The organism is Lysobacter sp. 5GHs7-4, from assembly GCF_021284765.1.
Classification (GTDB): Bacteria; Pseudomonadota; Gammaproteobacteria; order Xanthomonadales; family Xanthomonadaceae; genus Lysobacter.
This window is the reverse complement of the sequence record NZ_CP089924.1, coordinates 2,730,386-2,785,982: the sequence shown is the minus strand read 5'-3', so window position 1 is coordinate 2,785,982 and position 55,597 is coordinate 2,730,386. Positions and strand designations below refer to the sequence as shown.

General features: G+C 67.5%; 57 protein-coding genes (2 of these 57 cut by a window edge). 38 read left to right on the top strand and 19 right to left on the bottom strand.

All coding sequences use genetic code 11. The features are described from left to right. On the bottom strand, window positions 1-1,473 hold the 5' portion of the coding sequence (locus LVB77_RS12625; protein ID WP_232906459.1) for a long-chain fatty acid--CoA ligase. Its footprint begins 201 nt before the window's first position; 1,473 of the gene's 1,674 nt are visible here — the first part of the coding sequence; it begins with the start codon at window positions 1,471-1,473; the stop codon falls past the left edge of the window. A gap of 185 nt (window positions 1,474-1,658) precedes the next feature. Here LVB77_RS12625 and LVB77_RS12620 point away from each other — a divergent pair, with 185 nt between their 5' ends. After that, a complete protein-coding gene (locus tag LVB77_RS12620) occupies window positions 1,659-2,129 on the top strand; it encodes a nuclear transport factor 2 family protein (protein WP_232906458.1) in 471 nt (156 codons plus the stop codon). A gap of 161 nt (window positions 2,130-2,290) precedes the next feature. Here LVB77_RS12620 and acnA read toward each other — a convergent pair whose 3' ends face one another. Further along, window positions 2,291-5,056 carry an aconitate hydratase AcnA gene (acnA, locus tag LVB77_RS12615; RefSeq protein ID WP_232906457.1) on the bottom strand — a complete coding sequence of 922 codons (2,766 nt, stop codon included), beginning with the start codon at window positions 5,054-5,056 and terminating at the stop codon, window positions 2,291-2,293. Between the two features lie 362 nt (window positions 5,057-5,418). On the opposite strand from acnA, the gene acnB reads away from it, so the two are divergent. Together acnB and LVB77_RS12605 are read left to right on the top strand one after the other, a co-directional pair. Next, entirely contained in the window at window positions 5,419-8,004 is a 2,586-nt protein-coding gene (gene acnB / locus LVB77_RS12610; RefSeq protein ID WP_232906456.1) for a bifunctional aconitate hydratase 2/2-methylisocitrate dehydratase, read from the top strand. 438 nt (window positions 8,005-8,442) lie between these two features. Further along, the gene (locus LVB77_RS12605; RefSeq protein ID WP_232906455.1) at window positions 8,443-8,775 is read left to right on the top strand and encodes a hypothetical protein; all 333 of its coding nucleotides are present in this window, start codon (window positions 8,443-8,445) and stop codon (window positions 8,773-8,775) included. A gap of 65 nt (window positions 8,776-8,840) precedes the next feature. On the opposite strand, the gene LVB77_RS12600 is transcribed toward LVB77_RS12605, so the two are convergent. Beyond that, window positions 8,841-10,406 (bottom strand): MFS transporter, encoded by a 1,566-nt coding sequence (locus tag LVB77_RS12600; RefSeq protein WP_232906454.1) that lies wholly within the window; start codon window positions 10,404-10,406, stop codon window positions 8,841-8,843. Between the two features lie 106 nt (window positions 10,407-10,512). On the opposite strand from LVB77_RS12600, the gene LVB77_RS12595 reads away from it, so the two are divergent. The 8 genes from LVB77_RS12595 to LVB77_RS21280 all read left to right on the top strand — a co-directional run bounded on the left by LVB77_RS12595 (window position 10,513) and on the right by LVB77_RS21280 (window position 16,788). Beyond that, window positions 10,513-11,352, top strand: coding sequence for a helix-turn-helix transcriptional regulator (locus tag LVB77_RS12595; protein WP_232906453.1), 840 nt, complete (start codon window positions 10,513-10,515; stop codon window positions 11,350-11,352). A gap of 25 nt (window positions 11,353-11,377) precedes the next feature. Next, window positions 11,378-11,554, top strand: a complete 177-nt coding sequence (locus LVB77_RS12590) for a hypothetical protein (RefSeq protein WP_232906452.1) — start codon at window positions 11,378-11,380, stop codon at window positions 11,552-11,554. A 151-nt stretch (window positions 11,555-11,705) separates the two neighbouring features. Further along, window positions 11,706-12,794, top strand: a complete 1,089-nt coding sequence (locus LVB77_RS12585) for a two-component regulator propeller domain-containing protein (RefSeq protein WP_232906451.1) — start codon at window positions 11,706-11,708, stop codon at window positions 12,792-12,794. Window positions 12,795-13,359: 565 nt separating this feature from the next. Next, window positions 13,360-13,938, top strand: a complete 579-nt coding sequence (locus tag LVB77_RS12580; protein ID WP_232906450.1) for a hypothetical protein — start codon at window positions 13,360-13,362, stop codon at window positions 13,936-13,938. Window positions 13,939-14,092: 154 nt separating this feature from the next. Further along, entirely contained in the window at window positions 14,093-14,482 is a 390-nt protein-coding gene (locus LVB77_RS12575) for a hypothetical protein (protein ID WP_232906449.1), read from the top strand. Between the two features lie 84 nt (window positions 14,483-14,566). Further along, window positions 14,567-14,965, top strand: a complete 399-nt coding sequence (locus tag LVB77_RS12570; protein WP_232906448.1) for a hypothetical protein — start codon at window positions 14,567-14,569, stop codon at window positions 14,963-14,965. 698 nt (window positions 14,966-15,663) lie between these two features. Further along, window positions 15,664-16,314 carry an HAD family hydrolase gene (locus tag LVB77_RS12565; protein WP_232906447.1) on the top strand — a complete coding sequence of 217 codons (651 nt, stop codon included), beginning with the start codon at window positions 15,664-15,666 and terminating at the stop codon, window positions 16,312-16,314. 351 nt (window positions 16,315-16,665) lie between these two features. Next, the gene (locus LVB77_RS21280) at window positions 16,666-16,788 is read left to right on the top strand and encodes a hypothetical protein (protein WP_255700561.1); all 123 of its coding nucleotides are present in this window, start codon (window positions 16,666-16,668) and stop codon (window positions 16,786-16,788) included. 287 nt (window positions 16,789-17,075) lie between these two features. Here the strand turns inward: LVB77_RS21280 and hflD are convergent, their stop codons facing one another. From hflD to LVB77_RS12545, 4 genes are read right to left on the bottom strand one after another with little or no spacing between them, the layout of a single operon-like run. After that, window positions 17,076-17,705: a high frequency lysogenization protein HflD gene (hflD, locus tag LVB77_RS12560; RefSeq protein WP_232906446.1), complete on the bottom strand. Its 630-nt coding sequence runs from the start codon at window positions 17,703-17,705 to the stop codon at window positions 17,076-17,078. After that, complete coding sequence (gene mnmA / locus LVB77_RS12555; RefSeq protein WP_232910282.1) at window positions 17,702-18,835, bottom strand: tRNA 2-thiouridine(34) synthase MnmA; 1,134 nt, start codon at window positions 18,833-18,835, stop codon at window positions 17,702-17,704. The genes hflD and mnmA overlap by 4 nt, the downstream gene beginning before the upstream one ends. A gap of 5 nt (window positions 18,836-18,840) precedes the next feature. Further along, entirely contained in the window at window positions 18,841-19,320 is a 480-nt protein-coding gene (locus LVB77_RS12550) for an NUDIX hydrolase (RefSeq protein WP_232906445.1), read from the bottom strand. Further along, entirely contained in the window at window positions 19,320-19,841 is a 522-nt protein-coding gene (locus LVB77_RS12545; protein ID WP_232906444.1) for a YbjN domain-containing protein, read from the bottom strand. Before LVB77_RS12545 ends, LVB77_RS12550 begins: the two co-directional genes overlap by 1 nt. Before the next feature lie 120 nt (window positions 19,842-19,961). On the opposite strand from LVB77_RS12545, the gene clpS reads away from it, so the two are divergent. After that, window positions 19,962-20,282 carry an ATP-dependent Clp protease adapter ClpS gene (clpS, locus tag LVB77_RS12540; protein ID WP_115858042.1) on the top strand — a complete coding sequence of 107 codons (321 nt, stop codon included), beginning with the start codon at window positions 19,962-19,964 and terminating at the stop codon, window positions 20,280-20,282. Between the two features lie 88 nt (window positions 20,283-20,370). Beyond that, window positions 20,371-22,653 carry an ATP-dependent Clp protease ATP-binding subunit ClpA gene (gene clpA / locus LVB77_RS12535; protein ID WP_232906443.1) on the top strand — a complete coding sequence of 761 codons (2,283 nt, stop codon included), beginning with the start codon at window positions 20,371-20,373 and terminating at the stop codon, window positions 22,651-22,653. Between the two features lie 365 nt (window positions 22,654-23,018). Here clpA and LVB77_RS12530 read toward each other — a convergent pair whose 3' ends face one another. After that, window positions 23,019-23,378 carry a hypothetical protein gene (locus tag LVB77_RS12530; protein ID WP_232906442.1) on the bottom strand — a complete coding sequence of 120 codons (360 nt, stop codon included), beginning with the start codon at window positions 23,376-23,378 and terminating at the stop codon, window positions 23,019-23,021. A gap of 136 nt (window positions 23,379-23,514) precedes the next feature. Here LVB77_RS12530 and LVB77_RS12525 point away from each other — a divergent pair, with 136 nt between their 5' ends. Further along, window positions 23,515-23,745: a hypothetical protein gene (locus tag LVB77_RS12525; RefSeq protein ID WP_232906441.1), complete on the top strand. Its 231-nt coding sequence runs from the start codon at window positions 23,515-23,517 to the stop codon at window positions 23,743-23,745. Between the two features lie 542 nt (window positions 23,746-24,287). Here LVB77_RS12525 and infA read toward each other — a convergent pair. The 6 genes from infA to trxB all read right to left on the bottom strand — a co-directional run bounded on the left by infA (window position 24,288) and on the right by trxB (window position 28,841). After that, window positions 24,288-24,506: a translation initiation factor IF-1 gene (gene infA / locus LVB77_RS12520; RefSeq protein ID WP_031372296.1), complete on the bottom strand. Its 219-nt coding sequence runs from the start codon at window positions 24,504-24,506 to the stop codon at window positions 24,288-24,290. Window positions 24,507-24,593: 87 nt separating this feature from the next. Then, window positions 24,594-25,361 (bottom strand): leucyl/phenylalanyl-tRNA--protein transferase, encoded by a 768-nt coding sequence (gene aat / locus LVB77_RS12515; RefSeq protein ID WP_232906440.1) that lies wholly within the window; start codon window positions 25,359-25,361, stop codon window positions 24,594-24,596. A gap of 60 nt (window positions 25,362-25,421) precedes the next feature. Then, on the bottom strand, window positions 25,422-26,558 hold the full coding sequence (locus LVB77_RS12510; RefSeq protein ID WP_232910280.1) for a GNAT family N-acetyltransferase: 1,137 nt from the start codon (window positions 26,556-26,558) through the stop codon (window positions 25,422-25,424). Window positions 26,559-26,581: 23 nt separating this feature from the next. Beyond that, window positions 26,582-27,067: a GNAT family N-acetyltransferase gene (locus LVB77_RS12505; RefSeq protein WP_232906439.1), complete on the bottom strand. Its 486-nt coding sequence runs from the start codon at window positions 27,065-27,067 to the stop codon at window positions 26,582-26,584. Further along, complete coding sequence (locus LVB77_RS12500) at window positions 27,064-27,885, bottom strand: hypothetical protein (RefSeq protein WP_232906438.1); 822 nt, start codon at window positions 27,883-27,885, stop codon at window positions 27,064-27,066. The genes LVB77_RS12505 and LVB77_RS12500 overlap by 4 nt, the downstream gene beginning before the upstream one ends. Before the next feature lie 2 nt (window positions 27,886-27,887). Next, window positions 27,888-28,841, bottom strand: a complete 954-nt coding sequence (gene trxB / locus LVB77_RS12495) for a thioredoxin-disulfide reductase (protein ID WP_232906437.1) — start codon at window positions 28,839-28,841, stop codon at window positions 27,888-27,890. A gap of 243 nt (window positions 28,842-29,084) precedes the next feature. Here trxB and LVB77_RS12490 point away from each other — a divergent pair, with 243 nt between their 5' ends. The 4 genes from LVB77_RS12490 to lolA all read left to right on the top strand — a co-directional run bounded on the left by LVB77_RS12490 (window position 29,085) and on the right by lolA (window position 34,769). Next, on the top strand, window positions 29,085-30,152 hold the full coding sequence (locus LVB77_RS12490; RefSeq protein ID WP_232906436.1) for an alanine dehydrogenase: 1,068 nt from the start codon (window positions 29,085-29,087) through the stop codon (window positions 30,150-30,152). Between the two features lie 188 nt (window positions 30,153-30,340). After that, on the top strand, window positions 30,341-32,698 hold the full coding sequence (locus LVB77_RS12485) for a DNA translocase FtsK (RefSeq protein ID WP_232906435.1): 2,358 nt from the start codon (window positions 30,341-30,343) through the stop codon (window positions 32,696-32,698). Between the two features lie 107 nt (window positions 32,699-32,805). Beyond that, window positions 32,806-33,624 carry a hypothetical protein gene (locus tag LVB77_RS12480; protein WP_232906434.1) on the top strand — a complete coding sequence of 273 codons (819 nt, stop codon included), beginning with the start codon at window positions 32,806-32,808 and terminating at the stop codon, window positions 33,622-33,624. Window positions 33,625-34,118: 494 nt separating this feature from the next. Beyond that, the gene (gene lolA / locus LVB77_RS12475) at window positions 34,119-34,769 is read left to right on the top strand and encodes an outer membrane lipoprotein chaperone LolA (RefSeq protein ID WP_232906433.1); all 651 of its coding nucleotides are present in this window, start codon (window positions 34,119-34,121) and stop codon (window positions 34,767-34,769) included. Window positions 34,770-34,898: 129 nt separating this feature from the next. Here lolA and LVB77_RS12470 read toward each other — a convergent pair whose 3' ends face one another. Beyond that, window positions 34,899-35,426 carry an N-acetylmuramidase gene (locus LVB77_RS12470; protein WP_232906432.1) on the bottom strand — a complete coding sequence of 176 codons (528 nt, stop codon included), beginning with the start codon at window positions 35,424-35,426 and terminating at the stop codon, window positions 34,899-34,901. A 204-nt stretch (window positions 35,427-35,630) separates the two neighbouring features. On the opposite strand from LVB77_RS12470, the gene LVB77_RS12465 reads away from it, so the two are divergent. The 8 genes from LVB77_RS12465 (at window position 35,631) to LVB77_RS12430 (ending at window position 42,878) form a co-directional block, all read left to right on the top strand. Continuing rightward, complete coding sequence (locus tag LVB77_RS12465) at window positions 35,631-36,989, top strand: replication-associated recombination protein A (RefSeq protein ID WP_305068896.1); 1,359 nt, start codon at window positions 35,631-35,633, stop codon at window positions 36,987-36,989. Window positions 36,990-37,016: 27 nt separating this feature from the next. Further along, window positions 37,017-37,403 (top strand): fluoride efflux transporter CrcB, encoded by a 387-nt coding sequence (gene crcB / locus LVB77_RS12460; RefSeq protein ID WP_232906431.1) that lies wholly within the window; start codon window positions 37,017-37,019, stop codon window positions 37,401-37,403. 368 nt (window positions 37,404-37,771) lie between these two features. Further along, window positions 37,772-38,791: a hypothetical protein gene (locus tag LVB77_RS12455; protein ID WP_232906430.1), complete on the top strand. Its 1,020-nt coding sequence runs from the start codon at window positions 37,772-37,774 to the stop codon at window positions 38,789-38,791. A 145-nt stretch (window positions 38,792-38,936) separates the two neighbouring features. Continuing rightward, complete coding sequence (locus tag LVB77_RS12450) at window positions 38,937-39,428, top strand: hypothetical protein (protein ID WP_232906429.1); 492 nt, start codon at window positions 38,937-38,939, stop codon at window positions 39,426-39,428. 37 nt (window positions 39,429-39,465) lie between these two features. Then, entirely contained in the window at window positions 39,466-40,149 is a 684-nt protein-coding gene (locus LVB77_RS12445) for a C39 family peptidase (protein ID WP_232906428.1), read from the top strand. 2 nt (window positions 40,150-40,151) lie between these two features. After that, the gene (locus LVB77_RS12440) at window positions 40,152-40,679 is read left to right on the top strand and encodes a hypothetical protein (RefSeq protein ID WP_232906427.1); all 528 of its coding nucleotides are present in this window, start codon (window positions 40,152-40,154) and stop codon (window positions 40,677-40,679) included. A gap of 22 nt (window positions 40,680-40,701) precedes the next feature. Beyond that, window positions 40,702-42,135: an acetate kinase gene (locus LVB77_RS12435; protein ID WP_232906426.1), complete on the top strand. Its 1,434-nt coding sequence runs from the start codon at window positions 40,702-40,704 to the stop codon at window positions 42,133-42,135. A 167-nt stretch (window positions 42,136-42,302) separates the two neighbouring features. Further along, on the top strand, window positions 42,303-42,878 hold the full coding sequence (locus LVB77_RS12430) for a hypothetical protein (protein WP_232906425.1): 576 nt from the start codon (window positions 42,303-42,305) through the stop codon (window positions 42,876-42,878). A 41-nt stretch (window positions 42,879-42,919) separates the two neighbouring features. Here the strand turns inward: LVB77_RS12430 and LVB77_RS12425 are convergent, their stop codons facing one another. Beyond that, the gene (locus LVB77_RS12425) at window positions 42,920-43,198 is read right to left on the bottom strand and encodes a hypothetical protein (RefSeq protein WP_232906424.1); all 279 of its coding nucleotides are present in this window, start codon (window positions 43,196-43,198) and stop codon (window positions 42,920-42,922) included. Window positions 43,199-43,460: 262 nt separating this feature from the next. On the opposite strand from LVB77_RS12425, the gene LVB77_RS12420 reads away from it, so the two are divergent. The 3 genes from LVB77_RS12420 to LVB77_RS12410 all read left to right on the top strand — a co-directional run bounded on the left by LVB77_RS12420 (window position 43,461) and on the right by LVB77_RS12410 (window position 46,149). Continuing rightward, window positions 43,461-44,057 (top strand): NAD(P)H-dependent oxidoreductase, encoded by a 597-nt coding sequence (locus LVB77_RS12420; protein ID WP_232906423.1) that lies wholly within the window; start codon window positions 43,461-43,463, stop codon window positions 44,055-44,057. A gap of 310 nt (window positions 44,058-44,367) precedes the next feature. Continuing rightward, a complete protein-coding gene (locus LVB77_RS12415; RefSeq protein ID WP_232906422.1) occupies window positions 44,368-44,973 on the top strand; it encodes a TetR/AcrR family transcriptional regulator in 606 nt (201 codons plus the stop codon). A gap of 141 nt (window positions 44,974-45,114) precedes the next feature. Then, a complete protein-coding gene (locus LVB77_RS12410) occupies window positions 45,115-46,149 on the top strand; it encodes an NADP-dependent oxidoreductase (protein ID WP_232906421.1) in 1,035 nt (344 codons plus the stop codon). Window positions 46,150-46,270: 121 nt separating this feature from the next. On the opposite strand, the gene LVB77_RS12405 is transcribed toward LVB77_RS12410, so the two are convergent. Then, on the bottom strand, window positions 46,271-47,686 hold the full coding sequence (locus tag LVB77_RS12405) for a PLP-dependent aminotransferase family protein (RefSeq protein ID WP_232906420.1): 1,416 nt from the start codon (window positions 47,684-47,686) through the stop codon (window positions 46,271-46,273). Window positions 47,687-47,827: 141 nt separating this feature from the next. Between LVB77_RS12405 and LVB77_RS12400 the strand changes: the two genes are divergently transcribed. The 7 genes from LVB77_RS12400 to LVB77_RS12370 all read left to right on the top strand — a co-directional run bounded on the left by LVB77_RS12400 (window position 47,828) and on the right by LVB77_RS12370 (window position 52,110). Beyond that, window positions 47,828-48,169, top strand: coding sequence for a hypothetical protein (locus LVB77_RS12400; RefSeq protein WP_232906419.1), 342 nt, complete (start codon window positions 47,828-47,830; stop codon window positions 48,167-48,169). A gap of 69 nt (window positions 48,170-48,238) precedes the next feature. After that, window positions 48,239-48,445, top strand: coding sequence for a twin transmembrane helix small protein (locus tag LVB77_RS12395; RefSeq protein WP_232906418.1), 207 nt, complete (start codon window positions 48,239-48,241; stop codon window positions 48,443-48,445). A 104-nt stretch (window positions 48,446-48,549) separates the two neighbouring features. After that, complete coding sequence (locus tag LVB77_RS12390) at window positions 48,550-49,011, top strand: nuclear transport factor 2 family protein (protein WP_232906417.1); 462 nt, start codon at window positions 48,550-48,552, stop codon at window positions 49,009-49,011. A gap of 426 nt (window positions 49,012-49,437) precedes the next feature. Beyond that, window positions 49,438-49,827, top strand: coding sequence for a DUF4124 domain-containing protein (locus LVB77_RS12385; RefSeq protein WP_232906416.1), 390 nt, complete (start codon window positions 49,438-49,440; stop codon window positions 49,825-49,827). 456 nt (window positions 49,828-50,283) lie between these two features. Further along, a complete protein-coding gene (locus LVB77_RS12380; protein ID WP_232906415.1) occupies window positions 50,284-50,685 on the top strand; it encodes an EF-hand domain-containing protein in 402 nt (133 codons plus the stop codon). An 11-nt stretch (window positions 50,686-50,696) separates the two neighbouring features. Next, window positions 50,697-51,296: a DUF3011 domain-containing protein gene (locus LVB77_RS12375; protein ID WP_232906414.1), complete on the top strand. Its 600-nt coding sequence runs from the start codon at window positions 50,697-50,699 to the stop codon at window positions 51,294-51,296. A 121-nt stretch (window positions 51,297-51,417) separates the two neighbouring features. Further along, on the top strand, window positions 51,418-52,110 hold the full coding sequence (locus LVB77_RS12370) for a M15 family metallopeptidase (protein ID WP_232906413.1): 693 nt from the start codon (window positions 51,418-51,420) through the stop codon (window positions 52,108-52,110). Between the two features lie 119 nt (window positions 52,111-52,229). Here LVB77_RS12370 and LVB77_RS12365 read toward each other — a convergent pair whose 3' ends face one another. After that, complete coding sequence (locus LVB77_RS12365) at window positions 52,230-53,246, bottom strand: transporter (RefSeq protein ID WP_232906412.1); 1,017 nt, start codon at window positions 53,244-53,246, stop codon at window positions 52,230-52,232. Between the two features lie 230 nt (window positions 53,247-53,476). Here LVB77_RS12365 and LVB77_RS12360 point away from each other — a divergent pair, with 230 nt between their 5' ends. Next, window positions 53,477-53,872, top strand: coding sequence for a type II toxin-antitoxin system PemK/MazF family toxin (locus LVB77_RS12360; RefSeq protein WP_232906411.1), 396 nt, complete (start codon window positions 53,477-53,479; stop codon window positions 53,870-53,872). A gap of 136 nt (window positions 53,873-54,008) precedes the next feature. Continuing rightward, the gene (locus LVB77_RS12355) at window positions 54,009-54,674 is read left to right on the top strand and encodes a DUF4386 family protein (RefSeq protein WP_232906410.1); all 666 of its coding nucleotides are present in this window, start codon (window positions 54,009-54,011) and stop codon (window positions 54,672-54,674) included. Between the two features lie 46 nt (window positions 54,675-54,720). On the opposite strand, the gene LVB77_RS12350 is transcribed toward LVB77_RS12355, so the two are convergent. Continuing rightward, window positions 54,721-55,597 carry the 3' portion of a DUF2268 domain-containing putative Zn-dependent protease gene (locus LVB77_RS12350; protein WP_232906409.1) on the bottom strand. Its footprint extends 23 nt past the window's final position, so the window shows 877 of its 900 coding nt (coding positions 24-900); its start codon lies off the right edge, out of view — the gene reads right to left on this strand; its stop codon occupies window positions 54,721-54,723.

Here is a 55,597-nt window from a genome sequence, read left to right as displayed (position 1 = left end):
CGGCACGCCGACCGCGGCGACTTCCAGCACGCCGGGCATCATCGCGATCACGTCCTCGACCTCGTTCGGGTACACGTTGAAGCCCGAGACCAGGATCATGTCCTTCTTGCGGTCGACGATGTAGAAGTAGCCTTGCTCGTCCATGCGCGCCATGTCGCCGGTGTGCAGCCAGCCGTCGGCGTCGATGACGTTGGCGGTTTCCTCCGGGCGCTTCCAGTAGCCCTTCATCACCTGCGGGCCCTTGATGCACAGCTCGCCGACTTCGCCCATCGGCAGCATGTTGCCGTTCTCGTCCTTGACGCAGGCGTCGGTGGAGGAGATCGGCAGGCCGATCGCGCCGTTGTAGTCGGCCAGGTTCATCGGGTTGATGCAGGCTGCCGGCGAGGTCTCGGTGAGGCCGTAGGCTTCCAGCAGGGTTACGCCGGTGACCTGCTTCCAGCGCTCGGCGACGGCGCGCTGCACGGCCATGCCGCCGCCCAGGGTCAGGTGCAGGCGCGAGAAATCGACTTCGTTGAAACCGGGCGTGTTGAGCAGGCCGTTGAACAGCGTGTTGACGCCGGTGATGGCGGTGAACGGCGTTTTCTTCAGTTCCTTCACGAACGCCGGCATGTCGCGCGGGTTGGTGATCATGTGGTTGAGGCCGCCGAACTTCATGAACACCAGGCCGTTCGCCGTCAACGCGAAGATGTGGTACAGCGGCAGCGCGGTGATGATGACTTCCTCGCCCAGGCGCACGTTGGTGCCGACCCAGGCCGCGGCCTGCTGCATGTTGGCGACCAGGTTGCGGTGGGTGAGCATCGCGCCCTTGGCCACGCCGGTGGTGCCGCCGGTGTATTGCAGGAAGGCGATGTCGTCGGGCGTGATCTCGACCTCGGGCAGCTTGTGCATCTGGCCCAGGGTCAGCGCGTCGCGGAAGCGGATCGCGCCGGGGATGTTGTAGTCCGGGATCATCTTCTTCACGTGCTTGAGCATGAAGTTGACGATCGGGCCCTTGGGGAAGCCCAGCATGTCGCCCAGGCCGGTGGTGATGACCTTGATCGAACTGCCGGCGACCACGCCGGCGACGGTGTCGCCGAAATTGTCGAGCACCAGGATGACGCTGGCGCCGGAGTCGTCGAGCTGATGCTTGAGCTCGCGCGGGGTGTACATCGGGTTGGTGTTGACCACGGTCAGGCCGGCGCGCAACACGCCGAAGGTCGCGATCGGATACTGCAGGCAGTTGGGCATCATGATCGCGACGCGATCGCCCTTCTTGAGCTTGAGCTCGCCTAGCAGGTAGGCCGCGAACTGCGCGCTGAGGCGGTCGATCTCGCCGTAGGTCAGCGTCTTGCCGAGGTTATGGAAGGCCGGGCGGTCGCGATACTTCTCGATCGCGCTCTCCAGTACCGAGACGATGGACGGGAACTCGTCCACGTCGATTTGCGGCGGCACTTCCGCCGGGTACTGGGCAAGCCACGGACGTTCAAAACTCATCGCGATCCCCTCTCTATCGCTGGCGTTTCCGTTCAATGGCAGCGCGTCGAATGCGCCGCCGTACGGTCCTGTTCGGATTGGAGCATAGGCTCTATTGGCTGGCAAGGTGACGCGTCGTGCGAGCGCGAAAGTGCGCCTGGGCGTGTCAGGATGAGGGTTGGAAAATAGAACGGACGGTCAGATCGATGGGCATTCCTGCGACGGGTTCGGCGGCATCGCGTTGGCGCGCAATCGCGCTCGCCGCAAGCGCCCTGGCGCTATGGGCGTTGCTGGCGGGTTGCGCGCGCACGCCGCCGGAGCAGCGCCTGCGCGAAAGCCTGGCCGCGCTGCAGACGGCGATGGAGGCGCGCGACCTGGAGGGCCTGCACGCGACCCTGGCGGAGGACTTCGTCGGCCCGGAAGGCATGGACCGCAACGGCGCGCGTGGCCTGGCGATGCTGAGCTTCCGCCGCTACCGCGACGTCGGCGTGACCCTGGGACCGGCGCAGATCGCGATTCAGGGCGACCGCGCCACGGTACGTTTCAGCGCCGCGCTCAGCGGCGGCGCGGGCAAGGTGCTGCCGGACGCGGCCCAGGTGTACGAGGTCGAAACCGGTTGGCGCGAAACCGAAGGCGAGTGGCGCATGACCAGCGCGGAGTGGACGCCGAAGTTGTAGGGGCTGGCGCGATCGAGCCCCTTTCCCGCTTGCGGGGGGAGGGCAGACGCACTAGCAACTTGCGCGGCAAGCCGCGCCTCATGCGCCCTCATCCGCCCTCCGGGCACCTTCTCCCGCGAGCGGGAGAAGGGAGCCTCGGCGCTTGTTCAGTTCGAAGCGGCTTAGGCCGCCTTCTTCGCCGCCAGCTGCCGCAGCACGTAATGCAGGATGCCGCCATGACGGAAGTATTCCACTTCCTTCGGCGTCAGCAGCAGCACCTTGACCTCGAACTGCACACGGCTGCCGTCGGGCTTGGTCGCGGTCAGGGTGGCGGTCTTGGCGGCGCCGTCCTGCAGGCCGGTCACGTCCACCACTTCCGAGCCGTCCAGGCCGTGGCTCTGGGCGTTCTCGCCGTCCTTGAACTGCAGCGGCAGCACGCCCATGCCGACCAGGTTGGAGCGGTGGATGCGCTCGAAGCTCTCGGCGATCACCGCCTTGACCCCGAGCAGGTTGGTGCCCTTGGCCGCCCAGTCGCGCGAGGAGCCGGTGCCGTATTCCTTGCCGGCGAACACCACCAGCGGCACGCCGTCGGCCTTGTACTTCATCGCGGCGTCGTAGATCGCCAGCTTCTCACCGGCACCGCCGTCCTTGCCGTAATACAGCGTGTTGCCGCCTTCCTCGCCGCCGAACATCAGGTTCTTGATGCGGATGTTGGCGAAGGTGCCGCGCACCATCACGTCGTCGTTGCCGCGGCGCGAGCCGTAGCTGTTGAAGTCGGCCGGCTGCACGCCGCGTTCCTGCAAGAACCGTCCAGCGGGCGAGTCCTTCTTGATGTTGCCGGCCGGCGAGATATGGTCGGTGGTGATCGAGTCGCCGAACAAGCCCATCACGCGCGCGCCGGTCACATCGTCGATATGGCCGACCTGCATGGTCATGCCGTCGAAGTAGGGCGGGTTCTTGATGTAGGTCGAGGTCTCGTCCCACTGGAAGGACTCGCCGTCCGGCGAGGCGATCTGGTTCCAGCGCGAGTCGCCCTTGAACACGTCGGCGTAGTTCTGCGCGAACAGTTCCGGCCCGACGGTGGCGGCGATCATGTCGCCGATCTCCTTGTTGCTGGGCCAGATGTCGCGCAGGTACACGTCCTGGCCGTCGCTGCCCTTGCCGATCGGCTCGCGGGTCAGGTCGATGTTGACCGTGCCGGCGATCGCGTAGGCCACCACCAGCGGCGGCGAGGCCAGGTAGTTGGCCTTCACTTCCGGATGCACGCGGCCTTCGAAGTTGCGGTTGCCCGACAGCACCGAGGCCACCACCAGTTCGTTCTCGGCGATGCCCTTGGAGACCTCGTCCGGCAGCGGGCCGGAGTTGCCGATGCAGGTGGTGCAGCCGTAGCCGACCACGTAGAAGCCCAGTTGCTCCAGGTCGTCGAGCACACCGGCCTTCTTCAGGTAATCGGTGACCACCAGCGAGCCCGGGCCCAGCGAGGTCTTGACCCAGGGCTTGGCCTTCAGGCCCAGGCGCGCGGCGTTGCGCGCCAGCAGGCCGGCGCCCAGCATCACCGCCGGGTTGGAGGTGTTGGTGCAGGAGGTGATCGCGGCGATCACCACCGAGCCGTCGCACAGGTCGGCGTCCTGCTCGTGGATGCGGATGCGCGACACCGGCTTGGCGGCCAGGTGTTCGGCCTGCGGCTGGGCGCCGCCTTCGGCCTTGAGCTCGTCGATGGCGCAGCCGACCTTGGCCTTGCGGTTGGCGATCAGCGGGCCGAGGTTCTCGCTGAAGTTGGCCGACACGTTTTCCAGCAGCACGCGGTCCTGCGGGCGCTTGGGGCCGGCCAGGGACGGTTTGACGTCGCCCAGGTCCAGCGCCAGCGTCGCCGAATAGGTCGCATGGGCCTGGTCGGGCTCGTGCCACAGGCCCTGGGCCTTGGCGTAGGCCTCGACCAGGGCGATCTGGGCCTCGTCGCGGCCGGACAGGCGCAGGTAGGTCAGGGCCTCGGCGTCGATCGGGAAGATGCCGCAGGTGGCGCCGTACTCGGGCGCCATGTTGGCGATGGTGGCGCGGTCGGCCAGCGGCAGGTGCTGCAGGCCGTCGCCGTAGAACTCGACGAACTTGCCGACCACGCCGTGCTTGCGCAGCATCTGGGTCACGGTCAGCACCAGGTCGGTGGCGGTGGTGCCCTCGGGCAGCTTGCCGCTGAGCTTGAAGCCGACCACCTGCGGGATCAGCATCGACGAAGGCTGGCCCAGCATCGCCGCCTCGGCCTCGATGCCGCCCACGCCCCAGCCGAGCACGCCGATGCCGTTGATCATGGTGGTGTGGCTGTCGGTGCCGAACACGGTGTCCGGGAACGCCTGCAGCTCGCCGTTGACCTCGCGGCCCATGACCACGCGCGCCAGGTTCTCCAGGTTGACCTGGTGGACGATGCCGGTGTTCGGCGGCACGACCTTGAAGTTCTCGAACGACTTCTGGCCCCAGCGCAGGAAGCTGTAGCGCTCCTTGTTGCGCTCGAACTCGATCTTGCCGTTGAGGTCCAGCGCGTCCGGGCGGCCGTAGACGTCGACCTGGACCGAGTGGTCGATGACCAGTTCCGACGGGATCAGCGGGTTGATCTGCGCCGGCTTGCCGCCCAGGCGGCCGACCGCGTCGCGCATCGCCGCCAGGTCGACCACGCAGGGCACGCCGGTGAAGTCCTGCAGCACCACGCGCGCGGGCATGAAGGCGATTTCGGTGTCCGGCTCGCGCGTGGCGTCCCATTGCGCCACCGCTTCGATGTGCTCCGGGCCGACGGTCATGCCGCCGTCCTCGTGGCGCAGCAGGTTCTCCAGCAGGATCTTCATGGAGTAGGGCAGGCGGGCGATGTCGTAGCGCTCGCCCAGCGCCGGCAGGCTGAAGTAGGTGTAGTCGCGGCCGTTGACGGACAGCTGGCGGCGGGTCGAGAAGGAGTCGGGCATGGGGGTGGGGCTCCTGAGGTGCGGCTGGCGCGCCCGGTGATGCCCAGGCGCGGTGGCATGCGTTGCTTGCGATTATCACCCTATCGGATTCATGTGGCGTGCAGACAATGGTCGCAGGCGCGCCACAGCGTTCCGCAAAAACCGCGCAAAGCCTTGCCGGATATGGCTGCGGCGGGTCTGGCGCGTTGCCCGGAAACGCCATTCCAGGCAAAATACGCGGTCGAGGGGCCGCCCATGCCAGACCCGCTCCGAACCGGTCGAGACTGGGCAAGCTCCGAACTCCGCCAGCCCGCGACGCATCCCACTGCCGTGGACGATGCGGCGCCGGCGCGGTGCACACCGCTACATCTACGGGACTCTCCATGCTCTCCAGCTACCGCCAACACGTTGCCGAGCGCGCCGCGCTGGGCATTCCGCCGCTGCCCCTGACCGCACAGCAGACCGCCGAGGTCATCGAACTGCTGAAGGCCCCGCCGGCGGGCGAGGAAACGTTCCTGCTGGAGCTGCTGAGCCACCGCGTCCCGGCCGGCGTCGACGACGCGGCCAAGGTCAAGGCGTCCTACCTGGCCGCGGTCGCCTTCGGCAGCGAAACCAACGCGCTGATCTCCCGCGCGCACGCCACCCAGCTGCTGGGCACCATGCTGGGCGGCTACAACATCCACCCGCTGATCCAGCTGCTGGACGACGCCGAAGTCGGCGCCGTCGCCGCCGACGCGCTCAAGCACACCCTGCTGATGTTCGACGCCTTCCACGACGTGCAGGAAAAGGCCGAAGCCGGCAACGCCAACGCCCAGGCCGTGCTGCAAAGCTGGGCCGACGCCGAATGGTTCACCAGCAAGCCGGAAGTGCCGGAAAGCCTGACCATCACCGTGTTCAAGGTGACCGGCGAGACCAACACCGACGACCTGTCGCCGGCGCCCGACGCCACCACGCGCCCGGACATCCCGCTGCACGCGCTGGCGATGCTGAAGAACAAGCGCGACGGCATCGAGCCGGAAGAAGACGGCAAGCGCGGCCCGATCGCCTTCATCGAATCGCTGAAGGACCAAGGCCACCTGGTCGCCTACGTCGGCGACGTGGTCGGCACCGGCTCCAGCCGCAAATCGGCGACCAACTCGGTGCTGTGGTTCACCGGCGAGGACATCCCCTACATCCCGAACAAGCGTTTCGGCGGCGTCTGCCTGGGTTCGAAGATCGCGCCGATCTTCTACAACACCATGGAAGACGCCGGCGCGCTGCCGATCGAGCTGGACGTGTCGCAGATGAACATGGGCGACGTGGTCGAGCTGCGTCCCTACGACGGCAAGGCGCTGAAGAACGGCGAGGTGATCGCCGAGTTCGCGCTGAAGTCCGACGTGCTGCTGGACGAAGTCCGCGCCGGCGGCCGCATCCCGCTGATCGTCGGCCGCGGCCTCACCGCCAAGGCGCGCGAAGCGCTGGGCCTGCCGGTCTCGACCCTGTTCCGCCTGCCGACCAACCCGGCCGACACCGGCAAGGGCTATTCGCTGGCGCAGAAGATGGTCGGCCGCGCCTGCGGCCTGCCGGAAAACCAGGGCATCCGTCCGGGCACCTACTGCGAGCCGAAGATGACCTCGGTGGGTTCGCAGGACACCACCGGCCCGATGACCCGCGACGAGCTCAAGGATCTGGCCTGCCTGGGCTTCTCGGCCGACCTGGTGATGCAGTCGTTCTGTCACACCGCGGCGTATCCCAAGCCCGTCGACGTCAAGACCCATCACGACCTGCCGGCCTTCATCAGCAACCGCGGCGGCATCGCCCTGCGTCCCGGCGACGGCGTGATCCACTCCTGGCTCAACCGCATGCTGATGCCCGACACCGTCGGCACCGGCGGCGATTCGCACACCCGTTTCCCGGTCGGCATCTCGTTCCCGGCCGGCTCCGGCCTGGTCGCGTTCGCCGCGGCCACCGGTGTGATGCCGCTGGACATGCCCGAGTCGGTGCTGGTGCGCTTCAAGGGCGAGATGCAGCCCGGCGTGACCCTGCGCGACCTGGTCAACGCGATCCCGCTGGCCGCGATCAACAGCGGCCTGCTGACCGTCGCCAAGCAGGGCAAGAAGAACATCTTCTCCGGCCGCATCCTCGAGATCGAAGGCCTGCCGCAGCTCAAGGTCGAACAGGCGTTCGAGCTGTCCGACGCCTCGGCCGAGCGCTCGGCCGCCGGCTGCACGGTGAAGCTGGATAAGGAACCGATCATCGAGTACCTGACCAGCAACATCACCCTGCTCAAGTGGATGATCGCCGAAGGCTACGCCGACCCGCGCTCGCTGCAGCGCCGGATCAAGGCGATGGAAGGCTGGCTGGCCAACCCGCAGTTGCTGGAAGGCGACGCCGACGCCGAGTACGCCGCCGTCATCGACATCGACCTCAACACGATCGTCGAGCCGATCGTGGCCTGCCCGAACGACCCGGACGACGTCAAAACGCTGTCCGACGTCGCCGGCGCGGTTATCGACGAGGTCTTCATCGGCTCGTGCATGACCAACATCGGCCACTTCCGCGCGGCCGCCAAGCTGCTGGAAGGCAAGCGCGACATCCCGACCCGCCTGTGGGTCGCGCCGCCGACCAAGATGGACGCCTCCGAGCTCACCAAGGAAGGCCACTACGGCACCTTCGGCACCGCCGGCGCGCGCATGGAAATGCCGGGCTGCTCGCTGTGCATGGGCAACCAGGCGCAGGCACGCGAGGGCGCGACGGTGTTCTCCACCAGCACCCGCAACTTCCCCAACCGCCTGGGCCGCAACACCAACGTCTACCTGGGTTCGGCCGAACTGGCCGCGATCTGCTCGCGTCTGGGCCGTATCCCCACGCGTGAGGAGTACATGGCGGACGTCGGCGTGCTCAAGGCCAGCGGCGACCAGATCTACCGCTACATGAACTTCGACCAGATCGAGGACTACAAGACCGTGGCGGACACCGTCGCGGCCTGATCGGATCGTAGGTTTCGGGCGCGTTGGCTCTCTAAAAAAAACCCGGCTTCGGCCGGGTTTTTTCGTGCTCTAACGCAATCGATAGAGGTAAGTCCTGCGACATTCGTTGCGGTCATCGCCAGCGATTGGTTTCTGGCCGGGAAGATTCGCAAGGCGGTGGAATCGCAGCGGCTGGACAGCGCGCATTTCGAAGACGTTCGCTTCGGCGGCTCTCCGCTTGGAATCGTCCTCAACCTCTTCCGCATGCGAAAGCTGCCCGTGGCTCATGAGCTGTCGGACCCTGAGCACGTCGCCATTCGGTGGCACTACCGCACGCATCAGGTTCTCGTCGCATTGTTGGCCGTTTGCATTGTTGCGGCTATTCTCCGCAGAATCTTGATCTAACAACCCATTCAAGCCGAAGCGGCTTCGCGGCTCGGCCAAATCCAGGTGATGGCCATGCACGAAGATTTCACCCAGATGCTTGCAGCCATTTGGACCGCGTTGGGATTGCTTGCCTTATCTGCCGTCTATCCGGCGTACAAGCTCGCAAGATCGCCTAAATTCAGCGCCAGAACATCCTTCAAGGCGATTGCTTTCTTGACAGCCATCGCCCCTCTGGTCTTTCTAGGCTTCAACAGACTGCGTGTCGCTCGTATGAACGACGCTCAGTTGCTTCAAAATATGCCGCTTTCAGTATCGGAGCTTCCGGCGCTCTACGTTCTTTGCATGTGCGTCGCTGCGATTGTCCTTTGGCTTCTGCTGCTGCTGCACTCTCGTCATAGGGTCTAACGATCCATCCAAGGAACCCGTTTCCCTCTCCGGCACGCACGCGAAAAACCCGGCTACGGCCGGGTTTACTTTGGCGGATCGGCCGCCGCGCCGTCGCCTGCGCCGATGTGGCGCAGCGCGATTGCCGCCAGCGCCGCCAATAGGGCGGTGCTTACAGCGCTGGTCGCCGCCGCGGCGTTGAAGCCGGCCATGAACGCGGCCTGCGCCTGCTCCAGCACCGCGGCCGGCAGCTCCGGCGCCAGCGATCGTGCGCCGGCCAGGCTATCGGACACCGCGCCGGGCAGTGCGCGCGCGGAGGCGCCACCGCTGTCGCTCATCGCGTTGCGGTAGATTGCGGTGCTGAGGCTGCCCAGCGCCGCCACGCCCAGGGCCAGGCCAAGTTCCTGCACCGTTTCCGACAGCGCCGAGGCCGATCCCGCCTTCTCCAGCGGCGCCGCGCCGACCACCAGCTCCGTGCCCAACGCGGCGATGGTGCCCAGGCCCAGGTACACCAACGAGAACGCCGCCGTCGCCAGCGCGACGCCCTGCGGTCCGGCTTCGAGCCGGCTCATGATCAGATACCCGAGCACCGACAGGCCCAGCGCCATGGCGATCACATAGCCCGGGCGGATGCGCCGCACCAGCACGGGCGCCGCGATGCCGGCCACCAGCATCGCCAGGGCCGGCGGCCCCATCCACAGGCCGGCGGCCAACGGCGACAGGCCGGCCACCAACTGCAGATATTGGGTGACCAGCAACATCGTGCCGCCGACGCCGATCAGGCCGACCAACAGCACCCCCAAGGCGACGCTGAAGGCGCGGCAGGCGAACAGGTCCAGGTCGATCAGGGGATCGCTCAAGCGGCGCTGGCGCCGCACGAAGGCGAAGGCGAACGCCAGGCCGACGACCATCGCCACCGTGGCGCCGAACCCGACGCCGTCCTTGGCCAACTGCTTGATGCCGTAGACGATAGGCAGCAGGCCGAGCAAGGACAGCGCGACGCTGCGCAGGTCCAGGCGCCCCTGTCGCGGCGCGCGGTACTCCGGCAGCGCGAACGGTGCGGCGATCAGCAACAGCGCCACCACCGGCAACGCCACCAGGAACGCCGCGGCCCATCCGTACCGGTCCAGCAGGACGCCGCCCACCACCGGCCCGGCCGCCATGCCCAGCGCGAACATCGTCGCCCACACGCCGATCGCCAGCGCGCGCTGGCGGGGCAGGCGGAACAGGTTGCTGACCAGCGCCAGGGTCGAGGGCATCAGGGTGGCGCCGGCGATGCCGAGCACGGCGCGCGCGGCGATCAGCATATTGGCGCTGGTCGCGCAGGCCGCCATCACCGAAGCGGCACCGAACGCGGCCGCACCGATCATGAGCAACTTGCGCCGCCCGATGCGGTCGCCCAGCGCGCCCATCGTGATCAGGAAGCCGGCGATCATGAAACCGTAGGCATCGACGATCCACAGCGCCTGCGTGCTGGTCGGGCGCAGGTCCGCCGCCAGCGCCGGCAAGGCCAGATGCAACAGGGTCAGATCCAGCCCCAGCAACAGCGTCGGCAAAGCCAGCAGCGCCAGCCCGGCCCATTCGCGCGCGCCCGCACGCGGCTGCGGCGCATCGTCGTGCGTGGCGGACTGCAACAGGGGATCGTCGAGCATCGTCAAAGTGGCCTCCGGCTGTGCGGATCGGAACGGGGCCACATCTTCGGCAGGCCGAAGTACTAGTACAATTTAAGTATTTATCCTATTACTAATGGCAACCGCCATGGCCGAACGCAGCCTCAGCCGCAGCAGGAACGCGCTCTCGGAGTTCCTGACCCGGCACCGCCGCAAGCTGACCCCGGCCGATGTCGGTCTGCCCTCGCACGGGCGTCGCCGCACCCCCGGCCTGCGCCGGGAAGAGGTCGCGGCGTTGGCCGGCGTGGGACTCACTTGGTACACCTGGTTCGAGCAGGGGCGGGACATCCAGGTGTCGGAGAAATTCCTGCTGGGCGTGGCGCATGCGCTCAAGCTCGACGATGCCGACTGCAGCCACCTGTTCCTATTGGCGCACCAGCGGCCGCCGCCGCCGCAGGCCTACCACCGCGTGTCGGTCACGCCGCTGATCCAGCAGTTGCTGGACGATCTGGCGGCCCGGCCGGCCTACGTGCTCGACCTGCGCTGGGACGTGGTCGCATGGAATGCGGCGGCCGACGAACTGCTCGGTTTCGGCGCGCGCGGGCCCGGCAGCCGCAACCTGCTGCGCATGGTATTCGCCGACCCCGCGCTGCGGCGGCGCCTGCCGGCCTGGCGCGAGGATGCGCCCAAGCTGCTCGCGCAGTTCCGTTACGACTACGCGGTGGCACCGGACGATCCGCCGATGCTGGCCCTGCTCGAGGACTTGAAGGCGCTGTCGGCCGACTTCCGACGCGGCTGGAAGCAGCCGCATGGCGAAGACGCGCGGCGCGGGATCGGCTCGATTCTGACGGCGCGGGCACAGCGGTTGGATTTCCGTCACGAGAGCTTGCTGGTCGACGAGCACCGGCATCTGCGCATGGTGGTGTATTTCGCGCAGGCTGCAGGCGCGCAGACGTTGCCGGGGCCTGCCACGGACCGGGTAGGCTGATGGACGGTGACGGGCGGATGCGCGCATGACGATCAAGGCGGTGGTGTTCGACGTGTACGGCACGTTTGGCCCAGGCGTCGTTGATAGCACGCACTGTTTCCAGGTCAGCTACTCTAGTGAAGGTCAGGTTGTTGGTGCCTGGTCGGTCAACACTCGCACTGGCCAAGTTGCCGGGGCAGGCGAGTCACTCTGGGTCGAGTGACGGGGGCTAACGATTCATTCAAGCCGACGCCGCTTCGCTGCTCGCCTTAATTCAGGCGTTCGACCGCAGGGGGCAGATTTGTCGCCGCTTCTAATGACTGCTACCGAGGCCGAGCAGCCGCCAATGCGTCGCGGAATCAGAGGGAAGTCGCGTGAAAAGCAATGCCTGGATCTTGAGGCCGTCGTGGTGGATGTTGCTGGTGGCGCTGGTGGCGTGTTCCAAGGGGCAAGAGAACGGTGTTCTTCCAAGCGGAACTGCTGCACTCGAAAGCTCTATCGAAGTACGCGCGACCAGTGCCGCTGCCTTCGGCCAAGGCCGCTTCCTGCAGTCAGAAGCCACCCAAGTCAGTCAGTACATACGCCGGATTTTTCAGGACAAGGCCGGCAACATATGGTTCGGCACTAACGACGACGGCGTAGTGCGGTACGACGGCAACTCCCTGAATTATTTTTCAGTTGAACAAGGATTGGCGGGCCGAACGGTAAGAGGCATCGTTCAGGATCGGCAGGGTTATCTCTGGCTCGCCACCTCGGGTGGCGTCTCACGATACGACGGCAAGTCGTTCAGAAACTTTACCGTGCGCGACGGGCTACCCGATGATGAGGTATGGAGCCTGCTGCTGGACCGGTCGGGAATCCTTTGGATCGGCACTGCGAGTGGAGTGTCGCGCTACGACGGAAGCACTTTCTCTAATTTTGAGCTCCCTGAGGCAAATATCACCGGTCGTGTGGATAGCCTGATGTGGAGCATCGCCGAGGATCGCGAGGGAAACATTTGGTTCGGTTCCAATGGCCGGGGCGTCTTTCGTTACGATGGAGCCAACATCGCCCGCTTCTCCAAGCACGATGGGCTTGGCAGCGATATCGTGCAGGCGATCATGCAAGACCGAGCTGGGATCCTCTGGTTCGGCACCCGCGATGGCGGCCTGAGTCGCTACGACGGGGTCGCATTCACTCACTTTCCGATGAAGGCTGGCGCTGACGACAGCTATGTTTGGACGATGCTAGAAGATCGGGCGGGCTTGCTTTGGGTGAGCCTCTTGGGCGACGGTCTGTATCGCCATGATGGAAAATCATTCGCCCACTATTCGAACGCAGACGGTCTCGGCAATGCCTATGCGCAAAGCATTTTGGAAGACCGGGATGGAACTCTTTGGGTGGGTACGTCGGGTGGTGTGTACCGTTTCAACGGGAAGACCTTCTCGAATTTCACCCGAGAAGATGCTGTGAGGAAGCCCTGAAGGCTTGCCGCACGATCAGGCGAACCGCACGATCAGGCGAACTTTCAACACAGGCCAATGCGCGCTGCGGCGCCGGGCCGGAAATCGCTGGGATCTGTTGCATCAGACCTACACCCAATCCGTCTGGCTACGAGGTGGGGTAGCGTCACCTGACAATTCATTCAAGCCGACGCCGCTTCGCGGCACAGCTTGACTCAGACATCAGGCGCGCATGGCGACACTTTCGATAATCGGATGGAGGCGGGACGAGATCCGCTGGAGCGCATGGGGCGTTCATGCTCTCTCTGAACTGCCTAGGCGACTACGCAGTTCTCTCGCTGTGTCTTCACGAGCCAGAAAGCATCTCGAGCGTCAGATCAGGGCTAGGATGCTCTTGCAGGTGCCAGACGTACTGCCGGAGCACATTGAGAGCCTTCGCCACATACTGGAAACACTTGGGGCTGAGGTGGTCGTAGACTTCGGCATGGGCGCTCGGTGACCATCCTTAGCGCACCTAACAATTCATCCAGGCCAACGCCGCTTAGCGGTGGGCCTAACTCAGGCGTCAGGCCTCATCGGAGAGCCAGTGGCGAATCGCAGCTACCTATATTCTTCCGACGACCTTCCAGGGTCCCTCGCATGGAGCGAAAAGAAGGTGCTTCATGGGGTTTCTGAATACAATTACGATATTCCGCTTGTGTTCAAAATTCTTCTGACGGGGAATCCTACGGCGTGTCGCTCCTCCATCTGGGAAACGCCCGAGAAGATCGCGATAACCGGAGACTACTTGCGTGGACGGGAAAATTTCATCCGATATTTGGACCGCATCTCCGACCCCGCAGCCCGCCCCCTCATCGACGAAGCCCTTCAATTCTTGAACTCCCCTGCGCACTCTAGGAAGCACTTCATCCTCGAGTGCGGCGAAATCTTCGATCTGACCGAAGGCTCTTTGGCAGCTAAGAACAGTGCGCTACTGGCCGAGATTCAGGAGATCGGCGAAGACATTGATTCCTTGCCAATCCCTCAGTCCGCCTCTACGCAAAGAGGGATTCTATCGAAGCTGTTCAGGCGCAATGCGCCGGATCCGCTCTCCCCGTACTATGAAATCGGTCTTGGTCTCTGGTCCGACATTCTCTACTTCGATTTCAGTGAGAATGAGGGCTGATGGTTCATGCGCCCACACCGCTTCGCGGCTCGACTTAATTCAGGCGTTAGGCCCTATGTCAACAAGTTCGTACTCTTGGCTATTCCCCATTCGCGAAGATGAAATCCCGGATGGGCCGATAACTGCGAAGGATGACGAGTTCAACGAACTCGCTATGAAGCACCTCGAGTCCGAGGGGTTCTCGAGCATATGTCGCGGCTCTTACGTTGAAGGATGGGTCTTGGAAAACAAGTCCACCCTGGCGGGTCTTGGCTATGTGAATGAAAATTTTTCCATCCTCGGGCAAGATCAGATAAGGGCCGCTTTGAACGCCATCGAAACGGCCTTCGATGTGATGAGGGCATATGACTTCTCGTGGCATGCACTGGGGCCGGCTATAGATGATGCGCTATCAAGTCCGGATTCCATTGTCGAAAAGTACGTTACGTCGGAAAGAGACGATCCTTACTATCTAATTCTCTACCTAAGATCGCACCGTGACGTCCTCAATCTAGCGTTAGATGGATTCGGTTACGCCATGTACGTGCTCTACGATCACGAGTGACCCAGTGTCATCGCGATAGGCCTAACAATTCATTCAAGCCGACGCCGCTTCGCGGTGCAGCCTAATTCAGTCGTTAGGCATCACATGGAGATCTTCGTGGCTCGAACTTTGCTCCTCGTGCTTCTAACGGTGGCGCACCCTTTGGCGTATGCGGCTGAGCCATTCCCCTCGTTCGAGGTCTCGCCGTTGGGCCAACCGGAACCCCGCTTTCAGTTTTCCCAAGCGCTCGCCTCTAACAATGACCCCGTGGTCATTTCCGTCGCCGGCCGCAATCTGCGCAAAAAGGATCGCGAGCATCGCGTGGACTTGCAGAAGTATTGGTTGCAGCGCAACGTTCCCGCAGACTACAAAATAGTCGTCAGGTCCCTTGTGGAGTGTCCACCAAAAAAGCCTAAACAGTTTGGTGCGTGCGATGAGTATGTGTTCACAGACGCCGCTGGCGCGGAGCACTCCTACTCCTTTTATGTTGGCAACTGGCCGTAGGGTCTACGGGGTGGTGTCTAACAATTCATTCAAGCCGAAGCCGCTTCGCGGCTCGGCTTAGTTCAGGCGTTAAGCCTCATGCTAAGCATTCCCGTATACATACACCTCAACGGGTTCGCGAGTTTGCCCGGCGTCATGGTCGCGTGTCGCGAACTCGTCGCGACGCATGCCTAGCTGATCCTTCAAGCCGGCGTCCGCGGCGCGACTCAACCTGGCGTTAGACAGCAGCATGCCAATCACTTCTGCGGATGTGGAAACAGCAGTAGAGGAGGAGATCGCTCGCATCTCCCAGCCAGAACTGATCGCATGCATTCGGCACCATCTCGTGCCGCCACGTTGCGAGCAACGCGATTGGGACTACGGCGAGCCTGGGCTCAGCTACCCATGCTGGATTTTCGCCGAGCACCCCGCGTCAAACACAGCGTTCGCGTACTGCGAACAGGGATTCGGTCCAGGCGCCCCATGGGGCCTTTTGTCGATTCACGGGGAGCACATGTCCATCGGCATGGACTGCGGTTGGTTTGCCCGGTTGGAGGGGGCATTCCGTGACTCAATGGCATGGGAGGGTGTTGACCCTCCAGGTTACGAGGTGAGCTAGTGCGACCTGGCAATTGGTCAAGCCGCCGCTCGGAGAACCCTGCACTCGGTCATAGGCGCGTGACGCGGTAGGCTGGCGTCAGGTTCCAGGCGGATTAGCGATGACGATACGGGCGGTGGTGTTCGACGTGTACGGGACGCTAGTGCGCATCGGCGAGCGGCGTGCGCCGTTCCGGGCCTTGCTGACGCGGCTGGAGGCGGCCGGGCGGCCGCGTCGCGCGGAAGACGCGGCCTTGATCATGAGCCGCGAACTGGACCTGGCCGACACCGCCGTGCTGTTGGGCGCCGATCCGTCAGCGCCCGAGCTCGCCGCGTCGCTGGACCTTGCCTCGTTGCAGCGCGACCTGGGCGAGGAACTGGGCTCGATACGTCTGTTCCCCGAAACACTGGCCGTGATGCAGGCCCTGGCCGCACGCGGGCTGAAGCTGGGCCTGTGCTCCAACCTGGCCGCGCCGTATGCAGCGCCGGTGCTGCGCCTGCTGCCGTTCGCGCTGGACGCCTACGCCTGGAGCTTCGAGGTCGGCGCGATCAAGCCCGATCCGGCCATCTACGCCGAGGTGTGCCGCCGGCTGGGCTGCCAGCCGGCGGAAGTCCTGTTCGTGGGCGACACGCCCGAAGCCGACCTGCACGGCCCGCGCCGCTACGGCATGCGCAGCCTGCTGCTGCGCCGGGATGGACTGCGCGAGGGCGACGATGCCGCCGATACGATCGCGGATCTAAATGGCGTGCTGGCGGCGTTGGACGCGCGTTAGTCGCGTGGCGGGACGGGGCAGGGCGGTTGCGGCCCACTGCCGCGGCCATGCTGCGCCGGTGCCGAGGACGCCATCGCACGAACGATCATCTTGATGAGGCGATGCCTGCATAACCGCGATTCGCGGCGCGGCACCTCGCGCGCAGGTGTACCGATCTTGCGATCCCGCATAGTTGGCCGGCGTTCCAAGTGCGCAGCGTATTCTTCATAAGCAGGACGCATCGCCGCAGGACCGCGATGCGAAGACGCGAAGCGCGTCGCACTCCGCGACGCTGCGCCTCACGGCGACGTGACGGCATTCGCAGATGCAAAACGCGTGCTGGTGTGTGATTTGCACGCACAGGGGGAATGCATGAAAAACGTCAAAACCATCCGAGCCGACCGGCTCGACCGCGCTTTGCGCTGGACCTTGGGCCTGATCCTGATCGCCGCGGTGGCCTGGGCCTGGGCCCACGGCGGAGGCGGCTCGCTCTGAGCGTCACATCCGCGTCGACGTAGGGAGCGGTGGCAAGCGTACCGTTGCAGTGTCTCGTGGGCTCCGGGCGCTCGAAAGTCAGAAGCAAATCCCCCCTAACCCCCCTTTTTCAAAGGGGGGAACCGCAACGCGGGACACGTAAGAGCCGTCGCCAAAACGCGGTGCTTCAAATAGCGCGCTGTAGTGGGCAGAGGGACAAACGCCGCCTCCCAGTCGCGTGGAAGCATTCCCCCTTTGAAAAAGGGGGCTAGGGGGATTTGCTCTTAAAGCGCTTCCGCCCCGGCCGCTCAGTCCAGATACGCGTTCAGCGCTGCCACCATCTCGCGCCGGCGCAGCAGGAAGTCCCACAAGCTGCCGCCTAGCTGGCGCCACAGCACCGCCGAGCGCACCGCCGCCAGCAGCACCGCGCGCACCTCGGCGACCACGTTGGCCTGACCCAGATAGTGGGGATTGCCCTGCACCAGCACGCGCGGGCGCAGGTGGCTCAGGGTTTCGGCGTACACGCCGCCCAGTGCGGCCAGCACGTCCGGATGGCTGCTGCCCAGGCGCTGCGCGGTGTCGGCGTGATTGCGGATGCCGGCCTGCACGCGCTGCGCCATGGCGTGGTCGCGCACGAAGCGGCGTTCCAGCTGCATCACCGCCAGCGCCAGGCGCGGCAGCTGTTCGTCCTTGGTTTCGCGCACGAAGTAGTCGCGCAGCAGCACCAGCCCCGGGCGCAGGGCCTCGGTGCCGCCGTAGACCTGCGCCGGCGAGCTGGCGTCGATGCGGAACACCGAATCCAGGGCCGTGCCCAGGACCGCGGCATTGGCCTGGCCGGTATCGGCGATCCGCCTCACCTGGGCCAGGGCCTGGACCAGGCCGGCCAGGGCGAGCACGCGCTCGGAGATCGCGGGGGAAGCGCTACGGGTGGAACTCATGCGGCATGGACCTTCAGATAGTGTTCCAGCGGTGCGTCGGTGGCGGCGATCACGGCGCCGCCCAGGCAGACCTCACCGTCGTACAGCACCAGGGATTGACCGGGGGTGACCGCGCGTTGCGGGCGCGCGAAGCGCACCTGCAGGCGGCCGTCGTCCAGCACCTCGACCTCGCAGGCCTCGTCGGGCTGGCGGTAGCGGGTTTGGGCGGTGCAGTGGAAGCGCTGCGCGGGCGGCGCGCCGTCGATCCAGTGCGCGGTTTCCGACCACAGCGCCTGCGAGCGCAGCCAGGGCGTCTGGCTGCCCTGGTCCACGTACAGCACGTTGTTGGCCACGTCCTTGCCCACCACGTACCAGGGCGCGGCCTCGAAGCCGCGCACGCCGCCGATGTTCAGGCCTTCGCGCTGGCCGAGGGTGAAATAGAACACGCCCGGATGGCGGCCGATCGCGCGGCCGTTGGGGCTGTCGCCGGCGACGGCGCGGATCTCGCCCTCGCGCGCCGGCAGGTAGCGCGCGAGGAACTCGCGGAAGTCGCGCTCGCCGATGAAGCAGATGCCGGTGGAGTCCTTCTTGGCCGCGGTCGGCAGGCCGGCGTCCTGGGCCATCTGGCGCACGTCGCGCTTGATCAGGTCGCCCAGCGGAAACAGCGTCGAGGCGAGCTGGGCCTGGCCGAGCTGGTGCAGGAAGTAGCTCTGGTCCTTGCCGCGGTCGGCCGCGCGCAGCAGCCGCTGGCGACCGCCATCGCGTTCGACGCGGGCGTAGTGGCCGGTGGCGATGAATTCCGCACCCAACTCGTGGGCGGCATCGAGGAAGTGCTTGAACTTGATCTCGCGGTTGCACAGCACGTCCGGGTTGGGCGTGCGGCCGGCCGCGTACTCGGCCAGGAAATGGGCGAACACGCCGTCCCAGTACTGGCTGGAGAAATCGCGGAAGTGGATCGGCAGGCCGAGCCGGCCGCAGACCGCGACCGCGTCGCGGCGGTCGTCTTCGGCGCGGCAATCGCCGCTGCCATCGTCCGCCCAGTTCTGCATGAACAATCCGGCGATCGGCTCGCCCGCGTCGCGCAGACGCAGCGCGGCGACCGACGAATCGACGCCGCCGGACATGCCCACCACCGTGCGCACCGAAGCCACTGCGATCAACCCAGGTGCTGCATCAGGTCCAGCGGGTGCCGGCGCCCGGCCAGGAAGTCGCTGGCGGTGCGCCAGACCAGCGGGCTGCGGTGGCGCGCGGATTCGGCCTGCAGCTCGTCCGGGGTCAGCCACAAGGCGCGCACGATGCCTTCGTCCAGCCGCCGCGCGGGGTCGTGGACCACCGGTTCGGCGCAGAAGGCGAAGCGCAGGTAGTGGCGGCCGCCGCTGCCGTCGGGCTGCAACGGTGCTTTCCACTGGTAGGCACCGACGAAGCCGGTCAGGCGCACCTCCCAGCCGGTTTCCTCGCGGGTTTCGCGCAGGGCGGCGTCGAGCAGGCTTTCGTCGGGCTCCAGGTGGCCGGCGGGCTGGTTGATCACCAGCCGCCCGCCGACGGTTTCCTCGACCACGAGCAGCCGCCCGCCGTCGACCACCACCGTCGCGACGGTGACGTCCGGCTGCCAGAAGCGGCCCTCGCGGTAGCTCATCAGAACTCGTCCTTGCCCGGGGTCAGCTCGGCTTCCATCAGGTCGGCCGCGCGCAGGGCGTAGTCGAGGGCGTCGTCGAGCTCCTCGGCCGGCGCGTCGGCGCGCAGCTTGACCACGAACACGGCCATGTTGCCCTGCTTGACCCAGCCGCCCATCTTGCTGGACTGGCTGTCCTCGAGCAGCTTGTTGGCCAGTTCGGCCGGGAAATCCTCGCCCACGGCGCGGTAGGCCGGGGCCCAGACTTCGCGCACCTTGTGCTTGCCGTAGCTTTCGGTGCGCGAGATCACGAAGCCCAGCTGGCTGCGGTCGTCGTCCATCTCGAAGGTCAGCTTGTAGTCGCCGTCCTCGTCCACTTCGTACTTGTAACCCAAGCCGTCGAGCTGCTTGGCGATGCGCGGGTCGGCCGCGGTGGAGTGCTGGGCCTCGGCGGCTTGGGCCTTGCTGTTCGCGGCCAGGGCGGCGGCGGGCAGCAGCAGGGCGGCGGCCAGCGCGACGGGTAGGGCCAGGACGGTGGGGCGCATCGGGATTCCTTTCGCTCGGGGTGGGGTGGGGCGGTTGGGTTTCGGGAACTGCGCCGCCATTTTGCTTGCCGCGGTCTCGGGCGTCCACGGGCCGCGGCCTGCCAGCCGTATAATTTGCGTATGCCCAAACAAACCGATCACGAACACAGCCATGGCGTACTGGTGGAGACGGGGAAGCCGGAAGTCGCCCGGCCGCCGCTGTACTCCGTGCTGTTGCTGAACGACGACTACACCCCGATGGATTTCGTGGTGGAGGTACTGATGCGCTTTTTCCCGATGAATGCCGAGAAAGCGACCCAGATCATGCTCCACGTGCACACCCGCGGCCGCGGCGTTTGCGGGGTCTTCACGCGCGAGGTCGCCGAGTCCAAGGTGGCGCAAGTGAATGAATTTTCAAGGCTGCATCAGCACCCCTTGCTGTGCACGATGGAAAAGGCTTAGAACGTTGCCGTAGCTCCGCGACGACGGGGATGGAAAAACCGCCGGCCGGCCCCAATCAAGGGTGCATACGTACTGGAGGCCCCCTCCCATGTTCAGCAAGGATCTCGAATACAGCATCGGCCAGTGCTACAAGCGCGCCCGCGAGGCGCGCCACGAGTACATGACGGTCGAACACCTGCTGCTGGCGCTTTTGGACAATCCCTCGGCCGAGGGCGTGCTCAAGGCCTGCGGCGCCGACTTCGCGCGACTGCGCAGCGACCTCGAACAGGCCATCGCGACTTCGGTCTCGGTGCTGCCCGAGGACGTCGATCGCGACACCCAGCCCACCCTGGGCTTCCAGCGCGTGCTGCAGCGCGCGGTCTACCACGTCCAGTCCTCGGGCAAGAAGGAGGTCACCGGCGCCAACGTGCTGGTGGCGATCTTCGGCGAGAAGGATTCGCACGCGGTCTACTTCCTCAACCAGCAGGACGTGGCCCGCCTGGACGTGGTCAATTACCTCTCGCACGGCATCGCCAAGCACGGCGCCGAAGACGCCGGCGGTCCGCACGAGGACGGCGAGGCCAAGCCGGCCGAGGGCGGCGAGGGCGAGGGCAAGTCCGACGCCCTGGCCGAGTTCGCGGTCAACCTCAACCAGCTCGCGCGCGACGGCCGCATCGATCCCCTGGTCGGCCGCGCCGACGAGGTCGAGCGCACCATCCAGGTGCTGTGCCGCCGCCGCAAGAACAACCCGCTGTACGTCGGCGAAGCCGGCGTCGGCAAGACCGCGATCGCCGAAGGCCTGGCCAAGCGCATCGTCGACGGCGACGTGCCGATGGTGCTGGAGAACGCCACCATCTATGCGCTGGACCTGGGCGCGCTGGTGGCCGGCACCAAGTACCGCGGCGATTTCGAGAAGCGCCTCAAGGCGGTGTTGGCGCAGCTCAAGAAGCTGCCCGACGCGGTGCTGTTCATCGACGAGATCCACACCATCATCGGCGCCGGCTCCGCCAGCGGCGGCACCATGGACGCGAGCAACCTGATCAAGCCGGCGCTGTCCTCGGGCGAACTGCGCTGCATCGGTTCGACCACGTTCCAGGAATACCGCGGCATCTTCGAGAAGGACCGCGCGCTGGCGCGGCGCTTCCAGAAGATCGACATCGTCGAGCCGACCGTGGGCGAGACCTTCGAGATCCTGCAGGGCCTCAAGCCCAAGTACGAGGCGCACCACGGCGTGACCTACGCCGACGAGGCGCTGCAGGCGGCGGTGGACCTGTCGGTCAAGCACATCGGCGACCGTCTGCTGCCCGACAAGGCCATCGACGTGATCGACGAGGCCGGCGCGCGCCAGCGCCTGTTGCCGGAGAACGTGCGCAAGAGCCTGATCGACATCGAGGAAATCGAGACCATCGTGGCCAAGATGGCGCGCATCCCGACCAAGCAGGTGTCGGCCAGCGACAAGGACGTGCTCAAGAACCTCGAGCGCAACCTCAAGATGGTGATCTTCGGCCAGGACCCGGCCATCGATACCCTGACCGCGGCGATCAAGCTGGCGCGCTCGGGCCTGGGCAATCCCGACAAGCCGATCGGCAACTTCCTGTTCGCCGGCCCGACCGGCGTGGGCAAGACCGAGGTCACCAAGCAGCTCGCGCTGCAGCTGGGCATCGAGCTGGTGCGCTTCGACATGTCGGAGTACATGGAACCGCATTCGGTGAGCCGCCTGATCGGCGCGCCCCCGGGCTACGTCGGCTTCGACCAGGGCGGCCTGTTGACCGAGAAGATCGTCAAGACCCCGCACTGCGTGCTGTTGCTGGACGAGGTCGAGAAGGCGCATCCGGACATCTTCAACATCCTGTTGCAGGTCATGGACCGCGGCACGCTGACCGACACCAACGGTCGCGAGGCCAACTTCAAGAACGTGATCCTGGTGATGACCACCAACGCCGGCGCGGCGCAGGCGGCGCGGCGCACGATCGGCTTCACTCAGCAGGACCATTCCACCGACGCCATGGAAGTGATCCGTCGCAGCTTCACCCCGGAATTCCGCAACCGCCTCGACGCGGTGGTGCAGTTCCAGGCGCTGGGCTTCGACCACATCCTGCGCGTGGTCGACAAGTTCCTGATCGAGCTGGAAGCGCAGCTGCACGAGAAGAACGTCAGCCTCAGCGCCACCCCGACCGCGCGCGACTGGCTGGCCCAGCACGGCTTCGACCCGCTGATGGGCGCACGCCCGATGGCGCGTGTGATCCAGGACAAGATCAAGCGCCCGCTCGCGGACGAGCTGCTGTTCGGCAAGCTGGTCGGCGGCGGCCGCGTCAGCATCGACGTCAAGGACGACGAGCTGGTGGTCGAGGCCCAGGCCGAGCCGGAGAAGCTGTTGCCGGCGACGGTGTAAGCGCCCGCGCCGCGATCGGCGCGGTGTCGCGCAACAAGAAACAGGCGGCTGATGGCCGCCTGTTTCGTTTCCGCAGCGATGTTTTCGTGCGGGCGCCGGGTCCAGGCGTGGTTGCGCCGTGTCGTGCCGTTGCGCGATCGCGGCTCACGCCGCTCCCACAGGAAGCCGGATGCGTCGGCTCGTCGGAGGTTCGCGGGCACGATCGCGACGCGCACCGCTTCCTGTGGGAGCGGCGTAAGCCGCGATCGCGAACTCGCAAAGGACCGCGTAACGAACACGCCGCGTGCGCTGCGGCGAAAACCGCAGCATCGCCCTGCCTCCAGCGCTCTCGTCGGTGCGGTTGTCACCGCACCTTACGGTCGCATTTAGCGGCGGCGCGTGTAGCGCGCGTAAGCCGTCTCGTCGATGCGCTCGACAGAGTTGACCTTGCACTCGTCCTTGTTGAGCTTCACCCGCGTGCCGCTGGGGCAGATCTTGCCGCTCTGGCCTTCGGCGGAAATGTCGAAGCGCGTGGCCAGCTGCAGGCCGTCGCAGGAACTGCTGACGCCGAGACGGTAGTAGTCGCTGCCGTCGGCGACCAGCACGTATTGGGTGCCGAAGCGCGAGACCTGCTGCGAACCGCTGAGCTCGACGCAGCCCGAGAGCGCTTCGCCGGCCAGGGCCGAGGCGCTCAGACCGCTCAGGCCGATCGCGAGCAGCAGGGAAAGTCGATGGGGGTGGCGCATGGCGAAGCTCCTGGTTGATGAAACGGGGCGCGAGTGAAAGGTAGTGATTGGTGTGCGGCGCCGAATCTGGAGAAAGTCGTCGTGACCTCCGGCACCGTGCCGTTGTGCATACCGCCTAACGGGTGGAACGCGTTTCGTGCTGCCCATGCTGCGCATCGGTGCGCACGCCGCAAGGCAATTGCGACGGTTCGCGTCCCTGGCGGAGCGAATCGCCCATGACGCCGACGAAGCCGGACCACACGCGACGCTGCGCACACGACGCTGCGCGCGCTGCGGGCGCGCGATCGTCACGGCGTTCGTTCGCGGTCTGCGTGTATGGATGTCGGCGCGTGCGATTTGGTTGCAGGCCGTTTGCGGCGCGCAGTGAACGGCGCGGTGCATTGCCGCCGAGCGGGACGCTCGCGAGGCATCGCAGGTCGCCGTGCGCTGTTCGCCGGCGCGCGCGGGGCATCGCCCGGGTTCGCTGGGGACGCGATCGAAGCGATCCCGGAGACGCGGCGCTCTGGGAAGAGACGGGGTTGCTACGGGATGGGCAAGCGCCGCGTGGTGCGCAGGTTCCCTCGCGGCCCGGCAGCATGCGACTCACTTGGCGCCTTGCGGCGCCATCGACCGATTCCCGTAACTCTGGCCGCCTGGCCTGCATGGCCCAGGCGCGGCGGTGTTGCCGCGGACCGATCCGCCATCGCGGCGGATTCCGAGGATGCTGCGGTCGCCTAGCGGCGATGACAGCCGACGCCTTGCTAGGCGCATCGCCATAAGGCGGCGCATCGTGCGGATACGGCATTCGTTCCAGCCCGGGTGTGCGTCGGGAAAGCCGCACCGAACCCGGCCACCGCGGCGCCTGCGCCTGCGCTGCCGCCACAACGAAAAAAGCGGCCATAGGCCGCTTTTTTCAATCGGTTACCGCAATTACTTCATGCGGTAGGTGATGCGTCCCTTGGTCAGGTCGTAGGGCGTCATTTCGACCTTGACCTTGTCGCCGGTGAGGATGCGGATGTAGTTCTTGCGCATCCGACCCGAAATGTGGGCGATGATCTCGTGCCCGTTTTCGAGGCGCACGCGGAACATGGTGTTCGGAAGGGTTTCCGCCACCGTGCCCTCGAATTCGATCACGTCGTCTTTTGCCATGTGTTTCCTGGATGAGGAAGAACGGGCGTTTCGCGCCCGCGAAGCCCGGCATTGTGCCACGCCGCGGCCGGCGGTGCAAAAATAATGTTAATCGGCATGCGGCGGGGCGCCCGCCGCGGTGGCCTCGGCCAGCGCCGAGGCCGGCAGTTCGCCGAACGCAGCCGTCCAGGGGCCGGGCGCGACCTCGACGGACACCAGGTCGGCGATGGCGGCCAGGAAGCGCGGGCGCTGCCAGCGCTGCGCGCCCAGGCTGAGCAGGTGCGCGTTCTCGACCTGGGCGTCCAGCAGCGGCCAGCCCCAAGCGTGCAGGCGCCGCGCCAGCGCCGCCAACGCCACCTTGGAGCCGCCGGACTGCAGCGAGACCATGCTTTCGCCGAAGAACATGCGCCCGATCGCGACGCCGTAGATGCCGCCGGCCAGGTGCGGCCCGTCGTAGACCTCGACCGAATGCGCATGGCCCAGCCGGTGCAATCGCACATAGGCCTCGCGCATCTCGTCGGTGATCCAGGTGCCGTCCTGGCCCGGCCGCGGCATGCGCGCGCAGGCGTCGATCACCTCGGCGAACGCGGTATCGGCGCGCACCGTCCAGGCGCTGCGGCGCAGTTGGCGGCGGAACTTCGACGACAGGCGCACGCCATCGCTGCGGAACACCGTACGCGGGTCGGGGCACCACCACAGGATCGGATCGCCGTCGGAATACCAGGGAAAGATGCCGCGCCGGTAGGCGTTGAGCAGCCGCGCCGGGCTGAGATCGCCGCCGACCGCGAGCAGTCCAGGGGGCCGGCGCAGCGCGCGCTCGGCGGGCGGGAACGGCGCATCGGGATCGGCGGGCAGCAGGACGGGCAGGGGATTCATCGCGGGCATGATCGCCGAGTTCGCCCAGGCACGCAGCCGTGCCGGCCGCGGTGGCGAGGGCTAGCCGTCGGACTGCTTGAACGGACTGTGCGACGCCAGCCTGCGCGCATAGCCGCGGATCGACGCGCTCTCCTCGCGGCACCACGGCGCCAGCGCGGCGCGGAAGCCCTCGTGCGCGATCCAGTGCCGACTGCGCACGAAGCTGGGCAGGAAGCCGCGCGCAAGCTTGTGCTCGCCCTGCGCGCCGGGCTCGAACCGGGTCAGGCCCTCGCGCAGGCAGTAGTCGATGCCCTGGTAGTAGCAGGTTTCGAAATGCAGCCCGGGCAAGGCGACGTCGGCGCCCCAATAGCGTCCGTAGAGCGTGTCGGCGCCGCGCAGGCACAACGCGCCGGCGATCGCGCGGCCGTCGAGTTCGGCCAGAAAGATCACCAGCGAGCGCGGCAGGGCGCGCGCGAGATGGCGCAGGAACTCCAGAGTCAGAGCCGGATGGTTGCCGTATTCGGCGAAGGTGCGCAGGTAGTAGCCGTGCATCGTCGCCAGGTCGGCCTCGCTGGCGTCGCCGCCTTCGACTATGCGGAACCGCACCCCGGCGCGCGCGACCTTGGCGCGCTCCTGGCGGATGTTCTTGCGGTGCTTGTGGTCGAACGCGGCCAGGAAACCGTCGAAGTCCCGCCACAGCGGACCGTCTTGGCCGTCAGGATTGCGCCAGTGGTACTGCACGTCGCTGCGCGCCAGCCAGTCCGGGCCGAACAGCGCGTCTTCGTCTTCTTCGTGGAAGTTCACGTGCACCGAGGACAGCTCCTGGCGCCGCGTCAGCGCGACCAGGGCGTGCGCCAGCAAGGCGCGGTCGCTGTCCTCGCGCGCCAGCAGGCGCGGCCCGGTCACCGGCGAGTAGGGCACCGCGCACAGCCATTTGGGGAAGTAGTCCATGCCGTGCTGCGCATAGGCGTGGGCCCAGGCGTGGTCGAACACGAACTCGCCGTGCGAGTTGTCCTTGAGGTAGGCCGGCGCGGCCGCGATCAACGCGTCGCCGCGCCACAGCGTCAGGTGCTGCGGCGTCCAGCCCCATTGCGGGCGCAGGCAGCCGCTGGCTTCCAGGCCGTGCAGGAAGGCGTGCATGACGAACGGCTGGCGGCCGTCGTGCAGGGCGTCCCATTGCGCCGCCGGCACCTCGTCCAGCGCGCCGATCAGGCGGATCGAAACGCTGTCGCCGGCTCCGCTCACTGGGCCGCGGCGGCTGCGTTCGCGCGCAGGTACACGTCGGGATCGTGCTTTTGCATATGCAGTTCGGGCTGGGGCAGGGCGGTGAAGCCGAGCTTGGCGTACAGCGGCTGCATGTCGCGGGTGACCAGCAGCCAGCGGCGCAGATCCTGCAGGCGCGCATCGTCCATCAAGGCCTGCACGATCGCGCGGCCGTAACCGCGGCCGCGCTGCGAGGGCAGCACGAACACGTCGGCCAGATAGGCGAAGGTGGCCTGGTCGGTGACCGCGCGCGCGAACGCGACCAGTTCGCCGTCGACATAGCCGCGATAAGACAGCGAATGATCGAGGGCGCGGCGCAGGGTATCGGCGGGAATGCCGGCGGCCCAGTAGGTCTGCCCGATGAAGTCGTGGATGAGCGCGAAGTCCTGCTCCGAACAGGGGCCGTCGCGATCGTCGCGAATCTGCAGCACGGGAGCGGACAGGGTGGGCACGGGGGGCGTCATCGGCGCTTGATAGAGAACGGAATGAGTATGCCGTTGGGCTGGCCGTTGTCGGCGCTGCAGGGCAGGCCGGCCGAGGGCAGGCGCTGCATCAGGGCCTGCAGCTGCGGCAGCAGCGCGTCTTGGTCGATGCCCTCGTCGGCCTGCTGGATTTGCGCGCGGTTCGGGCAGGTGTTGACCACGATGCGGGCCGAGAGCAGGCGGCCCATGGCCTCGTCGTGCACGATCTCCTCGGCCAGGGGTTCCAGGCGTTGCTGGAGCAGCATGGGCAGGACTTCGACGAAGGCAAACATCGCTTCCTGTTCGGCTGGCGATGCCTGCGTGAGCTTGAGCTTGGCGGCCTTCTGGGCGACGGCGTCTTTCGGATAGCCCGACGCGGCCAAGTGGCGATAGGCCTCGGTGTAGTCGGCGGGCACGCCGCTGCCCAGGACATGGAACAAGGCCAGATAGCGCATGGCCTGGGTGTCGCCGCGCTTGGCGGCGGCGCTCAGATAGGTTGCGGCGGTGGCTTGCTTCTGCGCGCTCATGCCGTCGCCGTCGATCACGCAGGCGGCCCAGAAACCGCCGATCCTGCGCTGAGCGTCCTTATCGCCACGTTCGGCGGCCACGAGCGTGCGCTCGTAGCCGGCGATCATCGGGCCCATGGTGCTGGTTTCGCTGTAGATGTATTGCTGGGCCAGCGGGCTGGCGTTCTTGCGCTTTGCGGTCAGCTCGGCGCGGTCCAGGCAGAACACGCCCGGCTCGCTCGCGACCGCCATAGGTGCGAACGCAGCCATCGACATCGCCACCAGCCACGATGCCGCCGCCAGCGCGCCGCGCACGATCAGGCGTCCTTGTCGAGGAACTTCTCGGCGTCCAGCGCCGCCATGCAGCCGAAACCGGCGGAGGTGATGGCCTGGCGGTAGACCTGATCGGCGACGTCGCCGGCGGCGAACACGCCCTCGACCGAGGTCTGGGTGGCGTTGCCGTCCAGGCCGGTCTTGATGGTCAGGTAGCCGTTCTTCATGTCCAGCTGGCCTTCGAACAGGGTGGTGTTCGGGGTGTGGCCGATGGCGACGAAGAAACCGTGGATCGCGATCTCGCGCACCGAGTCGTCCTGCACCGACTTCACCCGCAGACCGGTCACGCCGGCGTCGTTGCCCAGCACTTCCTCGACCACGTGGTGCCACACCGGTTCGATCTTGCCAGCCTGGATCTTGGCGTGCAGCTTGTCCTGCATGATCTTCTCGGCGCGCAGCGTGTCGCGGCGGTGCACCAGGTAGACCTTGCGCGCGATGTTGGACAGGTACAGCGCTTCCTCGACCGCGGTGTTGCCGCCGCCGATCACCGCCACGTCCTGGTCCTTGTAGAAGAAGCCGTCGCAGGTTGCGCAGGCGGACACGCCGCGGCCCTTGTATTCCTCTTCCGAGGGCAGGCCCAGGTACTTGGCGGTGGCGCCGGTGGCGATGATCAGCGCGTCGGCGGTGTACTCGCCGCTGTCGCCGGTGAGACGGAACGGGCGCTTGGACAGATCGGCGCTGTGGACGTGGTCGAAGACGACCTCGGTATCGAAGCGTTCAGCATGCGACTGCATGCGCGCCATCAGGTCCGGACCCATCAGGCCGTGCGCGTCGCCGGGCCAGTTGTCGACTTCGGTCGTGGTCATCAGCTGACCGCCTTGCTGCAGGCCGGTGATGACCAGCGGCTTCAGGTTGGCGCGGGCGGCGTAGACGGCGGCGGTCCAGCCGGCGGGGCCGGAACCGAGGATGACGACGCGGGAGTGCTTCGAAGGGGTCATGTATATAATCGCGGGCTGTTGGGACGCGCGTTCGCGCGATGTGTCTCCGGCACGCAAGCCATACGCCAGCGTGTTGAAGATGCGGTTGACGCCATAGCTTGGCGGCGACGTCCCGGCAACACAAGGCGCGCGCCGCGGACGCAACGTTGCACGGCTCGCGATCCTGTCCCCCTCACCGCAGAACACCGGCAGGACGCGCCGCGCATGCGGCGTTTTTCGTAAGCCCCACTGGAGAGCATGGCAATGCGTATCGGCGTACCCAAGGAAACCAAGACCCTCGAAGGGCGCGTAGCGCTCGTTCCGGCCGCGGCCGGCGACCTGGTCAGCCGCGGGCATGAGGTTTGGCTGGAACAGGATGCCGGCGTCAAAAGCGGCTTCAAGGACAGCGACTACACCCGTCTGGGCGTGAAGATCGCGCCGGACGCGGCCGCGCTGTACGAGAAGGGCGAGCTGATCGTGAAGGTCAAGGAGCCGATCGCCGGCGACCTGCGGCACCTGCGCAAGGATCACCTGCTGTTCTGTTACCTGCACCTGGCCGCCGAGCCGGTGCTGACCAAGCAACTGCTGGACATCGGCCTGACCGGCGTCGCCTTCGAGACCGTCGAGCTGCCCAATGGCGACCTGCCGCTGCTGGCGCCGATGTCGATCATCGCCGGCAAGATCGGCGTGCAGGTCGGTACCCACCTGCTGCACCAGCCCATGAGCGGCAAGGGCAAGCTGCTGGGCGGCCTGCCGTCCACCGAGCGCGGCAAGGTCGTGGTGTTCGGCGCCGGCCAGGCCGGCGGCGCGTCGGCGGCGCTGGCCGCGGCCGGCGGTTCCAACGTGACCGTGTTCGAAATGCGCCAGGACCGCATGGACCAGATGATGCGCCTGGGCAACAACGTGACCGCGCTGTTCCCGTACGTGGACGTGGTGGCGCGCGAGGTGGCCTCGGCCGACCTGGTGATCGGCGCGGTGCTGGTGACCGGCGCGCGTGCGCCGCACGTGCTGACGCGCGAGATGCTCAAGGGCATGGAAGACGGCAGCGTGGTGGTCGACATCTCGATCGACCAGGGCGGCTGCTTCGAGACCTCGCGCCCGACCACCTGGAAGGAACCGACCTACGTCGAAGAGGGCGTGACCCACTTCTGCGTGACCAACATGCCCGGCGCGGTGCCGCAGACCTCGTCGCAGGCGATCTGCGCCGCGATCCTGCCCTGGGTCAACAAGCTGGCCGGCGGCGACTGGCGCGGCAACCAGGCGCTGGTGCGCGGCATCAACGTCGAAGGCGGCCAGCTGGTGCATCCTGCGCTGCAGGGCATGAAGCTGTAACGTGGCGTCCAGGCCTTCCGCGAGGGAGGCCGACCCGGCCGCCGTCCCGCCGGGACGGCGGACAGGCGCCTCACGGCGCCCGCGGATCCCCGCTACGGCGGGGATCTTGCTGTGAATTGGCTGTTATTTCGGTTTGTTCCGCCGTATATTCAATAACTAACGGAATCTAGCTCAGGCAGAACATCACGGTGGCGCAAGCTCCCTCCGCAAGCCGCAAGAAGGCCGCCCCGGCCAAGGAAAAGGCGCCGCCTTCGCCGCGCCGGCAGCGGCTGGTGCGCGACATCGCGCTGATCCTGATCGCGCCGCTGCTGCTGTACCTGCTGGCCAGCCTGCTGTCGTTCTCGCCCAACGATCCGGGCTGGTCGCATTCGGGCTCGATCACCGCACCCCTGCACAACCTCGGCGGGCGCGTCGGCGCCTGGATCGCCGACGTGCTGCTGTACCTGTGCGGCTACGTCGCCTTCCTGCTGCCGCTGATGCTGGGCGCGATCGCCTGGATCGCGCTGTTCGGCATGGACAGCGACGGCGACGGCGATGCCGACCTCGGCCCGGCGCTGCGCCTGATCGGCATCGTCGGCTTCCTGGTCTCGGCCACCGGCCTGCTGCAGCTGCGCTTCGGCCCGGCGCAGGACTTCTCCGCCGGCAGCGGCGGCATCCTCGGCCAGTTGGTCGGGCGTTCGTTGTATTCGGGTTTCGGCCCGGTCGGCGGCAACCTGTTCCTGCTCGCCCTGCTGCTGGTCTCGGTGACCCTGGCCACCGGCATTTCCTGGCTGGCGGTGATGGACAAGATCGGCCAGTGGGCGATGGCCCTGGGGCCGGTGCTGGGCAAGCTGTTCCGGCGCAGCAGCCAGCAGGCCAGCGAGTGGCGGCAGACCCAGGTCATGCGCGAGGAGCGCGAGGAAGCGCGCAAGGTCGACACCGAGCTGCGCGCCAAGCGCGAGAAGGTCAGGATCGAGCCGCCGCCGGCGCCGGTGGTGGAAAAGAGCGAGCGCGCCAAGCGCGAGCAGCAGATTCCGCTGTTCCACGTCGGCGACGGCACCGGCATTCCGCCGCTGGCCCTGCTGGACGATCCCAAGCCGCAGCCCAAGGGTTACAGCGAGGAAACGCTGGAAACCCTGTCGCGGCAGATCGAATTCAAGCTCAAGGATTTCCGCATCGACGCGCAGGTGGTCGGCGCCTATCCGGGCCCGGTCATCACCCGCTTCGAGGTGCAGCCTGCGCCGGGCATCAAGGTCAGCCAGATCAGTTCGCTGGACAAGGACATCGCGCGCGGGCTGTCGGTGAAGTCGGTGCGCGTGGTCGACGTGATTCCGGGCAAGTCGGTGATCGGCCTGGAAACGCCGAACACCACGCGCGAGATGATCTTCCTGTCCGAGCTGCTGCGCTCCAAGGAATACGACAAGTCCGGCAGCCCGCTGACCCTGGCGCTGGGCAAGGACATCGCCGGCCGCCCGACCGTGGCCGATCTGGCGCGCATGCCGCATCTGCTGGTCGCCGGCACCACCGGTTCGGGCAAGTCGGTCGCGGTCAACGCGATGGTGCTGAGCCTGCTGTACAAGGCCGCCGCGAAAGACCTGCGGATGCTGATGATCGACCCCAAGATGCTGGAGCTGTCGGTCTACCAGGGCATCCCGCACCTGCTGGCGCCGGTGGTCACCGACATGAAGGAGGCCGCCAACGGCCTGCGCTGGTGCGTGGCCGAGATGGAGCGCCGCTACAAGCTGATGTCGATGGTCGGCGTGCGCAACCTGGCCGGTTTCAACAAGAAGGTCCGCGACGCCGAGGAAGCGGGCCAGCCGATGATGGACCCGCTGTTCAAACCCAACGCCGAACTCGGCGAGGCGCCGCGTCCGTTGGAGACGCTGCCGTTCATCGTCATCTTCATCGACGAATTCGCCGACATGATGATGATCGTCGGCAAGAAGGTCGAAGAGCTGATCGCGCGCCTGGCGCAGAAGGCGCGCGCCGCCGGCATCCACCTGATCCTGGCCACCCAGCGCCCGTCGGTGGACGTGATCACCGGCCTGATCAAGGCCAACATTCCGACCCGCATCGCGTTCCAGGTGTCCAGCAAGATCGACTCGCGCACCATCCTGGACCAGTCCGGCGCCGAGACCCTGCTGGGCCACGGCGACATGCTGTACCTGCCGCCGGGCACCGCCATGCCCGAGCGCGTGCACGGCGCCTTTGTCTCCGACGAGGAAGTGCATCGCGTGGTCGAGCACCTCAAGCAGGTCGGCGGCGGCCCGGATTACATCGAGGGCGTGCTGGACGAAGTGCAGACCCTGGGCGACGGCATCGTGGTCGGCGCCACCGGCCTGCCCGAGAGCGGGGGCGGTGGCGACGAGTCCGATCCGCTGTACGACGAGGCCGTGCGCATCGTCACCGAGACCCGCCGCGCCTCGATTTCCGGCGTGCAGCGGCGCCTGAAGATCGGCTACAACCGCGCCGCCCGCCTGATCGAGGCGATGGAAGCGGCCGGCATCGTCACCGCGCCCGAGCACAACGGCGACCGCAGCGTGCTGGCGCCGCCGCCGCCGAAGTAGGGCGGGGCGCCGACGGGCGGCGGAGGCCGGACTGGCGGCTGTCACAACTACGCCCTAAGCTGGACCGACGGGGGGATACACGCGGTTCGGACTCGGGGGATGGCCGCATGGCCAGGAATTCGAGCAGGACGGGCGTCGCGATCGCGGCGCTCTGGGTGATCGTCTGCGCTTCGCCATCGGCGCCGGCCCAGGAATGGGTGCGCTGGCAAGGCACGCCTTCGTTATTGGATCAGGACCCGGCCAAACGGTTGCCGGCGCAAACCGCGCCCAAGACCGAAGGCGAACGGCCCGCGGCACCGGCGACAGAGACAGCGACGACAAGCGCGCCCGCAGCCGCCGCGCCCGCACCGTCGGCTGTTCCGTCGCCTGGAGGCGCAAGTCCGTCGCCGCCAGTCGCGACCGCGGCGCTGTCGCCGCCCGCGCCGCCCGTACTACCCGTCGCGAACGTGCCGGTCAGCGCCGCGCCGGCTGCTCCTGCGCCGAAACCTGCGCCCGTGGCCGTTGCATCGGCGCCTATGGCTGAGCCTGTCCCCAAGCGCGGAAGCCCGGCGATCACCGTGCCGGCGCTGTCGGCCGCCGATAGCGATGCGGTCGAGATCGCGCCGCTGTCGCCTGACGACGCCCCGATCGCCCAACGCCTCGCCAGCGTCGACGCACCGCCTGCCGCGTCGCCCGCGCTGGTTCGGGCCGACCCCGCGGCCTCGGCACCGCGCGGCACCGGCGCGTACGTGACGGTGGGCAGCGACAGCGACGCCTCCCTGGTCGCGGCCGCGCCGCAGGTCTACTCCTGCGACGACGACGGCCGCTGCGACCAGTTGCAGGACGAGCACGCCGGCGTCGGCCTGGACACGGCGGTACAGGCGCAGGTACCGCCGCAGCAGCAGATCGAATCGCAGATCAAGCGCAACGCGCTGCGCAGTTTTTGAAGGGCGGACCCGAGCGGCGTCGCGCGCCGCGACGGCGAAATGCCGCACCCGCCATTCCCATCAATGCCGGCATCCGGGCCTGACGCGGCCCGATCATCGGCGCGACCACAGCCAAAATGGGTTCCGGCTTTCGCCGGAATGACGGGGCAAAAACGACGGCGAACGAATGAGGGGGAACGAATGACGGGGGACGAGCGACGGGGAACGAATGGCGAGACCCCGGCCCCGGGCCAAAACCCCGCCAACCGTCATTCCGGCGAAAGCCGGAACCCATTTTGACCTTGGCCGCGCAGGCAAGGGTTTGATTCGTACCCGCCGGGCACGCTGCCGACCCGCCTGGCCACGCGCGAACGCTCCATCGCCCAAGGCTCACACCGCCATCGCGCGACTGAACGCAGCGTGCCCGTTCGCGCGATACTGTCGTATTGCGCAGCACCTATTCAGTTTGCTCGCGGCAGACTCGCCGCAGCACGTCATTCGGAGCGAACGATCGCATGAGCCTGTCCGTCCTTCCCGCCGCCGCCCGTCACGGCGCGCGCATCGCCCTGGTCGCCGCCGCGCTGTTCGCCGGCAGCGCCGTGGCCGCCGCGCGCGACGACCTCAACACCTTCACCCGCGGCCTCAAGGGCCTGGAAGGGCAGTTCACCCAGCAGGTGTTCGACGCCAACGGCAAGCGCAAGGAATCCTCCAGCGGCAACGTCGCGCTGTCCGCGCCGCGGCTGTTCCGCTGGGAGTACGTGAAACCGTATCCGCAGTTGATCGTCGCCGACGGCAAGAAGGTCTGGGTGCACGATCCGGACCTGCAGCAGGTCACCGTGCGTCCGCAGGGCGCCGAGGAACAGAACAGCCCGCTGTCGGCGCTGATCGATCCGGCCAAGCTGGACGCGCAGTTCGTGGTCAAGGATGCCGGCCAGGCCGAGGGCCTGAGCTGGTTGTCGTTGGCGCCCAAGGGCAACGCCGAGACCAACTTCCGCACCGCCAAGCTCGGCTTCGACGGCAAGGGCCTGGCGCGCATGCAGGTGGTCGACAGCCTGGGTCAGCGCACCGACATCGTGTTCAGCGGTTGGAAGCGCAATCCCACGTTCCCGGCCGGGAAGTTCAAGTTCGCGCCGCCGGCCGGCACGGACGTGATCGGCGAGCGCTGAGCACCGCGCGACCGGCCGCGCGCTTCGGCGGATCCGGCTGCGGCCGTGCGACAGCCTCGTCGCGCGCCGCGGCCGCGGCGGCGCGCAGGCGGGCGAACACGACGGCTGCGCTGCGCCGCATGACCGCTCTCAGGGAGCGCTGACCGGAAACCACTGCGCCCGCCGCAGCCAGCCGGCGAGGAAGCGCTGCAGCACCGGGTGTTGCGCCGCCAACTGCCGGTAATAATCGATCCGCCCCTGGCGATAGCGCGCATACAGGCTGCGCTGGTCGCAGGCTTCCAGCGCGGCCAGGGTGTCGTGTCCGAATACGCCATCCACCGCCACCGGCGCGCCCAGCAGGCGCTGCAGCAGGAAGATCGCGTGCACGCCGGCGTTGACGTAGAAGTCGAACAGATCCTCGGCCAGGCATTGCAGCGAGATCTGGTCGGCCTGCAGCGCATTCCAATACAGCGCCCGGTACAGCGTCGCGGCCTGTGCGTCGGTCAGCGCCTGCAGGTTGGCCAGCGTCGGCGGCACGCCCAGCAGGGCCTGCGCATGGGCCTGAAAGGTGCGCAGGGTGATGCCCATGTTGGTCGCGCCGCCGGGATCGGCCGGGTCGTCGACGTAACCGCCCTCGAAATCGAGCAACTGCGGGAAAAACAGGTCGAAGTTAGCCATCGGGCAGGGTCCATTCCGAGCGAGGCGCAAGCGGGCGCCGGGCGGCGCAGCTGCCGGCCCACTCATGCTAACGCGCGGGCGCGGCGCTTGTGAGTGAAGTCGCCCAAGGTCTTGAATATCAAGGTGTTGGCGCGTGCGGCAACGCCGGGCAGGCACGAACTTGCTATCGTGGCGGTCGATACCGCCGTACGAACCGACTGCCACGTGGCCCGCCGAAACTCCCGCCGTTCCGAGGACGAACCCGACCTGCTCAGCGTCGACCGCGAGGGCCTGCGCCCCCTGGCCGAGCGCATGCGTCCGCGCAGCCTGGACGACATGGTCGGCCAGCGCCGTCTGGTCGCGCCCGGCACCGCGCTGCGGCGCGCGGTCGAGTCCGGACACGTGCATTCGATGATCCTGTGGGGCCCGCCGGGTTGCGGTAAGACCACTCTGGCGCTGCTGCTGGCGCGCTATTCCGACGCCGAGTTCCGCGCGATTTCGGCGGTGCTGTCGGGCCTGCCCGAAGTGCGCCAGGTGCTGGCCGAGGCCGCGCACCGTTTCGCCGAGGGCCGGCGCACGGTGCTGTTTGTGGACGAGGTGCACCGATTCAACAAGGCGCAGCAGGACGCGTTCCTGCCGCACATCGAACGCGGCACCATCCTGTTCGTCGGCGCCACCACCGAAAACCCCTCGTTCGAGCTCAACTCAGCGCTGCTGTCGCGTTGCCGCGTGCACGTGATGGAGGCGGTATCGGCCGAGGACATCGCGCTGGCGCTGCGGCATGCGCTGAGCGACGAGGAGCGCGGCCTGGGCGGGCAGGGCATCGAGGTCGACGACGAACTGCTGCTGCAGATCGCCGGTGCGGCCGACGGCGACGTGCGGCGCGGCCTCACGCTGCTGGAGATCGCCGCCGAACTGGCCGCCGACGAGGGCGGGCGCATCACCGAGGCCAGCCTGGCCCAGGTGCTGGCCGACCGCACCCGCCGTTTCGACAAGGGCGGCGAGCAGTTCTACGACCAGATCTCGGCGCTGCACAAATCGGTGCGCAGCTCCAATCCCGACGCCGCCCTGTACTGGCTGACGCGCATGCTGGACGGCGGCTGCGACCCGGCCTATCTGGCGCGGCGCCTGACCCGCATGGCGGTCGAGGACGTCGGCCTGGCCGATCCGCGCGCCTTGCAGATGGCGCTGGAAGCTTGGGACACCTACGACCGCCTGGGCAGCCCCGAGGGCGAGCTGGCGTTCGCGCAGTTGGCGCTGTATCTGGCCAGCACCGCCAAATCCAATGCCGCTTACGTGGCTTACAAGGCCGCCCGCAGCGACGTCGCCGAGTACGGCACCCAGCCCGTGCCCATGCACCTGCGCAACGCGCCGACCAAACTGATGAAGCAGCTCGGCTATGCGCAGGGCTATCAATACGATCACGATGCGGAAGGCGGCATCGCGCTGGACCAGACCGGTTTTCCGGACGACATGGGCGAGCGGATCTACTACCGGCCGGTCGAACGCGGCCTGGAGATCAAGCTCAAGGACAAACTCGACCGGCTGCGCGCCGCACGCGCGCAGGCGCGCGGCGACGACTGAGCGCGTCCGGCGCAGGGGACACAGACGATGCCTTACGCCTTCTTCGCCATCGGCTTGGGCGCCGCCTTGGGCGCCTGGGCGCGCTGGGGTTTGTCGCTGTGGCTCAATCCGATGGCCGCCCAGGTGCCGCTGGGTACGCTCGCGGCCAATCTGATCGGCGGCTACGGCGTGGGCGTGGCGGTGGCCTGGTTCGACAGCCATGCCGCGATCGCGCCGGAGTGGCGGCTGTTCGCGATCACCGGCTTGTTGGGCGGGCTGACCACGTTCTCGACCTTCTCGGCCGAAGTGACCCAGCAGCTGCTGCGCCAACAGTACGGTTGGGCGCTAGCGACCGCGGCGCTGCACCTGTTGGGTTCGTTGGCGATGACGGCGCTGGGGATGGCGAGCGTGCGCGCCTGGGGCGCGGCCGCTTGAGCGACAAGTTTCGCGAACGTACTCGCTAAGTCGCTTTAATTTATATTCGCAATATGTTGATTTATATCGATAAACTATGAATTTCCGGCCTCTCGGAAGATACGACGTTTCGTCGCTGAAACAGCAAGCTGAATCACCGCACTGGCGCTGCGAACCGCAACGCAATCAAGTGCCTACGAGGCTGCGGGGTGCGGTTTTCAGCGCCGTCGCCGGCCGCGGCGTTGCTTTCCTGCAACCTTTCGGAGCTGCGCGGGTCGCTGCGCCGGCTGCGCAGCCTCCGCGTGTGCGATGGGCCTTTCCCCGAGCTCCGCCCAGCGGAGGTTTGCGCTGCCTGAACCGATCGTGGCACCGCTGTTGCGTGTAGTCGGATGCGTCGTGATCCGATGCCGCCCCCTGGCGTCAGTCGGCGTGAAAGGAGAACAACAATGCGCATTCGTAACAGCCTGATGGCAACAGCGGTGATTCTCGGTCTCGGTTTCGCGGGCCAGACTTGGGCCCAACAGACCAACAACGAAAGCGGCGACGGCGACGACAGCCTGAGCGCGACCGATAATTCCGACAACAGTGCCGGCGACAACCGCGACAACAGCGGCCGTGCGCGCGCCAGTGGCTACGGCACCGCCGCGGCCAACAATGGCGGCACTGCCACCGCGACCTTCTCGAACTCCTTCAATAGCAACAGGGCCATCGCCACGACCAGGCTCGATGGCTACGTTACCGATATCCGCGTGCGCGATATCGGCAACGTCGCCCGGAACTCGGGCAATGCCAATGGCGGCGATGGCGGCAGCGGCGGCAACGCCTCGGGCGCCGACGGCTCGGGCGGCAATGGCGACGGCGGCAGGGGCGGTTGGGCCGACGGCAACAACGGCCGTGGCGGCGATGCCGGTAGCGACACCGGCGATGCCGGATCGCTGAGCGTGGCGGTCGGCGGCGACGGCGGCGGCGACGGCGGCAATGCCAACGCCAACGGCGGCAATGCGCGCGATCGCGGTCGCGGCAGCGCCACCGGTGGTGCCGGCGGCACGGCGACGGCAGGCAATGGCGACGGCACTGGCGGTGCCGGCAGCTCCGGCGCGGCGACCTCCACCAGCGGCTCCAGCTCGTCGACGGCAGGCAATGCCGGTTCGGTCGCGTCCAACGGCGGCGCGGGCGGCAGCGGCAGCGGCGGCAGCGGCACGGGCGGTTCGGCGACAGGTGGTGCGGCCGGCGCCGGCGGCGCGGGCGGCGCGCTGACCAACGACGCCGGTGCGTTCAACATGTCCAACAACATGACCAGCGTCGGACAGTCGGCGGCCGGAATCATGGTGGCGGCCCAGAACAGCGGCTTCGCGTCGCTGATCCAGCAGGGCATCACCGTGCAAGCCAACCTGACCGTGGGCCCATAAGCGCTCCCCCATGATGCGCCGCGGACGTTCTGCGTAACGTCATCCCCCGTAACCGGCGCATCACGCGTGTCCGGGACGTCGCCGCTTCCCCCGCGACGGCGCCCCGGACCCGCACTGGCGGAACGCGTGGCGAAGGAGACCGACCATGCGCCCGTACTGCCCCGCACTACGCACCACCGGCCCGGCCGCGCTGACGTGGCTGGCGCTGACTTCATTGACGCTGACTTCACTGGTGCTGACGTCACTGGTGATTTTCCCCGCAGCGGCGTCCGACCTGGCGATCGACGTCGACCTGCGGCCGATCACGGCGCGCAGTGCGCCCTCGGAGCTGCCGACCGCCGCGGTCCTGGATCGCGATGCGATCCCGCGCGGCGTAGACGGCATCGGCGCCACCGTCGATGCCGACCGGCTCTCCGGCCTGCGCGGCGGCGAAAAGAGCGTCGACAACCGCGTCCTGGTCGACGGCCGCGTCAGCGACAACGTCGCCGAGAAGATCGTCAGCGGCGCCAACGCGATCGGCGGCGGCGCCTTCGGCAACGCCACCGGCATCAACACCGTGATCCAGAACACCGGGTCCAACGTGCTGATCCAGAACGCGATGATCGTGAACGTGCAGTTCACCGATCCTAGTCCGTGAGGCGAGGGCGATGCGCCCGACGAACTCGCGTGCCCGTATGCGCATGGCCGCCTGCGCGTGGCTGTGCGCGCTGGCCTGCATGCAGCCGGCCGTGGCCGCGCGCGTGGACCTGCGCACGCCCTACGGCGGCAGCTACGGCTTGCGTTTGACCAGCCTCAAGGAAGCGCGCTTCCGCACCACCGTGCCGCAGCAGTACGACTTCAGTTGCGGCTCGGCGGCCGCGGCGACCTTGCTGACGTTCCAGTACGGCCATCCGGTCAGCGAGGGCGAGGTGTTCCTGCGCATGTACCAGGACGGCGACCAGGACAAGATCCGTCGCGAGGGTTTCTCGCTGCTGGACATCCGCCGTTATCTGCAGGCGCTGGGCTATCAGGCCGATGGTTTCGAGCTGCCGCTGGACAAGCTGTTCGAGGAAGGCCTGCCGGCGATCGTGCTGCTGAACGATCGCGGCTACCGCCACTTCGTGGTGGTGAAAGGGCTGCGCAACGGCCGCGTGCTGATCGGCGATCCGGCCCGCGGCACGCGCGCGATGTCGCGCGCCAGTTTCGAACAGCTGTGGGACAACCGCGTCCTGTTCGTGGTCCACAACCGGCGCGAGGTCGCGCTGTTCAACCAGCCGCGCGACTGGCGCACCGCGCCGCCGGCACCGCTGGCGCTGGGCGTATCGCGCGAAGGCTTGCAGAACACGGTGATGCCGCGGCGCGGACCGGGAGACATTTAGCCATGAACGTTCGTCATTTCCTCGATCCCGCGTCGACTGCGCGCCTGCCGCTGACGGTCATGGCGCTGGCGCTGCTGGCGATCGCCTGGCCGGCGCGCGTGCGCGGCGGCGAGGGCGGCCTGGGCCCGGAGTGGGTCGCCGTGCCGCCGCAGCGCCTGGCAGACCTGCGCGGCGGCTATCTGTTGCCTTCGGGGCCGTTGCTGTCGTTCGGCATCGAGCGCGCGGTCTACGTCAACGGCGACCTGGTCGCGACCACGCGCATCGACATCGCCGACGTGACGCGTATGAGCGCCGAGCAGGCGCAGGCCTTGGGTTCGATCGGCGACGAAATCGTGGTGCAGATCGGCGCGGGCAATCGCTTCGATCCGGTCGGATTCAACGGCGTCGCGATCCAGAACACGCTCGACGGCCAGGACATCCGCGCACTGACCACGCTCAACGTCGGGGTCGGCACCCTGGGCGTGTTCCAGGATCTCAACGGCCAGGCGGCGCTGCACAACGCGCTGATCGGCGCGACCGGCGCGCCCTGAGCGCGCTTACCCAGGATCTCTCATGACCACACCCATCGCACCGACTCTGATCCGCCTCGCGCTGGTGGCCGCGCTGTCGTTGGCGTTGGCCGACCTGGCGCAGGCGCAGGACGCCGCGCCCGCCGGCGGCGAAGTCACTGTGGACATGCTGCAGCAGCAGATCGCGGCGCAGAACCAGCGCATCGACGCGATGCGCGTCACGCTGCAGGAGCAGGAACGCGATCTGGCCTCGCTGCGGCAGGCGTTGGACGATCAGCGCCTGGACAACGCGCGTGCGCGCGGCGCGATCCCGCCGGCCGATCTGGCCTTGCCGGCGTTGGCGCAGGGGGCGAGGGTGCCGCTGTCGCCGACGCTGCCGTCGTCGCCTACGGACCTCTCGCCTCAGGATCTGTCGCGGCAGGCGGCGCGCACGACCTTGCCGCAACTGGCGATGGCGCAGCCGCCGTCGGCGCAGCCGCCGTTGGAGCAACCGGTGGGGCAGGCGCCGGCGTCCGAGTCGCGGCCGCCGGAGATCGCGCAGATCTTCGACCAGCCCGGCGTGCTGACGCCGCACGGGCAGTTCGTCCTCGAACCCTCGCTGCAGTTCGGTTATTCCTCCAACGACCGCGTCGCCCTGGTCGGCTACACCATCATTCCGGCCCTGCTGATCGGGCTGATCGACGTGCGCCAGGTCAAGACCACCACCGCGACCGCCACGCTCACCGGCCGTTACGGGCTGAGCGACCGCTTCGAGATCGAGGCCAAAGTGCCTTACGTCTACGTCAACGGCGACACCGTCAGCCGCGAGATCTTCACCGGCACCGCGGTCGACAACGTGTTCAACGCCCACGGCAGCGGACTGGGCGACGTCGAGCTCACCGCGCGCTACCAGCTCAACCGTGGCGGGCCCGACAAACCGTTCTACATCGGCTGGCTGCGCTACAAGAGCCGCACCGGCAAGGACCTGTTCGAAGTCGTCACCGACTGCGTGACCCGTTGCGTCGCCAACACCACGGGTACCGGTTTACCGTTGGAACTGCCGACCGGCACCGGCTTCGAGTCGATCCAGCCGGGCATCACCTGGCTGTACCCCTCCGATCCGATCGTGTTCTTCGGCAGCTTCAGCTACCTGCACAATTTCAAGCGCAAGAACGTATCTCGCACGGTGCTGGGCGGTTTGCGCGAGTCCTTGGGCGAGGTGGAGGCCGGCGACATCCTCGGCTTCAACGTCGGCCTGGGCTTGGCGCTCAACGAAAAGGCCGCGATCAGCCTGGGCTACGACCAGAGCATCGTCGACCGCACCCGCCAGAACGGCGAGGACGCGCCCGGTTCGGTGCGCGTGGTGCTGGGCACCTTGTTGCTGGGCGGCTCCTATCGCTTCAGCGACCGCGTGTCGTTGAACGTGGCGCTGGGCGTGGGCGTGACCCGCGATACGCCGGACGTGAGCCTGACCGCGCGCGTGCCGATTTCGTTCTGAGCCGTGCCCCGGCGACCAACGCCGGCCCGTCCTGAGATGGCCGGCGCCGGCCGTGTTCGACGTTGCCGCCGGGCCTCCGGCCGGGGGAGTTGTCGGCCGTCGCGAGTGAGCGCAAGCTCGCGCTCGCGGGTTCGGGGGAACCCATCTACGTTGCGGGGAGAACGGCTATGCGGATTGCCATCACCGGGCTGATCGGCGCGATCGTGATGTTCATCTGGGGCGCGGTCGCGCACATGGCGCTACCGATCGGCGAAATGGGCATCAAGCTGCCTGCGCAGCAGGACGCCGTACTCAATGCGCTGAGCCAGTCGGCGGCGGGCGAGGGCGTGTACATGTACCCCAGCATGGCGCCGGAGAAGTGGGGCGACGAGGCCTTCCGCAACGGCTTCATCGCCGAGAACAAGGACAAGGCCTACGCCTTCGTCATCTATCAGCCCGGCGGCAATCCAGCCATCGCCAGCATGGGACCCAACCTGGGTAAGCAGTTCGTGAGCTGCCTGCTGGGCGCGTTGCTGGCGGCGTGGGTGATGGCGCTGGCCGCACGCAGTTTCGGCCGCCGGGTGATGATCGCCGGCGCCATGGCGCTGTTCGCCTGGTTCGCGCTCAGCGTGCCGTACTGGAATTGGTACCTGTTCCCGATCGATTTCGCCTTGGGCGCTTTGCTGGAACAGCTGATCGGCTGGCTGCTGGCCGGCTCGGCGATGGCCTGGTGGCTGGGCCGCAAAGAACGCGTTACGGCGTGATCCACGGCGCGCCGGTCGCCTCGGGCGGCCGGCGCGCTCGCTCAATCCGGCGCGCGCGCGCGCGCCGGGCTTTGCGCCGCCGCGCTGCGATTGGCCAGTACTTGCTGCAAGGCTTCGACTTCGGCCCACAACATGTGCTGCAGGCCCTGCAGCAGGGTGCTGCCGGCGTCCGACAGGCACAGGCGACCGTCGCGATTCAGGGCCAGCCCTTCTTCGACCAGACAGTGTTTGAGATGACTGGTTTCCGGCTGCACTCCACGTTGCAGACCGATCAGCACGCTCAGCAGAGCGTGCTCCCTTAAAGAGACTTTGAACACCACGGTTTCCCCCCTTCCTTGGCGGCAAATCTAGGAGCGCCTGCGTTAACCGTGCGCAACGTCGCGCAGGGCCTGTGCGCGGTTTTGACAATGCATTCAGCTTATCGACGCCGTTTTCACATCGCTCGTTTGCTGGTGGGTGTTTTAAATGCACACTATTTGCGTATGAATTCTGTGCGCTCTACGACCATCGGCGGATCGGAACCCGGCCCCGGCTTGGTTAGGCTGAGTGTCGCGAGTACCACGCGTTGCAAGGAAGGCTTACGTGAAATGTCTGGTCGTTATTGCGCATCCGCTGCAGGACAGCTTGTGCGTATCGTTGGCGCGATTGGTGGTGGATGCGTTGACCGCCGACGGCCATGAGGTCGAAACCGAGTCGTTGTACGCCGATGGTTTTCAACCGGCCTTGAGCGCGGACGAGCGTTCGTCCTACTACGCCGCCAGCGGTTACGACGGCACCGAGGTGGACGCGCAGCTCGCGCGCCTGAGCGCGGCCGAGGCGCTGGTGCTGGTGTTTCCGACCTGGTGGTTCGGGTTTCCGGCGATGCTCAAGGGCTGGTTCGATCGGGTGTGGGCGCCGGGGCACGCGTACCGTCATGCGTCGGATCTGAGTGCGATCGAACCCGCGTTGCACGGCCTGCGGCGCACGATCGCGATCACCACCTTGGGCTCGCCGTGGTGGGTGGACTGGCTGTGGTTGCGCCGGCCGGTGCGGCGCGTGCTCGCGCGCGCCCTGTTGGGCGCCTGCGCGCCGCGTTGTCGTCTGGACATGCTGTCGCTCTACCGCGCCGAACGGGTCGAACGCGGTCGTCTGGAGCGCTTCGAGCGGCGGATCCTGGCGCGCTTGCGCGCGCTGCGCTGATTCGGCTGGAGCGCTCGTTCTTGAGTGGAGTCTGGGCTCTGGGGTTACAGGGGGCGTTGCTCCGGGTGCCGGGTGCAGTGGCGGCGGCGCACCAGGGCGCCAAGGCTTCGGGCGGCGTGACCGCGCGGCCATGGCATGACGTTCCCGGATTCGATCGGGCCTGCGATCAGGCAGGCCTATCGGTTTGTCGCGGCGCTCCGGCCCTGCGCTCAGTTGCCCGCCGCCAGAGATCGGTTCCTGGCAGTCAGTGCTGGGGCCGAGGCTGGGCTGCCGCTAGACGACCGGTCTAATTTCAACTAGAGTGCGCCGCATGAACGCAGCCGCTGCTTCCGCCGATGTCCGCCAACACATTCTCGATGTCGCCCATCCGCTGCTGCTGAGCAAGGGGTTCACCGCGGTGGGGCTGGCCGAAATACTCGCTGCCGCCAAGGTGCCGAAGGGCTCGTTCTATCACTACTTCGGGTCCAAGGAAGCCTTCGGCGAAGCCGTGCTGGAGGGTTATTTTTCGGAGTATCTGGCACGTACCGACGCGTTGCTGAGTACGCCCGGCCCGGCTGCGCAGCGGCTGCAGGCCTATTTCCACGACTGGCTGGATTCGCAGACCGGCGACCAGGCGCAGAGCCGCTGTCTGGTGGTCAAGCTGGGTGCGGAGGTCTGCGATCTGTCCGAGAACATGCGCGTGGCGCTGGCCCGCGGCACTCGCGGCATCATCGCCCGGCTGGCCGCTTGCATCGAAGCGGGCAAGAAGGACGGTTCGCTGGCGGCCGCCCCTGCCGACGCGCAGGCCACCGCCGCGGCGCTTTATCAGAACTGGCTGGGCGCCAGCCTGCTGGCCAAGATCACGCGCGACCGCTCACCGCTGGACACCGCGCTGGTCGGCACCCGCCAGTTGCTTGGCCTGACGCTTTACACCTGAGACGGGCTCGCAGATGCGTACCCGTGATTTCTATATGTCCGATCTAGACGACCGGTCTAGTTGCGCCTGTCTAGTGGGCCATCTCGATGCTGGCCGAAGCCGCACGAACCCCTTTACCCCCTACCTCCCGGAGTGAAACCCATGCCGTCCAGTGCCACCGTCAACCGCCGCATCGTCCTGGCCGCCCGCCCGCGCGGCGTACCGACGCCGCTGGATTTCCGCCTGGACCGGACCGACGCGCCCGCGCCGGGCGAGGGCGAGGTGCTGCTGCGCACCCTGTTCCTGTCGCTGGACCCTTACATGCGCCAGCTGATGAACGAAGTCGGCCCGACCTATGCGCCCTCGGTGGCCTTAGGCGCGCCGATGGTCGGTGGCACCGTCAACCGCGTCGTCGCATCGGCGCACCCGCAATTCCAGGCCGGCGACATCGTGCTCGGCAATGCCGGATGGCAGGACTACGCGATCTCCGACGGCAGCGACCTGGTCGCCCTGGGCGACATGGCGCAGCCCTCGCTGGCCTTGGGTGGACTGGGCATGCCCGCGTTCACCGCCTACGTCGGACTGCTCGATATCGGCCAGCCCAAGCCGGGCGAGACGGTCGTGGTGGCGGCGGCGACCGGCGCGGTCGGTGCGGTGGTCGGACAGATCGCCAAGCTCAAGGGCGCGCGCGTCGTCGGCATCGCCGGCGGCGCCGACAAGTGCCGGTACGCGGTGGAGGAGCTGGGTTTCGACGTCTGCCTGGATCGTCACGCGCCGCAGCTGGCGCAGCGCCTGGCCGAGGCTTGCGCGGACGGCATCGACGTGTACTTCGAGAACGTCGGCGGCGAGGTGTTCGACGCCGTATTGCCCTTGCTCAACATCGGCGCGCGTGTGCCGGTCTGCGGCGTGATCGCGCACTACAACGATGAGGCCCTGCCGTCGGGACCGAACCGCCTGCCGCAGCTGACCACGATGCTGGTGCAAAAGCGTATCCGCATGCAGGGATTCGTGATCCTGGACCATTATGCCGATCGCTACGAAGCCTTCCGGCGCGACATGGGCCAGTGGCTCGCGGCCGGACAGGTCAAGGCGCGCGAGCACCGCGTCGAGGGCCTGGAGCGCGCGCCGGCGGCGTTCGTCGATCTGCTGGAGGGCCGCAACTTCGGCAAGCTGGTGGTGCAGGTCGCGGACGCCTGATTCCCTGGCGTCGCGGGCGCGTCCGCGCTCGCGTTTGGCGAAGGCCGGCCGTGCATGGCCGGCTCCGACTCCGCATCCGTCGCCTGGCTGCAGTCGCATCGCCGCCGCCGTGGGCCAGCGCTCAGTCGTCGCCGGACGCCAAGCGCCCCAAGGCGGCCAGCGCCGCATCCACACGCGCATCCAGCGGATGCCCGCAATTGAGCCGCAGGCAATGTCCGAAGCCGCGCCGGACCGAGAACATCGGTCCCGGCGCGACGCTGACGCCCAGTGCCGAGGCGCGTTGATAGACGCGCAAGGCGTCTCCGCCTTCGGGCAATTCGATCCATAGGAAATAGCCGCCTATGGGCCGGGTGACGCGCGTGCCGCGCGGGAAATGCCGCGCCACCGCCGCCAGATACTGCGTCTGCTGCGCCGCCAGCGCCGCGCGCAGCCGGCGCAGATGGCGGTCGTAGCCGCCTTTCTCCAGGTAATGCGCGATCGCCAGTTGCGCCGGCACGCAGGTGCTCAGAGTGGCGGTGAGCTTGCGCCGCGCCAGTTCGCGCGCGTAGCGCCCGGGCGCGACCCAGCCCACCCGGTAGCCCGGTGCCAGGCTCTTGGAGAACGAGCCGCAATGCATCACCAGGCCCGCACGGTCGTAAGCCTTGGCCGGCGTCGGCCGGCGTTCGCCGAAGTAGAGCTCGCCGTAGACGTCGTCTTCGATCAGCGGCACATCGTGCTGCGTCAGCAGTTCGACCAGGGCGCGCTTCTTCGCGTCGGACATCGCGCTGCCCAGCGGATTCTGGAAGTTGGTCATCAGCCAGCACGCGCGTGGGCGATGGCGTTGCAGCGCCGCGGCCAGCGCGTCCAGTTCGATGCCCTCGCGCGGGTGCGTGGGCACCTCGATCGCGCGCAGGCCTTGGCGTTCCAGCGACTGCAGCGCCGCGTAGAAACAGGGCGACTCCACCAGCACCGCGTCGCCGGGCTGCGTCACCGTGGCCACGCACAGATTGAGGGCCTCCAGCGCACCGTTGGTGACCACGATGTCGTCGGCGCCGATCTGCAGGCCGTCGATGCGGTAGCGCAACGCGATCTGCCGGCGCAGCGCCGCGTTGCCCGGCGTCAGGTCGTCGACCGTGCTCCACGGGTCCAGATGCACCGCCGCCGACGCCATCGCGCGTCCGAGTTTCTGCAGCGGGTAGAGCAGGGGACTGGGAAAGGCCGAACCCAGCGGCACCACGTCGCGCGCCATCGCCGATTCCAAGACCTCGAACACCAGTTCGGACACGTCGACCGCGCGCGACTCGCCGTCGGGCTGCGAGGCCGCGTCCGGTTCGGGCGGCAGCAGCGCCGACGGCCGGCTCACGTAATAGCCCGAGCGCGGGCGCGAGCGGATCATGCCGCGCGCCTCCAGCAGGTAATAGGCCTGGAACACGGTCGCCGGACTGACCGCGCGCGCCGCGCTGGTCTGGCGCACCGACGGCAGCCGTTGGCCTGGGCGCAGCAGGCCGTCGCGGATCGAGGCCGCGATCTCCTCGGCCAGGGCTTGGTAACGTTTCACGGCGGTCTCCGAAGCACGGCGGGGCGGGCCATGCAGCTCAACTGATACGGTTTTTTATCTCATATCTGATTCTGGCGAAACTGATCCGGTAAGCGCAGCATGGCCTCATCCCAACGATCCCTGCCGATGCCGACCGCCGCCATGAACCCACAGGTCGAACTCAATCTCGCGCTGATCCTGTTCGTGCCGTGGTTTTCGATACTGGCCTGGCTTTACTGGGCCTACCCGAAACAGCCGCGCCTGCCGGCGCGCACCTGGTTCGACAGCGGCGCCTTGCTGCTGGCGACGCTGCTGGCCGGGTGGGGCATGCACTGGTCCATGCACAACGCCGACCCCAATGCCGGTGCGATCTGGAAACAGGTGCTGGCGACGTCCGTCGCTTACGGCTTGTTTTTGCTGGTGATGACCGCCGCGTTGGTGTTGCGCCTGCGCCTGTTGCCGCGTTGGCGCGTGGCGGCGGCCGCCGTGCAAGCGGCCCCCTAGTTGTCGACGCCGCCCGCGGCGCTGCGCGGGTCCGTTACGCCGCCGGCCGAGCCCGGCAGGGAACCTGCAATGAAAACGCTGTTCATCGTCGCTTTCCTGAGCCTGATCGTCTGGAACCTGGGCGCGGGCATGTACTACATGCTGGTCGACCACGGCCAGAGCAAACGCACCGTCAACGCGCTCACCCGCCGCATCGCGCTGTCGGTGGCCCTGATCGCGCTGGTCGCCGCCGGCATCGCCTCGGGCGTGATCGAGCCGCACGGCATCGGCCGCTGAGCGCGAATCCGCAAGATCGGAGCAGCCTGCGTCGCCCAGGCCAGGCATGCTGCGCGAGGGGCGCCACCGGCGTCTTTCGCCACCGACCTCGCAAGGAATCCGCAATGCGCCTGCTGCTGCCGCTGTCCATCGCCCTGGGTTTGTTCGCACCCACCGCCGTCGCCGCCGACCGCAGCGCCGACGAGCGCGCCATCCTGCAGCTCGAGCGCGAGATCTGCGCCGCCTACGAAGCCGAGGACGCGGCCTGGATCGGCGAGCACCTGGATCCCGAGTTCACTCTCACCGCGTCCAACGGCAAGATCACCACGCGCGCCGACGAGGTGGCCGAGCTTGCCAAGGGCGTGACCACCTACGAGGTGTTCCGCAACCACGGCACCCGCCTGCGCTACTACGGCAACGACACCGCGATCGCGCTGGGCATCACCACGGTCAAGGGCGTTTCCGAAGGCCAGGCCTTCGCCGCCGATTTCCAGTTCACCGACACCTACGTGCGCGGGCCCAAGGGCTGGGTGATGGTGGCCAGCCATGCCTCGCGCCTGCCGGCGCCGGCCGCGGCCAAGCCCTGAGCGTCGAGCGGCGGCGGTCGGCAAACCTTGCGTCGCGGCTGCACGACGGCGCGGCCGAAGCGCACATCGCGCCCGCGGAGCCGGGCGGAATCGGCGGTGACTGAAAACGAACGACGATAAGGCGCGTCGCTCGCGCAGCGGATGCGCCTGCGTTCTGCATGGCCGCCGTGTTCCGAACGGGTCGGTCTCGCCGAGAGCATGCGCGGGTCGCATTCGACCCATCGTGCAGGCGCGCTCAAGTCCCCGCGCTCCGAACCGGGTAGGTCGATTCTTACCCGGTCATCCGCATTCCACCGATGCGTCCATGCGCACGAACCCGCTGCCGCCGGCGCGCGCCGGCGTGCACCCTGTGTACACGCCCATCAAGTTCCATCGACACCTGGATCAAGGAAGATCGTCATGCCCCGATACGCACTCTGCGTACTAGTGTTCCTGCTGCCGGCCGCAACGCAGGCCAGCCATCTGTACAAATGCGTCGCCCCCGGTGGCGCGGTCAGCTACCAATCGGCCACCTGCGAGACAGGCGCCGCGGCGCGGGTCTGGGACGCCACGCCGCAGCCGTTGCCGGATGCCGCCGAGCGCAGCAAGCAGCGGGAGGCGCAGCGCCGCGGTCAGGCCGATTCGCGCTATCTCTCCCGGTTGGCCGGCACCGACCGGCCCGGTCGTGCACGTGCTTCGGTGATTCGCCTCGGCGCCGGCCGCGACTGCGATGCCGCGCGCGCCCGGCGGGAACGCAAGCTGGCGACGGTCGGCATGGAGCGCGATTACGAGCTGGTCAGCGCCCTCAACGATGCGGTCTTCGATGCCTGCAAGTAGCGGCGCACGACGCCAAAAACGGGCGGTGTGACGTCGCGCACGTCCGCGACGACGTGAGCGCGCCGGCGCCGCCCCGGTTCGGCCGGCCTGCATGCTTTGCTAACGCTTGGTGCATTATGGATGGCGTCTGCGACGGCATGCCTGGGGTGAGTCATGTTGCGTAAGCCAAGATCCGATAGCCCGAGCCGGCTGGTGCAGTGCCCAATCCGATCGCGCAGGCACACGCGTGACGGAATCGGGCGGCGCCTGGCGGGGCGGGGATGGGCGAGCGCCTTAGCCGTTCCGTCGCGCCGGCCATGATCCGTCGGTAACCGTCGCGCGCGCCCCGAACCGCCAGGATGCCGTTCGAACCATGAGGAAGAAGGAAGCCGTCCAACCGTCCCCGTCATTGTCAGCGCACGCGGCCCTTGCGGCCTCAGCGCCGTTGTCGACCGTTCCCAATCTCAGGAGTACCGCATGAAACGATGCCTGTCGTTGGCCGCATTCGCCCTGCTGTGCGTCAGCCCGTGGGCGCTGGCGCAACAGAAGGACGGCCCCGCCGCCGTCACCCCCGAGGGCCTGCTCAAGCGCATGGATCGCGATGGCGACGGCAAGCTCTCGTTCGAGGAATACCGCAATGCCATGATCCGCCGCTTCGCCCAGGCCGATCAGGACCGCGACGGCGTGCTGCGCGGCGCCGAAATTCCCGCGCACCTGGTGCCGACCGCGCGCGCCGAGAATCCGCAGCACGAAATCACCATGGACGCCTACGGCGACGCGCTGCGGCCTGTGTTCGACAGCTTCGATACCGATCGCGACGGCCACCTCGCCGGCGCTGAATTGGAAGCTCTGGCCCAGGCCCGTCAGACCGCGAAGTGAAGGAGACGACCATGAAACGACTCGTCAGCAGCGCCCTCGTCATCGCCCTGATCCTGCCCGCGCTCAGCCAGCCTGCCCATGCCGGGCAGACCGTGCGCTGCGAATCCGGCAACGGCCAGTACAAGAGTTGTCCCATCGACACCCGCGGCGGCGTCACCCTGTCTCGCCAACTCAGCTCCTCGGGCTGCTGGCAGAACGACACCTGGGGCTACGACCGCAATCGCATCTGGGTGACCAACGGCTGCCGCGCCGAGTTCAACGTCGGCGACTACCAGTCCTCTTCCAATGGCAATTCCAACGCCATCGCCGGCGCCGTCGTGGTCGGCCTGATCGGCGCGGCCATCCTGGCCAACAAGAAGAAGGACCGCGATCGCGACCGCTATTACGACGACGACCGCTACAACGGCGGCAACTACTACCAGCCCAGCAACACGGTGCGCTGCGAGTCCAACAACAACAACTACGTGCGCTGCCCGTTCTACGGCCGCGGCCACGTCGAGGTGCAGCGCCAGCTCAGCAAGACCTATTGCCAGTACGGCCAGAACTGGGGCGTGGAGCGCAACAGCATCTGGGTCGACAACGGCTGCCGTGCCGACTTCGCGGTGTACTGAGAGTCGCGGGCCGGATCGCATGAGCTCGCAGCCAACGCCATGGTCGCGGCTGCGAATGGCCGCGGTCCGCCCCCTGCGCATCGCGGTCCTGTTGGGGGCGACGCTGGTCGTGGCCGCTTGCATGTCGGCTCCCCCATCGCCGGCAGCGGCGGCACCGGTCGCGCCGCACCTCTCCACCGCGGCCGACCCCGCCGCCGCAGGCATGCTCGACCTGCGCGAGCTGGTCCCGGACCTGGCCTTGGAGATCCGCTACGCCGGCAGCGACAATTTCGTCGGCCGTCCCGTCGCCGGCTACGGGGCGCCGCGTTGCTATCTGCTGCGTCCGGTCGCGCGGGCCCTGCAACGCGTCGAAACGTCGCTGCGCCGCGAGGGCCTGCGCTTGAAGATCTTCGACTGCTATCGCCCGGCCCGTGCCGTCGCCGATTTCGTCGCCTGGGCCGGCGACCTCGACGACCAGGCCACCAAGGCCGCGTACTACCCAAATCTGGCCAAGCGCGCCTTGTTGGGCGACTACATCTCGCCGACCTCCGGCCACAGCCGCGGCGCGACCCTGGATCTGAGCCTGATGCGCTGCGCATCCGCGGACGATGCGTCCACCTGCGCCGCATTGGACATGGGCACGCCCTTCGACTACTTCGATGTCTCCGCCCACACCGACTGGCCGGGCGCCACTTCAGTGCAGCGCGAGAACCGCCAGCGTCTGCTCACCGCGATGGCGCGCGAGGGCTTCGCCAACTATCCCCTGGAGTGGTGGCACTACACCTACAAGCCCGAGCCGACGCCGCACATGGCCTACGATTTTCCGCTGCGCTGAGCGTGGATACCCCGCAGGGAGGCCGACCGCGATCGCGCCACCCTGGATATGGTCGGACGCCTCACGCCGCGCAAGCCGAAAGCGCGCCAACCACGGCGGTCGCTGGGCACCACGGCCGCCTAATCGCGATTGCGCCCGAACGCCAGATACGCCAGCACCGCCGTCAGCACGACCAGCGCCGTCACCACGATCGCGAAACCGTGCGCGTGCGCGGACAGCGGTACCCCGCCCACGTTCATGCCGAACAGACCGGCGACCAGATTCACCGGCAGCGCCAGCACCGTGACCACGGTCAGCACGAACAGGCTGCGACCGGTCTGCTCGTTCACCAGCGCCGCCAGTTCTTCCTGGATCAGCTTCACCCGTTCGACCAGCGCCGCCGAATCGCCGATCGCGGTCGAAAATTCCTCCGCCGCCTGCTGCAGATCCTGCACGTCGTCGCGGTCGACCCAGGCCGGCGGCCGGTTCAGCAGGCGGAACAGCGCGGTCGGCTCCGGCGCCATCAGTCGCTGCAGGCGCACCAGCGAACGCCGCAGCGACCCCAGTTCGGTGCGGTCGCTGGCGATGCGGTTGGCCAGCAGCCGATCCTCGATCCCGTCCACGCGCAGCGTCGATTTGCGCAGAATGTCGCTGAGCACGTTGGCCTGATCGCGCAACAAATGCGCCAGCAGTTCCACCGGCGAGCGGAACGGCTGGCCGGCGCGCACCGCCGCGCGCAGGCGGTCGACCGACCGCAGCGGCCGCAGGCGCGCGCTCACGATCATCTTTGGCGTGATGCACAGGCTGGTAGTGCCGACCTCGGAAGCGTCGAAACTGGATTCGAACAGCACGTCGTGGATCACCGCGATCAGGGCGTCGTCGTCCTGCTCCAACCGGGTGGAGCCGACCTGGGTGCCCAGCGACTCGAAGAAGGCTTCGGGCAGGGCCAGCACGCGGCGCAGGTAACGCTCGGCGCCCTGATTGGACAGCGAGAAATGCAGCCACAGGAACTCGCCCGCGCCGGCGCCGTCCTGCGCGGCCAGGAACGCCGGTACCGCGTCGGTGCCGATGGTCTGCGCGGCCTGTCCCGGAGCGAAGCGGTAGCCCCAGACCAGACCGTCCTCGTTGGAACCGTAAGTACTGTCGACAGACCGCATGGCGCGCTTCCCTGGGATGTGCGGAGCCTAGCGGAAGTTGATGGCGGGCGATGCCTCGGGCGTCCGTCGTTGTGCCGTTCGGTGCGGCAGGTCCTGCTTCTGAGCTTTTGTCCGGCAGGCGCGCTCTAGCGACTCCACGGTAGATCCGCCCGCAAGCGCGTACCGCTGGCATCTGCGCGGTCGCTTGGCGCACCATCTCCGGCTTATCCGACAGACCCGCACCGCCCGACATGGACAGAGCCCCCGACGCGCCGCCCGCGCCGCATGCACGCATCGTCCACCAGGGCGAGCTGTACTGGCTGCCGCCCGATCCTAGCCGCGGCTCGGTCCCCGGTGTCGCGCACCCGCATGTGATCGTGCAGGACGATCTGTTCAACCACTCGCGCATCGGCACCGTGGTGGTCTGCGCCCTGAGTTCCAACTTGAACCGGGCCAGCGAGCCCGGAAACCTGCTGCTGGAGCCGGGCGAGGGCGATCTGTCCCGACACAGCGTGGTCGTGGTGTCGCAGGTGTCCAGCGTCTACAAGGCGCACCTGGGCGAGCGCATCGGCCGCCTGTCCGAGGCGCGCGTGGCCCAGATCCTGGCCGGCATGCGCTTCCTGCAGGCCGCGTACTTCCAACGCTGAGCCTCTACGCCGCGCCGTCCGTCGCGCCCCCGCGTCGTTGGTGCCGGCGATCGCGTCGCCGGTCGCGTTCGCGCTTGTGCGCCCGGTTCGGGCGCGCCGACAGTGGCGCAACGGCCATGGCCTGGGGGAGCGCGACATGAACCACATCACCGCGGTGGGGCGCTGGATCGGAGCGGGCATGCTGCTGAGCTTCGGATTCGGCCTGTACTCGAACTTCAAGCTGCAGTCGGATCTGTTCGCCGGCGCGGGTTGGCTGGTCAACGCGGCGCAGCATCCGCACCGGATCGGCGCGATCGCCCTGATCGGCCTGGGCACCGGACTGGTCTCGCTGGCCGTGGCCAGCCTGGTGTCGGCGCACTTCCGCCAGCGCCATCCGGTGCTGACGCGCTTCTATTTCGGTCTCGTGGTCGCCGCGCTCGCCGTGTCCCTGATCGAGTGCTCGACCCTGGTCGCGTTCCGGCACCTCAGCGAAAGCTATGTCGCCGCCGGCGCGCCAGCCGACGCGTTCCAATCCGCGAAGGCGGCGCTGAGCGGCCTGCGCAACAGCGTCCATTTCCTGGACGTGTTGATCGGCGGCCTGGGCGTGCTGGTGCTGTTCGTCTTCCTGTTCAAGGCGCAGCTGGTGCCGCGGCTGCTGGCCGGGTTCGGCATCGCCGCGGCTCTGATCCAGATGTACACCGTCGCGCGGCCGTTGTTCGGTTTGCCGGTGCTGTATCCGTTGCTGATGCCGCTGGCCCTGGCGTATCTGTCGGTGCTGTGCTGGCTGCTGGCGAAAGGCTTTCCGCTGCAACCGCAGCGCTAGCGACGGCGCGCCCGCGGCACGGGACGCGCCATCGCAACGCGATCGATCATTGCAACGCCATGCCCGGCGTCCAACCGCTCTTGGCCAGGAAGGCCTTGGGATCGTCGATCTCGATGATCTCGCGCACCGCCGCGCGCTTGTCCTTGGCCTGACGGTAGTAGGCCTTGGCGATGCGGTAGCCGACCCAGTAGCCCAGGTCGCCGGGGCGCTCCGGGGTGCCCATGCCGTTGTACAGCCAGGCCGAGCCTTGCGCCTTGGCGTCCATGTCGGCCTGGAACGCGGTTTCCAGTTCCAACTCGCGGCCGCGCGTCGCCTTGGGCAGGTGGCCGTAGCTGACCGAACCGGAAATCAGCTCGGCCACGAATTCGGCGCCGCCCTCGATCAGCGAAGCGCGCAGCACCGATTCGTCGCTGTTCTCCACCTGCGCCGCCGGTTGCAAGGCATGCGCGTATTCGTGCGCGATCACGTGCACGAAGCGGTCCTCGGGGTCGGGATTCATGAAATCCACCGCGCACAATGCTTCCAGCCCGATCATCACGCCGCTGGCGTTGGCGGTGCCCACCGGCTTGCCGCGCCCGATCGCCAGGGTCACCGGCGGAAACCGCGACGGCGGGTAGTACTCGCCGAGCTTCGCCAGCGCCGTCTCCAGCCGCGACTCCACCGCCGGCAATACGTCCACGCAGCGTCGGGCATCGGTGTACAGGGCAGGGCGCTCGGCCATCATCGCCGCAATGCGCTCGCCGGTAATGCGGCGCATGCGCGCGAACTCGATCAGGCCGGGGCTGCCCAGGTCCAGATAATCGCGCTGCAATTGCTCGGCGCTGGGCTTGCCGCCGGTTCGTTCGTACAAGGCGTAGAACCGGTCGACATCGACCACGCGCACTTCCGGGCCGCTCCGCGGCGGCGCCGCCGCGGCGGTGAGC

Bases quoted from the DNA above. Each gene is read 5' to 3' on its own strand.
- LVB77_RS12620 (WP_232906458.1), top strand. From the start codon at position 1,659: ATGGGCATTCCTGCGACGGGTTCGGCGGCATCGCGTTGGCGCGCAATC.
- acnA (WP_232906457.1), bottom strand. From the start codon at position 5,056: ATGCCCGACTCCTTCTCGACCCGCCGCCAGCTGTCCGTCAACGGCCGC.
- acnB (WP_232906456.1), top strand. From the start codon at position 5,419: ATGCTCTCCAGCTACCGCCAACACGTTGCCGAGCGCGCCGCGCTGGGC.
- LVB77_RS12605 (WP_232906455.1), top strand. From the start codon at position 8,443: ATGCACGAAGATTTCACCCAGATGCTTGCAGCCATTTGGACCGCGTTG.
- LVB77_RS12600 (WP_232906454.1), bottom strand. From the start codon at position 10,406: ATGCTCGACGATCCCCTGTTGCAGTCCGCCACGCACGACGATGCGCCG.
- LVB77_RS12595 (WP_232906453.1), top strand. From the start codon at position 10,513: ATGGCCGAACGCAGCCTCAGCCGCAGCAGGAACGCGCTCTCGGAGTTC.
- LVB77_RS12590 (WP_232906452.1), top strand. From the start codon at position 11,378: ATGACGATCAAGGCGGTGGTGTTCGACGTGTACGGCACGTTTGGCCCA.
- LVB77_RS12575 (WP_232906449.1), top strand. From the start codon at position 14,093: ATGAAGCACCTCGAGTCCGAGGGGTTCTCGAGCATATGTCGCGGCTCT.
- LVB77_RS12570 (WP_232906448.1), top strand. From the start codon at position 14,567: ATGGAGATCTTCGTGGCTCGAACTTTGCTCCTCGTGCTTCTAACGGTG.
- LVB77_RS12565 (WP_232906447.1), top strand. From the start codon at position 15,664: ATGACGATACGGGCGGTGGTGTTCGACGTGTACGGGACGCTAGTGCGC.
- LVB77_RS21280 (WP_255700561.1), top strand. From the start codon at position 16,666: ATGAAAAACGTCAAAACCATCCGAGCCGACCGGCTCGACCGCGCTTTG.
- hflD (WP_232906446.1), bottom strand. From the start codon at position 17,705: ATGAGTTCCACCCGTAGCGCTTCCCCCGCGATCTCCGAGCGCGTGCTC.
- LVB77_RS12550 (WP_232906445.1), bottom strand. From the start codon at position 19,320: ATGAGCTACCGCGAGGGCCGCTTCTGGCAGCCGGACGTCACCGTCGCG.
- LVB77_RS12545 (WP_232906444.1), bottom strand. From the start codon at position 19,841: ATGCGCCCCACCGTCCTGGCCCTACCCGTCGCGCTGGCCGCCGCCCTG.
- clpS (WP_115858042.1), top strand. From the start codon at position 19,962: ATGCCCAAACAAACCGATCACGAACACAGCCATGGCGTACTGGTGGAG.
- clpA (WP_232906443.1), top strand. From the start codon at position 20,371: ATGTTCAGCAAGGATCTCGAATACAGCATCGGCCAGTGCTACAAGCGC.
- LVB77_RS12530 (WP_232906442.1), bottom strand. From the start codon at position 23,378: ATGCGCCACCCCCATCGACTTTCCCTGCTGCTCGCGATCGGCCTGAGC.
- infA (WP_031372296.1), bottom strand. From the start codon at position 24,506: ATGGCAAAAGACGACGTGATCGAATTCGAGGGCACGGTGGCGGAAACC.
- aat (WP_232906440.1), bottom strand. From the start codon at position 25,361: ATGAATCCCCTGCCCGTCCTGCTGCCCGCCGATCCCGATGCGCCGTTC.
- LVB77_RS12505 (WP_232906439.1), bottom strand. From the start codon at position 27,067: ATGACGCCCCCCGTGCCCACCCTGTCCGCTCCCGTGCTGCAGATTCGC.
- trxB (WP_232906437.1), bottom strand. From the start codon at position 28,841: ATGACCCCTTCGAAGCACTCCCGCGTCGTCATCCTCGGTTCCGGCCCC.
- LVB77_RS12490 (WP_232906436.1), top strand. From the start codon at position 29,085: ATGCGTATCGGCGTACCCAAGGAAACCAAGACCCTCGAAGGGCGCGTA.
- LVB77_RS12480 (WP_232906434.1), top strand. From the start codon at position 32,806: ATGGCCAGGAATTCGAGCAGGACGGGCGTCGCGATCGCGGCGCTCTGG.
- lolA (WP_232906433.1), top strand. From the start codon at position 34,119: ATGAGCCTGTCCGTCCTTCCCGCCGCCGCCCGTCACGGCGCGCGCATC.
- LVB77_RS12470 (WP_232906432.1), bottom strand. From the start codon at position 35,426: ATGGCTAACTTCGACCTGTTTTTCCCGCAGTTGCTCGATTTCGAGGGC.
- crcB (WP_232906431.1), top strand. From the start codon at position 37,017: ATGCCTTACGCCTTCTTCGCCATCGGCTTGGGCGCCGCCTTGGGCGCC.
- LVB77_RS12455 (WP_232906430.1), top strand. From the start codon at position 37,772: ATGCGTCGTGATCCGATGCCGCCCCCTGGCGTCAGTCGGCGTGAAAGG.
- LVB77_RS12450 (WP_232906429.1), top strand. From the start codon at position 38,937: ATGCGCCCGTACTGCCCCGCACTACGCACCACCGGCCCGGCCGCGCTG.
- LVB77_RS12445 (WP_232906428.1), top strand. From the start codon at position 39,466: ATGCGCATGGCCGCCTGCGCGTGGCTGTGCGCGCTGGCCTGCATGCAG.
- LVB77_RS12440 (WP_232906427.1), top strand. From the start codon at position 40,152: ATGAACGTTCGTCATTTCCTCGATCCCGCGTCGACTGCGCGCCTGCCG.
- LVB77_RS12435 (WP_232906426.1), top strand. From the start codon at position 40,702: ATGACCACACCCATCGCACCGACTCTGATCCGCCTCGCGCTGGTGGCC.
- LVB77_RS12430 (WP_232906425.1), top strand. From the start codon at position 42,303: ATGCGGATTGCCATCACCGGGCTGATCGGCGCGATCGTGATGTTCATC.
- LVB77_RS12415 (WP_232906422.1), top strand. From the start codon at position 44,368: ATGAACGCAGCCGCTGCTTCCGCCGATGTCCGCCAACACATTCTCGAT.
- LVB77_RS12410 (WP_232906421.1), top strand. From the start codon at position 45,115: ATGCCGTCCAGTGCCACCGTCAACCGCCGCATCGTCCTGGCCGCCCGC.
- LVB77_RS12400 (WP_232906419.1), top strand. From the start codon at position 47,828: ATGAACCCACAGGTCGAACTCAATCTCGCGCTGATCCTGTTCGTGCCG.
- LVB77_RS12395 (WP_232906418.1), top strand. From the start codon at position 48,239: ATGAAAACGCTGTTCATCGTCGCTTTCCTGAGCCTGATCGTCTGGAAC.
- LVB77_RS12390 (WP_232906417.1), top strand. From the start codon at position 48,550: ATGCGCCTGCTGCTGCCGCTGTCCATCGCCCTGGGTTTGTTCGCACCC.
- LVB77_RS12380 (WP_232906415.1), top strand. From the start codon at position 50,284: ATGAAACGATGCCTGTCGTTGGCCGCATTCGCCCTGCTGTGCGTCAGC.
- LVB77_RS12375 (WP_232906414.1), top strand. From the start codon at position 50,697: ATGAAACGACTCGTCAGCAGCGCCCTCGTCATCGCCCTGATCCTGCCC.
- LVB77_RS12370 (WP_232906413.1), top strand. From the start codon at position 51,418: ATGTCGGCTCCCCCATCGCCGGCAGCGGCGGCACCGGTCGCGCCGCAC.
- LVB77_RS12365 (WP_232906412.1), bottom strand. From the start codon at position 53,246: ATGCGGTCTGTCGACAGTACTTACGGTTCCAACGAGGACGGTCTGGTC.
- LVB77_RS12360 (WP_232906411.1), top strand. From the start codon at position 53,477: ATGGACAGAGCCCCCGACGCGCCGCCCGCGCCGCATGCACGCATCGTC.
- LVB77_RS12355 (WP_232906410.1), top strand. From the start codon at position 54,009: ATGAACCACATCACCGCGGTGGGGCGCTGGATCGGAGCGGGCATGCTG.